58 protein-coding genes, 2 tRNA genes and 2 pseudogenes (2 of these 62 cut by a window edge) are annotated in these 55085 nt (G+C 62.6%); 27 read left to right on the forward strand and 35 right to left on the reverse strand.

From position 1 onward, the window contains the following. Positions 1-318, reverse strand: the 5' portion of a protein-coding gene (locus BHD06_RS10350) for a TerB family tellurite resistance protein (protein WP_080456936.1). It extends 120 nt beyond the left edge of the window; only the first 318 of its 438 coding nucleotides appear in the window; it begins with the start codon at positions 316-318; the stop codon falls past the left edge of the window. 169 nt (positions 319-487) lie between these two features. On the opposite strand from BHD06_RS10350, the gene BHD06_RS10355 reads away from it, so the two are divergent. After that, on the forward strand, positions 488-1060 hold the full coding sequence (locus BHD06_RS10355; protein WP_080456937.1) for a hypothetical protein: 573 nt from the start codon (positions 488-490) through the stop codon (positions 1058-1060). A 4-nt stretch (positions 1061-1064) separates the two neighbouring features. Here BHD06_RS10355 and BHD06_RS10360 read toward each other — a convergent pair whose 3' ends face one another. The 6 genes from BHD06_RS10360 to BHD06_RS10380 form a co-directional block, all read right to left on the reverse strand. After that, positions 1065-2708, reverse strand: coding sequence for a CTP synthase (locus BHD06_RS10360; protein WP_080456938.1), 1644 nt, complete (start codon positions 2706-2708; stop codon positions 1065-1067). 172 nt (positions 2709-2880) lie between these two features. Further along, entirely contained in the window at positions 2881-3240 is a 360-nt protein-coding gene (secG, locus tag BHD06_RS10365) for a preprotein translocase subunit SecG (protein ID WP_080456940.1), read from the reverse strand. Positions 3241-3687: 447 nt separating this feature from the next. Then, positions 3688-4872, reverse strand: coding sequence for a VWA domain-containing protein (locus tag BHD06_RS10370; protein WP_080456941.1), 1185 nt, complete (start codon positions 4870-4872; stop codon positions 3688-3690). A 5-nt stretch (positions 4873-4877) separates the two neighbouring features. Beyond that, positions 4878-5045 carry a hypothetical protein gene (locus tag BHD06_RS23720; RefSeq protein WP_176214329.1) on the reverse strand — a complete coding sequence of 56 codons (168 nt, stop codon included), beginning with the start codon at positions 5043-5045 and terminating at the stop codon, positions 4878-4880. Positions 5046-5048: 3 nt separating this feature from the next. Next, positions 5049-6413: a DUF2927 domain-containing protein gene (locus BHD06_RS10375; protein ID WP_080457044.1), complete on the reverse strand. Its 1365-nt coding sequence runs from the start codon at positions 6411-6413 to the stop codon at positions 5049-5051. Positions 6414-6596: 183 nt separating this feature from the next. Continuing rightward, positions 6597-7436 carry a MoxR family ATPase gene (locus tag BHD06_RS10380; protein WP_080456942.1) on the reverse strand — a complete coding sequence of 280 codons (840 nt, stop codon included), beginning with the start codon at positions 7434-7436 and terminating at the stop codon, positions 6597-6599. 159 nt (positions 7437-7595) lie between these two features. On the opposite strand from BHD06_RS10380, the gene dksA reads away from it, so the two are divergent. Beyond that, positions 7596-8051 (forward strand): RNA polymerase-binding protein DksA, encoded by a 456-nt coding sequence (dksA, locus tag BHD06_RS10385; RefSeq protein ID WP_254892382.1) that lies wholly within the window; start codon positions 7596-7598, stop codon positions 8049-8051. A gap of 88 nt (positions 8052-8139) precedes the next feature. Further along, positions 8140-9309 (forward strand): FAD-dependent oxidoreductase, encoded by a 1170-nt coding sequence (locus tag BHD06_RS10390; RefSeq protein ID WP_080456944.1) that lies wholly within the window; start codon positions 8140-8142, stop codon positions 9307-9309. Positions 9310-9317: 8 nt separating this feature from the next. On the opposite strand, the gene BHD06_RS10395 is transcribed toward BHD06_RS10390, so the two are convergent. Beyond that, complete coding sequence (locus BHD06_RS10395; protein WP_080456945.1) at positions 9318-10001, reverse strand: tyrosine-protein phosphatase; 684 nt, start codon at positions 9999-10001, stop codon at positions 9318-9320. Between the two features lie 142 nt (positions 10002-10143). Between BHD06_RS10395 and BHD06_RS10400 the strand changes: the two genes are divergently transcribed. The 4 genes from BHD06_RS10400 (at position 10144) to BHD06_RS10415 (ending at position 13133) form a co-directional block, all read left to right on the forward strand. Beyond that, the gene (locus BHD06_RS10400) at positions 10144-11355 is read left to right on the forward strand and encodes an alanine--glyoxylate aminotransferase family protein (protein WP_080456946.1); all 1212 of its coding nucleotides are present in this window, start codon (positions 10144-10146) and stop codon (positions 11353-11355) included. Between the two features lie 134 nt (positions 11356-11489). Further along, a tRNA-Val gene (locus BHD06_RS10405) sits at positions 11490-11565 on the forward strand. 372 nt (positions 11566-11937) lie between these two features. Continuing rightward, entirely contained in the window at positions 11938-12381 is a 444-nt protein-coding gene (gene aroQ, locus BHD06_RS10410; RefSeq protein WP_080456947.1) for a type II 3-dehydroquinate dehydratase, read from the forward strand. Beyond that, positions 12378-13133 (forward strand): LuxR family transcriptional regulator, encoded by a 756-nt coding sequence (locus BHD06_RS10415; protein WP_080456948.1) that lies wholly within the window; start codon positions 12378-12380, stop codon positions 13131-13133. Before aroQ ends, BHD06_RS10415 begins: the two co-directional genes overlap by 4 nt. 369 nt (positions 13134-13502) lie before the next feature. Here the strand turns inward: BHD06_RS10415 and tsf are convergent, their stop codons facing one another. Further along, positions 13503-14375, reverse strand: coding sequence for a translation elongation factor Ts (tsf, locus tag BHD06_RS10420; RefSeq protein ID WP_080456949.1), 873 nt, complete (start codon positions 14373-14375; stop codon positions 13503-13505). 73 nt (positions 14376-14448) lie between these two features. Then, positions 14449-15225, reverse strand: coding sequence for a 30S ribosomal protein S2 (gene rpsB, locus BHD06_RS10425; RefSeq protein WP_080456950.1), 777 nt, complete (start codon positions 15223-15225; stop codon positions 14449-14451). A gap of 248 nt (positions 15226-15473) precedes the next feature. On the opposite strand from rpsB, the gene BHD06_RS10430 reads away from it, so the two are divergent. Next, positions 15474-16166: a DUF502 domain-containing protein gene (locus BHD06_RS10430; protein WP_080456952.1), complete on the forward strand. Its 693-nt coding sequence runs from the start codon at positions 15474-15476 to the stop codon at positions 16164-16166. Positions 16167-16176: 10 nt separating this feature from the next. Here BHD06_RS10430 and BHD06_RS10435 read toward each other — a convergent pair whose 3' ends face one another. From BHD06_RS10435 to BHD06_RS10455, 5 genes are all read right to left on the reverse strand, one after another. Further along, the gene (locus BHD06_RS10435; protein WP_080456953.1) at positions 16177-16725 is read right to left on the reverse strand and encodes an RSP_2648 family PIN domain-containing protein; all 549 of its coding nucleotides are present in this window, start codon (positions 16723-16725) and stop codon (positions 16177-16179) included. Continuing rightward, a complete protein-coding gene (locus tag BHD06_RS10440) occupies positions 16722-17918 on the reverse strand; it encodes an RSP_2647 family RNA methyltransferase (protein WP_080456955.1) in 1197 nt (398 codons plus the stop codon). The genes BHD06_RS10435 and BHD06_RS10440 overlap by 4 nt, the downstream gene beginning before the upstream one ends. A 37-nt stretch (positions 17919-17955) precedes the next feature. Then, positions 17956-18591 carry a DUF6778 family protein gene (locus tag BHD06_RS10445; RefSeq protein WP_080456956.1) on the reverse strand — a complete coding sequence of 212 codons (636 nt, stop codon included), beginning with the start codon at positions 18589-18591 and terminating at the stop codon, positions 17956-17958. A gap of 119 nt (positions 18592-18710) precedes the next feature. Beyond that, positions 18711-18983: a hypothetical protein gene (locus tag BHD06_RS10450; RefSeq protein ID WP_080457045.1), complete on the reverse strand. Its 273-nt coding sequence runs from the start codon at positions 18981-18983 to the stop codon at positions 18711-18713. 9 nt (positions 18984-18992) lie between these two features. Further along, the gene (locus BHD06_RS10455) at positions 18993-21779 is read right to left on the reverse strand and encodes a glutamine-synthetase adenylyltransferase (protein ID WP_080456958.1); all 2787 of its coding nucleotides are present in this window, start codon (positions 21777-21779) and stop codon (positions 18993-18995) included. Between the two features lie 79 nt (positions 21780-21858). On the opposite strand from BHD06_RS10455, the gene BHD06_RS10460 reads away from it, so the two are divergent. The 3 genes from BHD06_RS10460 to BHD06_RS10470 all read left to right on the forward strand — a co-directional run bounded on the left by BHD06_RS10460 (position 21859) and on the right by BHD06_RS10470 (position 23749). Beyond that, on the forward strand, positions 21859-22326 hold the full coding sequence (locus tag BHD06_RS10460) for a YbaK/EbsC family protein (RefSeq protein WP_080457046.1): 468 nt from the start codon (positions 21859-21861) through the stop codon (positions 22324-22326). A gap of 65 nt (positions 22327-22391) precedes the next feature. Then, positions 22392-22841 carry an RDD family protein gene (locus BHD06_RS10465; protein ID WP_080456959.1) on the forward strand — a complete coding sequence of 150 codons (450 nt, stop codon included), beginning with the start codon at positions 22392-22394 and terminating at the stop codon, positions 22839-22841. Between the two features lie 77 nt (positions 22842-22918). Continuing rightward, positions 22919-23749: an arginyltransferase gene (locus BHD06_RS10470; RefSeq protein ID WP_080456961.1), complete on the forward strand. Its 831-nt coding sequence runs from the start codon at positions 22919-22921 to the stop codon at positions 23747-23749. An 18-nt stretch (positions 23750-23767) separates the two neighbouring features. Here BHD06_RS10470 and BHD06_RS10475 read toward each other — a convergent pair whose 3' ends face one another. Continuing rightward, complete coding sequence (locus BHD06_RS10475) at positions 23768-24580, reverse strand: protein-disulfide reductase DsbD domain-containing protein (protein WP_254892383.1); 813 nt, start codon at positions 24578-24580, stop codon at positions 23768-23770. 134 nt (positions 24581-24714) lie between these two features. On the opposite strand from BHD06_RS10475, the gene BHD06_RS10480 reads away from it, so the two are divergent. The 11 genes from BHD06_RS10480 to BHD06_RS10530 all read left to right on the forward strand — a co-directional run bounded on the left by BHD06_RS10480 (position 24715) and on the right by BHD06_RS10530 (position 36659). Further along, entirely contained in the window at positions 24715-25281 is a 567-nt protein-coding gene (locus BHD06_RS10480; RefSeq protein ID WP_080456962.1) for a YqgE/AlgH family protein, read from the forward strand. Positions 25282-25330: 49 nt separating this feature from the next. Next, the gene (locus BHD06_RS10485) at positions 25331-27091 is read left to right on the forward strand and encodes an ATP-binding protein (protein ID WP_080456964.1); all 1761 of its coding nucleotides are present in this window, start codon (positions 25331-25333) and stop codon (positions 27089-27091) included. Continuing rightward, complete coding sequence (locus BHD06_RS10490; RefSeq protein ID WP_080456965.1) at positions 27088-28317, forward strand: sigma-54 dependent transcriptional regulator; 1230 nt, start codon at positions 27088-27090, stop codon at positions 28315-28317. Before BHD06_RS10485 ends, BHD06_RS10490 begins: the two co-directional genes overlap by 4 nt. A 256-nt stretch (positions 28318-28573) precedes the next feature. Further along, positions 28574-29575, forward strand: coding sequence for a DctP family TRAP transporter solute-binding subunit (locus tag BHD06_RS10495; RefSeq protein WP_080456966.1), 1002 nt, complete (start codon positions 28574-28576; stop codon positions 29573-29575). Positions 29576-29689: 114 nt separating this feature from the next. Continuing rightward, on the forward strand, positions 29690-30370 hold the full coding sequence (locus BHD06_RS10500; protein ID WP_080457048.1) for a TRAP transporter small permease: 681 nt from the start codon (positions 29690-29692) through the stop codon (positions 30368-30370). After that, positions 30370-31746, forward strand: coding sequence for a TRAP transporter large permease (locus BHD06_RS10505; RefSeq protein WP_080456967.1), 1377 nt, complete (start codon positions 30370-30372; stop codon positions 31744-31746). The genes BHD06_RS10500 and BHD06_RS10505 overlap by 1 nt, the downstream gene beginning before the upstream one ends. A 167-nt stretch (positions 31747-31913) precedes the next feature. Further along, positions 31914-32417, forward strand: coding sequence for a flavin reductase family protein (locus tag BHD06_RS10510; RefSeq protein ID WP_080456968.1), 504 nt, complete (start codon positions 31914-31916; stop codon positions 32415-32417). A 103-nt stretch (positions 32418-32520) separates the two neighbouring features. Continuing rightward, a complete protein-coding gene (locus BHD06_RS10515; RefSeq protein WP_080456969.1) occupies positions 32521-33393 on the forward strand; it encodes a TIGR01459 family HAD-type hydrolase in 873 nt (290 codons plus the stop codon). Positions 33394-33494: 101 nt separating this feature from the next. Continuing rightward, positions 33495-33938 carry a MaoC family dehydratase gene (locus BHD06_RS10520; protein WP_080456970.1) on the forward strand — a complete coding sequence of 148 codons (444 nt, stop codon included), beginning with the start codon at positions 33495-33497 and terminating at the stop codon, positions 33936-33938. Positions 33939-33977: 39 nt separating this feature from the next. Then, complete coding sequence (locus BHD06_RS10525) at positions 33978-34946, forward strand: glycosyltransferase family 2 protein (protein WP_080456971.1); 969 nt, start codon at positions 33978-33980, stop codon at positions 34944-34946. Between the two features lie 198 nt (positions 34947-35144). Further along, complete coding sequence (locus BHD06_RS10530; RefSeq protein ID WP_080456973.1) at positions 35145-36659, forward strand: DEAD/DEAH box helicase; 1515 nt, start codon at positions 35145-35147, stop codon at positions 36657-36659. Between the two features lie 21 nt (positions 36660-36680). On the opposite strand, the gene BHD06_RS10535 is transcribed toward BHD06_RS10530, so the two are convergent. After that, on the reverse strand, positions 36681-37976 hold the full coding sequence (locus BHD06_RS10535; protein ID WP_080456975.1) for an ATP-binding protein: 1296 nt from the start codon (positions 37974-37976) through the stop codon (positions 36681-36683). Between the two features lie 39 nt (positions 37977-38015). On the opposite strand from BHD06_RS10535, the gene BHD06_RS10540 reads away from it, so the two are divergent. Both BHD06_RS10540 and BHD06_RS22985 read left to right on the forward strand, forming a co-directional pair. Further along, positions 38016-38996 carry an MBL fold metallo-hydrolase gene (locus BHD06_RS10540; RefSeq protein ID WP_080456976.1) on the forward strand — a complete coding sequence of 327 codons (981 nt, stop codon included), beginning with the start codon at positions 38016-38018 and terminating at the stop codon, positions 38994-38996. A gap of 9 nt (positions 38997-39005) precedes the next feature. Then, positions 39006-39101 (forward strand): annotated as a pseudogene (locus tag BHD06_RS22985) (enoyl-CoA hydratase); the annotation flags it as partial. Between the two features lie 89 nt (positions 39102-39190). Here the strand turns inward: BHD06_RS22985 and BHD06_RS24725 are convergent. The 6 genes from BHD06_RS24725 to BHD06_RS10565 form a co-directional block, all read right to left on the reverse strand. After that, positions 39191-39436, reverse strand: a complete 246-nt coding sequence (locus tag BHD06_RS24725; protein ID WP_376764848.1) for a universal stress protein — start codon at positions 39434-39436, stop codon at positions 39191-39193. Further along, positions 39345-39557: a hypothetical protein gene (locus tag BHD06_RS23730; protein WP_176214331.1), complete on the reverse strand. Its 213-nt coding sequence runs from the start codon at positions 39555-39557 to the stop codon at positions 39345-39347. The genes BHD06_RS24725 and BHD06_RS23730 overlap by 92 nt, the downstream gene beginning before the upstream one ends. A gap of 94 nt (positions 39558-39651) precedes the next feature. Continuing rightward, positions 39652-41241, reverse strand: coding sequence for a gamma-glutamyltransferase family protein (locus tag BHD06_RS10550; protein WP_080456979.1), 1590 nt, complete (start codon positions 41239-41241; stop codon positions 39652-39654). A 124-nt stretch (positions 41242-41365) separates the two neighbouring features. Further along, positions 41366-42688 carry a TRAP transporter large permease subunit gene (locus tag BHD06_RS10555; protein ID WP_139784695.1) on the reverse strand — a complete coding sequence of 441 codons (1323 nt, stop codon included), beginning with the start codon at positions 42686-42688 and terminating at the stop codon, positions 41366-41368. After that, a complete protein-coding gene (locus tag BHD06_RS10560) occupies positions 42688-43239 on the reverse strand; it encodes a TRAP transporter small permease subunit (RefSeq protein ID WP_080456981.1) in 552 nt (183 codons plus the stop codon). The genes BHD06_RS10555 and BHD06_RS10560 overlap by 1 nt, the downstream gene beginning before the upstream one ends. Before the next feature lie 86 nt (positions 43240-43325). Beyond that, complete coding sequence (locus BHD06_RS10565; protein ID WP_080456982.1) at positions 43326-44408, reverse strand: TRAP transporter substrate-binding protein; 1083 nt, start codon at positions 44406-44408, stop codon at positions 43326-43328. A gap of 224 nt (positions 44409-44632) precedes the next feature. On the opposite strand from BHD06_RS10565, the gene BHD06_RS10570 reads away from it, so the two are divergent. Beyond that, on the forward strand, positions 44633-45325 hold the full coding sequence (locus BHD06_RS10570) for a FadR/GntR family transcriptional regulator (protein ID WP_080456983.1): 693 nt from the start codon (positions 44633-44635) through the stop codon (positions 45323-45325). Between the two features lie 95 nt (positions 45326-45420). Here BHD06_RS10570 and BHD06_RS10575 read toward each other — a convergent pair. From BHD06_RS10575 to BHD06_RS10630, 12 genes and pseudogenes are all read right to left on the reverse strand, one after another. After that, a pseudogene (locus tag BHD06_RS10575) lies at positions 45421-45610 on the reverse strand (DDE-type integrase/transposase/recombinase); the annotation flags it as partial. Positions 45611-45932: 322 nt separating this feature from the next. Continuing rightward, positions 45933-46009 (reverse strand) — tRNA-Arg (locus tag BHD06_RS10580). Between the two features lie 215 nt (positions 46010-46224). Beyond that, positions 46225-47445, reverse strand: coding sequence for a cysteine desulfurase (locus BHD06_RS10585; protein WP_080456985.1), 1221 nt, complete (start codon positions 47443-47445; stop codon positions 46225-46227). Between the two features lies 1 nt (position 47446). After that, complete coding sequence (locus BHD06_RS10590) at positions 47447-48043, reverse strand: Yip1 family protein (RefSeq protein ID WP_254892384.1); 597 nt, start codon at positions 48041-48043, stop codon at positions 47447-47449. Beyond that, entirely contained in the window at positions 48040-48525 is a 486-nt protein-coding gene (locus BHD06_RS10595; RefSeq protein ID WP_080456987.1) for a YIP1 family protein, read from the reverse strand. The genes BHD06_RS10590 and BHD06_RS10595 overlap by 4 nt, the downstream gene beginning before the upstream one ends. After that, positions 48525-49814 (reverse strand): Fe-S cluster assembly protein SufD, encoded by a 1290-nt coding sequence (gene sufD / locus BHD06_RS10600; protein WP_080456988.1) that lies wholly within the window; start codon positions 49812-49814, stop codon positions 48525-48527. Before sufD ends, BHD06_RS10595 begins: the two co-directional genes overlap by 1 nt. Further along, positions 49814-50569, reverse strand: a complete 756-nt coding sequence (sufC, locus tag BHD06_RS10605) for a Fe-S cluster assembly ATPase SufC (protein WP_080456989.1) — start codon at positions 50567-50569, stop codon at positions 49814-49816. The genes sufD and sufC overlap by 1 nt, the downstream gene beginning before the upstream one ends. Before the next feature lie 32 nt (positions 50570-50601). Then, positions 50602-50808 (reverse strand): hypothetical protein, encoded by a 207-nt coding sequence (locus tag BHD06_RS10610; protein WP_080456990.1) that lies wholly within the window; start codon positions 50806-50808, stop codon positions 50602-50604. Further along, a complete protein-coding gene (locus BHD06_RS10615; protein WP_080456991.1) occupies positions 50795-51103 on the reverse strand; it encodes a hypothetical protein in 309 nt (102 codons plus the stop codon). The genes BHD06_RS10610 and BHD06_RS10615 overlap by 14 nt, the downstream gene beginning before the upstream one ends. Further along, a complete protein-coding gene (sufB, locus tag BHD06_RS10620) occupies positions 51103-52626 on the reverse strand; it encodes a Fe-S cluster assembly protein SufB (RefSeq protein WP_080456993.1) in 1524 nt (507 codons plus the stop codon). The genes BHD06_RS10615 and sufB overlap by 1 nt, the downstream gene beginning before the upstream one ends. Before the next feature lie 18 nt (positions 52627-52644). Continuing rightward, positions 52645-53688 (reverse strand): cysteine desulfurase family protein, encoded by a 1044-nt coding sequence (locus BHD06_RS10625; RefSeq protein WP_080456995.1) that lies wholly within the window; start codon positions 53686-53688, stop codon positions 52645-52647. Positions 53689-53756: 68 nt separating this feature from the next. Beyond that, a complete protein-coding gene (locus BHD06_RS10630) occupies positions 53757-54218 on the reverse strand; it encodes an Rrf2 family transcriptional regulator (RefSeq protein WP_080456996.1) in 462 nt (153 codons plus the stop codon). 159 nt (positions 54219-54377) lie between these two features. Between BHD06_RS10630 and BHD06_RS10635 the strand changes: the two genes are divergently transcribed. Continuing rightward, complete coding sequence (locus tag BHD06_RS10635) at positions 54378-55031, forward strand: alpha/beta hydrolase (protein ID WP_080456997.1); 654 nt, start codon at positions 54378-54380, stop codon at positions 55029-55031. Between the two features lie 12 nt (positions 55032-55043). Continuing rightward, on the forward strand, positions 55044-55085 hold the start of the coding sequence (locus tag BHD06_RS10640; RefSeq protein WP_080456998.1) for a hypothetical protein. It continues 210 nt past the right edge of the window; the window shows 42 of its 252 coding nt (coding positions 1-42); its start codon is at positions 55044-55046; its stop codon lies off the right edge, out of view.

Below are 55085 nucleotides of genomic sequence, written 5' to 3' on the forward strand. Positions count from 1 at the left end.
CACCTCCCACAGAACCTCAAGCGCCGAAACGCGAGCCTCGAGGCTGACGGTTTCGCGGATCAGATGGCCGAATCGATCGGTGTCGGGGGCCGCATGTTCGAGTTTTTCGCAGGTGGCGCGCATCTTGGCCGCCTCTATGGGCTTCAGCCCGTAAAGCCGTGTCAGAAGACGGTCGATTCGCTTGATCTCGGTCAGGTCGTAATGCCGGTCGGATTTGGCGATCCGAACCATAAGTGCGCCAAGCGCCAGCTTTTCGTCCGGCTCAGGAAGCGGCGCGGGTTTGGGGGCCGAAAAGGCGTGCAGGATACGTGTGAGCATAGGACCAGCCTAATCCCGGCGGTGCCTGTCCCCAAGCGAAATTTCGCCGATCTCACGGCATATGCGCGAAAATGTGCAACGCCGCATCACTGCCACAATTGCTCCCAAGAATGCGCGTTTTGTCACGTGATTTTGGAGGTCGGGATGTTTGCAAATTACGGAGACTGTCATGCTGCTACCGGACGATTGGGCGGAAATGTCGGCCGAGGCGCAGGTCGCGCATCTGCGCGGGCTTGGTCCGGGCGATCTGTCCAGGGCTGTGGTCGCCTATGACTGGACGTTGCATCCTGAGCGCGTGCTGGGATGGGCGATGGCGCAAAAGGGGCTCGACCTGGGCAGCGCGGTCTGTGCGTTCTTCAACGGGGGGCCGGAGCGGTTCAACTACATGCCCAAGCCGCACGTGCCCGACCAGTTGCGTCCGGTGACGCGGGTGCTCGACAATATATGCCTGCGGATTAATAGCGGCTTCTATCTGGTGCAGCCCGCTTGCAAGCCGAAATGTTACTCCACGGTGACCCGCTGGCTGGACTATCAGGCGGAGGACCGCAACGAGTTGCGGCGGGGGCGCTGGATTCTCGACGAGGCGATTCTCGGTCCGATGCTCAATGACGAACTGTGCGCGCCGCCCGAGCAAACCGCCTGGCGGAACGAACGCCCGAGCCTGTGGCGCGCCCTTCTGGCCCCGGTGATCGGGTTGGGGGTGGATCGTGATATCCTGAAATACAAGGAACCGCGCGGCTGAGCCGTCAGACCAGCCGCGAGGTTTCCACCGCCGCGCGCACGAAATCGGCGAAAAGCGGGTGTGGCGCGAAGGGTTTGGACTTCAGTTCGGGGTGGTACTGCACGCCGATGAACCACGGGTGATCCGACCACTCGACGATTTCGGGCAGGCGGCCATCGGGGGACATGCCCGAGAAGGTCAGGCCGCACTCCTCCAACTTGTCGCGATACTTGGTGTCCACCTCGTAGCGGTGGCGGTGGCGTTCGTCGATATCGAGCGTGCCATAGATCTGCGCCACGCGGGAGCCCTCCTTGAGCATCGCGTCATAGGCCCCGAGGCGCATGGTGCCGCCCTTGTCGTCGCTGACATTGCGGCTCACCTTTTCGTTGCCCTGCACCCATTCCTTGAGGTGGTAGACCACCGGCTCGAAGCGTTTCTTGCCTGACTCAAGGTCGAATTCCTCAGAACCCGCGTGTTTGAGCCCGGCGACGTTACGCGCTGCCTCGATCACCGCCATCTGCATACCCAGACAGATGCCGAGATAGGGGATCTTGCGGGTGCGGGCAAATTCGGCGGCCTTGATCTTGCCCTCGGTGCCGCGCTCGCCAAAGCCGCCCGGAACCAGAATGGCGTGAAAGCCTTCAAGATGCGGGGCCGGGTCTTCGCGCTCGAAAATCTCGGCATCGACCCATTCAACCTTGACCTTAACCCGGTTCGCCATGCCGCCGTGAATCAACGCCTCCTTGATGGATTTGTAGGCATCTTCGAGTTGCACGTATTTGCCGACAATGGCGATATTGACCGCGCCGTCGGTGTTGTGGATGCGGTCGACCACATCCTGCCAGACCGCGAGATCGGGACGCGGCGCCGGGCTGATCTGGAACGCGTCGAGCACGGCCTGATCGAGCCCTTCGTGGTGATAGGCGAGCGGCGCCTCGTAGATCGACTTGAGGTCATAGGCGGCGACCACATGTTCCTTGCGGACGTTGCAGAAGAGCGCGATCTTCTCGCGTTCCTTGTCCGGGATCGGCTGTTCGGAGCGGCACACGAGGATGTCGGGGGCGATGCCGATGCTCTGCAATTCCTTGACCGAGTGCTGGGTCGGCTTGGTCTTGAGCTCTCCGCTCGCGGCGAGATAGGGCAGCAGGGTCAGGTGCATGAAGATGCATTGCCCGCGCGCCCGGTCATGACTGAACTGGCGGATCGCCTCGAAAAAGGGCAGCCCTTCGATATCGCCCACGGTGCCGCCGATCTCGCACAGCATGAAATCGACTTCCGTCTCGCCCACGGCAAGGAAATCCTTGATTTCATTTGTGACGTGGGGGACGACCTGAATGGTCTTGCCAAGGTAGTCGCCACGCCGCTCACGCTCCAGCACGTTGGAATAGATGCGGCCCGAAGAGACGGAATCGGTGATCCGCGCAGGCACGCCGGTGAACCGCTCATAATGGCCTAGATCGAGATCGGTTTCGGCCCCGTCATCGGTGACAAAGACCTCGCCATGCTCGAACGGCGACATGGTGCCGGGATCGACGTTAAGATAGGGGTCGAGCTTGCGCAGGCGAACCGAGAAGCCACGCGCCTGCAAGAGCGCGCCAAGCGCGGCAGAGGCCAACCCCTTGCCAAGGCTGGAGACGACGCCGCCGGTGATGAAGATGTAACGTGCCATGCGCGCGCAAAGCCCCCCGTGATGCTGCGTTTGTGATGCTTGATCAAAAGCCCGGAACGGCCCTTAACAGGCCATCCATCACGGGATTTAACCAATAGAGGATTCGGGAGGGATACGCAAGCCGACCGCAAGATCATGTTGCGGTGGAGAGATATCCCTCAATCGTTTGTGGTCAGTCGGCGGTCGGCGTCAGGGGCGCGTCGTCACCCGACGGCGGCGGCAGGAGCGAGCCGTCACCGGGCAGGCTGGGCGCGCTTTGCTCGGTCGGGGCAGGGCGGTCGCCGAGACGGTCGAGCACCGAACTGCCTGCGGATTTCTGCGCCGCGATGATGGTCAGCGTGATCGAGGTCACGATGAAGGCCGCCGCGAGTATCCATGTGATCTTGCCCAGGGCCGTGGCCGCGGCCCGGCCCGTCATGGCCCCGCCACCGCCGCCCATGCCAAGCCCGCCGCCCTCAGAGCGTTGCAGCAGCACCACGCCGATGAGCGCGAGCGCCAGAAGCAGGTGGATGGTCAGGACGACGTTTTCCATGGGTCACAGGGCCTATCACTTGATCGCGGTCTGGGCGGTATCTATGCAATTCCGATGCCGCCCGCAACCCGCCAATATGGGGCAACGGGCTTGGGCTGCGGCAAGACGTTGAATACGGGCCGAGAGCCGCAGCCCGATCCCGCTGAGCTTGGTGGTGCGCGACCGGAAGAGTCTGGCCTGAAGCGGACATAGCACCCCGCCAGAAGGTGCCGCGCGATCGCAGGGCCGGGGACTGGCGATGCAGCCTGTGTTGCGGGTACTTTATGCCAGCCAAGTCATTGTAGCCTCGACACATTGCGCTCGCCCTCAAATCGCCAGGCCGCGGGACGGCCCGGCGATCGCGCGGCACCTTCGGTGCGTTTCGCGCGGGATGCGGCAACGACAGCTTCAGGCCACTGATGTCAGTAGTCTCACCGGCAGCACCACATGACCCGGGTTCGGCGCAGCCTAGCGCACCAGCTCCCGCATCCCCAGATCGAGCCCTTCAAGCGTCATCGGTACCATCCGATCCTTGAAGATCTCGCGGATCATGCCGATGGAATGGGTGTAGTCCCATTCGCGGCGCGGCACCGGGTTGATCCACAGGTGATCGGGCCATTGCGCGCGGGCGCGCTCCAGCCAGACCTGACCGGCCTCGGCGTTCCAGTGCTCATTGGCCCCGCCCGGATAGGCGATCTCGTAAGGGCTCATGCTGGCATCGCCGACGAAGATGCACTTGTAATCCGACCCGTAGGTGTTGAGCACCTCCCATGTCGGCGTCTGCGCGTTCCAGCGCCGGGCATTGTCGCGCCAAACCCCCTCATAGAGGCAGTTGTGGAAATAGTAGTATTCGAGATGCTTGAACTCGGCGCGCGCCGCCGAAAAGAGCTCTTCCACCACCTTGATATGCGGATCCATCGAGCCGCCGACATCGAGAAACAACAGCACCTTGACGGCGTTGCGCCGTTCGGGCCGCGTTTTCACGTCGAGATAGCCGTGCTCGGCGGTGGCGCGGATCGTGCCGTCGAGGTCCAACTCCTCATGCGCGCCGTCGCGGGCCCATTGCCGCAAACGTTTCAGCGCCACCTTGATGTTGCGGGTGCCAAGCTCGACGCTGTCGTCGAGATTGCGGAACTCGCGCTTGTCCCAGACCTTGACGGCACGGCGGTGGCGGCTTTCGTCCTGACCGATGCGCACGCCCTCGGGGTTGTAACCATAGGCCCCGAAGGGCGAGGTGCCCGCCGTGCCGATCCATTTCGAGCCGCCCTGATGGCGGCCCTCCTGTTCGCGCAGCCGCTCCTTGAGCGTCTCCATCAGCTTGTCAAACCCACCAAGCGCCTCGATCTCGGCCTTTTCCTCGGCGCTCAGGTGCTTTTCGGCCATCTTCTCCAGCCAGTCGGCGGGCAGGTCGACCGCGTCGAGCACATCCTGCATGGTGATGTTTTCCAGCCCTGCGAAACTGGCGGAAAACGCCCGGTCAAAACGGTCGATCAGGCGCTCGTCCTTCACCATCGCGCTGCGCGCGAGATAATAGAACCCCTCGACATCGTAGATCACCAGATTGGCGCGCATCGCCTCCAGAAAGGTGAGGTATTCGCGCAGCGAGACCGGCAAGCCCGCTTTGCGCAAGTTTCCGAAGAATGGCAGGAACATCGCGCTCAGACGGTGCTGCGGTGGATGATCAGCGTCGCGAACAGACCGGCCAGCCCGAAAATCAGGCCATAGACGAAGGCATAAAGCAGGATGTCGGCCAGCTTGCCCTTGCGGCGATAGGCGACGGTCGCCCCGCCGATCATTCCTATGACTGCTCCGAAAATGACGATCATGTTCTACCCGTTCGGTCCTTTGAGAGGATTGAGCGCGCCTATATCACGCAGCTTTGCGCGCACCGCCCAATCCGCCCCATAGCCGTAGCGCGCCCAGCCGAGGCTGTCCAGCCTGACGGCGCGCGCTTCGGACACGCGCCCGCTAAGCTCAAGCGCCTCGGCGCGCAGCATTTGCAGGGTCGCCAGAAGGGCCGCGTTCTCGTGACGCTCCACGATGCCGAGATGCGGATCGAGCAGGTCGAGCGCCGTCGCCCCATCGCCGCGCGCGACGGCATAGCCTGCCAGTTGCGCAGCAGTAAAGGCGCGGTGGAGCCCGGCACCCGGCACGCGCTGATATAGTCGGTCGGCACGCAAGAACTGCTCCTGTGCGACGCCCGGATCAATGGCCTGGGTCAGGCGCCCCAGGGCGAAATGACTGAAGGCGCGGCGGTGATCGGTCCAGCCCAGCCCCTGCGCGATGCGCAATGCCTCATGCGCCGCCGCACGCCGTGCGGGGCCGCGGATATCGGGACCGAGCGCGGTCTGGATCGCCTCGATCCAGGCGCGTGGCGTCGCCTCGAGATATCGCGGCGGCATCCGGTCGCCATCGGGGTTGAGACGGCTGAGGATGGCGGGCAGACGGTCGGCGACCTGCGAAAGCGTCATGCCCGACTGTAACTCCGGCGCGTAATAGGCGCGCAGGACCAGCATGTCGAAGCCGGTCAGCACCGCGTGCACATTGTCGTCGTTGAACACACTGTCGGTGAGCCGGTAGAGATCGTTGAGCGGCCCGAGCGCTTGCGCCAGTTCCTCGTGCAGGCAGTCACGGATCTCCTGCGGGCTGGTGTCGTTGGGCACGAAGATCGCAATCTTTTCGCGCCGGGTGATGCGCGTCCAGTCGGTGCCACGCGCGGAACGATACTGGTCGAGCCGCGAGATGTTGGGCACCACGAAACAGGCCGCCGTTGGCAGGTGACGGCGGATATCGTCGCGGGTGACGGCCTCGATCGTGATATTCGCCGAGGCGTCGCGCACCAGGCGGATGTCGATCCCGGCCTCGCTGCGCAGACGCTGCAAAAGCCGGTCGAGATCGGCCATCATCGAGGGCGGCGGCGCGCCGGTCACGCGCAGCAGGACCGGCTCTTCGAAACGCGAGAAATACGGCAGCCTGCGGCCCGATTCCAGCTCGAAGGCGAGATCGAGAAAGTCGCGGGCGATATCGCGGTTGGAGCGTTGCGGCGGCATCGGACTGGGCGTGGAAAAGACCCGCATCGGCGGCATCGCGCTGATCTGCGGCGGTGCCGCGCGCGTAGCGGCGGTATCAGGGCCGGTTCCGCCGGGCGCGCAGGCCCCCAGCATCAGGCAGAGCGGAAGAATGGAGCGGCGCATCAGATCCCCGGGAGTGGTAAGGCCCGATACACGTGCACGGGCTGTGCAGACTAGGCGCGATGATCGCGAGTCAACCTGACCTGCATAAGGTGCGACCGGGGCGAAATCGTGGCCGCGCGCACCCGCACCGCGGCTGCGGTGCGGCGTCTCATCCCGGCCGGTGCGTGCCTGCCTGCCCATATCTCAGCGCTGCCGCCGCGCCATGAAGGCGAGCCGTTCGAAGAGATGTACATCCTGTTCGTTCTTGAGCAGCGCGCCGTGAAGTTTCGGCAGCGCATCCGCGCCGTCGCGGCGCAGGTCCTCGGGGGCCAGATCCTCGGCAAGAAGCAGCTTGAGCCAGTCAAGCACCTCGGAGGTGGAGGGCTTTTTCTTCAGACCCGGCTGATCGCGGATCTCGTAGAACTGCGTGAGTGCGGCGGTGAGCAGTGCCTCCTTGATGCCAGGGTGATGCACCTCGACGATGCGGCGCATGGTCTCGGCCTCCGGGAAGCGGATGTAATGAAAGAAACAGCGCCGCAGAAAGGCGTCGGGCAGTTCCTTTTCGTTGTTCGATGTAATGATGATGACCGGGCGATGACGCGCGCGGATCGTTTCGCCGGTCTCGTAGACATGGAACTCCATGCGGTCGAGTTCCTGCAGCAGGTCGTTGGGAAACTCGATATCGGCCTTGTCGATCTCGTCGATCAGCAGCACCACCTTTTCGCCCGCCTCAAACGCCTCCCAGAGCTTGCCCCGGCGAATGTAGTTGCGCACATCATGCACGCGCTCTTCGCCCAACTGGCTGTCGCGCAACCGGCTGACGGCGTCGTATTCATAGAGCCCCTGCTGCGCGCGGGTGGTGGATTTGATGTTCCATTCGATCAGCCGCAACCCGAGCGCCTGGGCTACCTGTCGCGCCAGCTCGGTCTTGCCGGTGCCGGGCTCTCCCTTGACCAGCAAAGGGCGCTCCAGAGTGACCGCGGCATTGACCGCAACAGTCAGGTCAGTGGTGGCGACATAGGCGTCGGTACCTTCGAATTTCATCGGTTTATCAATCCTTTTCCGGAGCATGCGCAGCAACATCTTGGCTAAACTAGTTGGTTCGACAATTCACATCAATGGCATGTGATTGGCTAGTGACAATCCGGGCGGTCAGGTGTAGATGACCACGCAATGGGGCACCCACTGTCTGAGGAGTTCACGATGCCAGACACTGGCCTTGATGAGGGGATCGAGATGAAAGCCGAAGTTTTCCTGCCCGAGGATTACCAACCCGCCGAAGACGAGCCGTTCATGAACGAGCGCCAGCTCGAATATTTCCGCCGCAAGCTGATCAAGTGGCGGCTGGAGTTGCTGGAAGGAAGCCGCGAGACGATCGAGGGGCTTCAGGACGGCACCCGCGCCATTCCCGACGTTGCCGACCGCGCGAGCGAGGAAACCGACCGCGCGCTGGAATTGCGCACCCGCGACCGTCAGCGCAAGCTGGTCGCCAAGATCGACGCCGCGCTGCGCCGGATCGACCAGGGCGAATTCGGTTTTTGCGAAAAGACCGGCGAGCCGATCAGCCTCAAGCGGCTGGACGCACGCCCGATTGCCACGATGACGCTGGAGGCGCAGGAGCGCCACGAGCGGCGCGAAAAGGTGCACCGCGACGAGTGACGGCACCGGATCGCCGCGAAGACACGTTTTTTTGCAGATGATGCGCCGGGGATCACTCTCCGGCGCGTTTTGTCTTGAAAGGGGCAGAATGCATATCAATGCGCTCAGGGTATGCGTGATCGGTGCCGGGATCGGCGGTCTCGCGGTGGCGCGGGCACTGGCGCTGCGGGGCGCCGATGTCAGCGTGCTCGAACAGGCCCCCGAGATATCAGAGGTCGGCGCAGGTTTGCAGATCAGCCCCAACGGTTTTGCGGTTCTGCGCGCGCTCGGGCTGGACGCCGATTTGCGCAATCTGGCGGTGCAGGCACGCGCGGTCAGCCTGCGTGACTATCACAAGGGCGAAGTGCTGCGGCTCGATCTCGGCGCGCTCGACAGTGGCGATTACTACTTCATCCACCGCGCCGATCTGATCGAGGTTCTGGCCGAGGCGGCGCGCGCCTCGGGCGTGCGCATCCGCCTCCTGCAAAAGGTCGCTGCGGTAGAAGGGGGTGCGCGGCCGCGCGTGTACATGGCCAGCGGCGCACAGACCGAGGCCGATCTGGTGATCGGGGCCGACGGGCTGCATTCGGTGGTCCGGCACGCCCTGAACGGTCCCGCAACGCCGTTCTTTACCCGCCAGGTTGCCTGGCGCGCGATCGTGCCGAACCTGTGGGCGCGCGGCCCCGAGGCGCAGGTCCATATGGGCCCGATGCGCCATGTGGTCAGCTATCCGCTGCGCGGCGGCGACATGCTCAATCTCGTGGCCGTGCAGGAACGCGCCGCCTGGACTGAGGAAAGCTGGAGCCAGCGCGACGACCCATTAGCACTGCGCGCGGCCTTTGGCGATTTCGGGCCGGAGGTGCGCGCCATGATGGGCGCGGTCGAGGAGGTGCATCTCTGGGGACTGTTCCGGCATCCGGTGGCGAAGGTCTGGCACCGCGACGGGCTGGCACTCCTGGGGGATGCGGCGCATCCCACCTTGCCGTTCATGGCGCAGGGCGCGAGCATGGCGCTCGAGGATGCCTGGGTGCTGGGCGATGCATTGGCCGCAGAGCCGGATCGCGACACCGCCCTTGCCGCCTATCAGGCCCGGCGTGAGGGGCGCGCGGCGCGGGTGGTCGCGGCGGCCAGCCGGAATGCCTGGAAATATCACCTGTCCTTCCCGCCGCTGCGATGGGCCGCGCATGCCGCGCTGCGCGCCGGCGGCCGCGTCGCGCCGGACCGGATGGTGCGCCAGTTCGACTGGCTTTACGGGCATGACGTGACCCGCGCCGCCTGAGCGGGCGGCTACAGCAACGCTTTACGTCTTTGCGCATGGGCCGCTTGCAGCGTGTCGGGATCGTATTCCGTGGCGATCCAGTCTTCAAAGCCGATCCCTGTCTGCCGCTGCCGCGCCTCGTAATGATCGAGAATCACATCGAGAATACCGGTATGCGACCATCTGAAATGCAGGTATTTCACTGCCAGCATCCGGCGTGCGTCACGGACGGGACGACCCTCGATCACCAGAAGATAGATCGCCGCCGCCAGCCCGGCGCGATCCGCGCCCGACTTGCAATGCATCACGAAGGGGCGCTCTATCTCGCGGAAGGCGCGGATCAGCGCCTCGAGATCTGCGCGCGGGGCAGGGGCGCGGGCCTGGAGCGGGCAACTGACGAGTTGCAGGCCAAGGCGGCGGCAGCTTGCCTCCTCGACAAGGTAATGCGCCGCCTCGGTGGCCCCGCGCAGGTTGAGTATGCTGCGCACGCCCATGGCCTTGAGCCGAAGGAACCGGGCATCGGTTGGCTGGTTCGAGCGGTAAACGCCGGGGGCGACGGGATAGTGATTGCTCCAGATCCCGCGCAGCGCCGCGTGATCGAACCACAGGTTGTAGATCCGCGCGCGACGACGATTCTCCGGCGTCGAGAGATCGGTGTTGTAAAAGGCCCGCTGCCTGCGTTCCCAATCGGCGATCCGTCTGAAAAGGCGCATGGCGTCGGGGCTCTTTCATCATCCTCGGGGCAGGCCGTCTTCGGTTTAGGCAGGTGCAGGCGGATTGACAAGCGGCAGGCGCATTGACGCCGCCTGGCAACGGCGTAAGGTCTGCGCCGACCCCTACAGGAGACCGACCCCCATGAGCCTTGCAAGCGGCCGCCCCTATCTTGCCATTCCCGGCCCCTCCGTCATGCCCGAGGAGGTGCTGCGCGCGATGCACCGCGCGGCCCCCAACATCTATGAGGGCGATCTGATCGAGATGACGGCAGGTCTCATTCCGGATCTGCGCTATGTGGCGCGCAGCACGGGTCATGTGGCGATCTATATCGCCAACGGCCATGGCGCGTGGGAGGCTGCACTGGCCAATGTCATCGCCCCCGGCGAGCGCGTTTTGATCCCCGCGACGGGCCGTTTCGGCCATGGCTGGGGCGAGATCGCCGAGGGGCAGGGGATCGCCGTCGAGATGCTCGATTTCGGCAAGCGCGCGCCGGTCGACCTGAACCGGCTGGAAGCGGCATTGCGGGCCGATAAAGCACATGACATCAAGGCAGTGCTGGCCACTCATGTCGATACCTCCACCTCGGTGCGCAACGATATCGCGGGCCTGCGCGCGGTGCTCGACGCGGTGGGGCATCCCGCGCTCCTGATGGCAGATTGCATCGCCTCGCTGGCCTGTGACCGGTTCGAGATGGACGCCTGGGGCGTCGATGTGATGGTGGCGGGCAGTCAGAAAGGGCTGATGGTGCCACCGGGGCTGAGTTTCGTGTTCTTTTCTGACAGGGCGGCCGAGGCGCGGCGTGCGATGGAACGGGTCAGCCGCTACTGGGACTGGACCAACCGGGCCGACCCGCAGATGTTCTACCAGTATTTTGGAGGCACGGCACCGACCCATCATCTTTTTGGCCTGCGCGCGGCCCTCGATCTCATTCGGGCCGAGGGGATCGAGGAGATCTGGACCCGGCACGAGACGCTGGCCCGCGCGATCTGGGCGGCCTGCGAAAGGTGGGGCGAAACCGGCCCGCTGGAGTTCAACATCGCCGATGCAGATCTGCGCAGCCGGGCGGTGACCGCGCTGCGGATCGGCGCGCCGCATGGCTCTGGTTTGCGGCAATGGGTGCAGGATAATGCCGGCGTGACGCTTGGTATCGGCCTAGGCATGGCAGAGCCCGGTGATCCGGCCTGGCACGGGTTCTTTCGGATCGGTCATATGGGGCATGTCAACGCGCATATGATCCTCGGTGCCCTCGGCGCGATCGAGGCCGGGCTGATCGCACTCGACATCCCGCACGCGACGGGCGGCGTTCAGGCGGCCGCACGCGTGGTGGCCGGTCATGCAGGGCAGGGCGTCTAGCCGGCGCGATGGTTTGATTCCGCACAGCGTCTGGAATTCGCAGGTCACCCGGCGCGAAAGTTGCACCGAAACTGCCTCCGTCCCGCGCAAACCCTCTTGCACGCCAGCACGCGCTTGGCTATCAGGCACGCCACGGGTGATTAGCTCAGTTGGTAGAGCGCTTCGTTTACACCGAAGATGTCGGGAGTTCGAGTCTCTCATCACCCACCATTCCAGCCCGTTGCCGATCCCGTGCCGAGTTTCCGGTCGACTGTCGTATGTCGCGGCGTCAATGAAGATGCGGCTGCCGATAGCGAGAATACCGCAAGGGCGCTGATGATCCCCGGCGTCTGGTGGAGTTTCCGTTTGGCGCATAATCAGTATTATGTTAATTGATCGCATATGCTCGAACAGAGCATGTCTGAACGTTAACAATGCAATCGCAATTGTTTATCTGGCGTGTCTCATCCAGAGAAACCACTTACCATCAGCTTCCCGTGTCCTATCCGTCGCCTGCTACGTCCGATGCAGCGCCGGTCGAACGCCACTCTCGACAGGACCTGCGAAAGCGGTTTACATCTCTTGCGCGGAGGAGTTCTCAACATGATGTCCATTCTCGTTCTCAACGGCCCTAACCTCAATCTTCTGGGGATACGGCAACCCGAAGTTTACGGGCACACGACGCTTGCCGATATCGAGAGCATGTGCCGCGAACACGCAGCCACGCATGGGTTCGATCTCGATTTCAAGCAAAGCAATCACGAAGGCGTTCTGATCGATGCGATCCACGCCGCGCGCGGCCAACATGACGGGATCATCCTAAACGCCGCGGCCTATACGCATACCTCCATCGCGCTGATGGATGCGCTGAGCTCTACACAGCTACCGGCGATCGAACTGCATCTGTCGAATGTCCACGCACGCGAACCGTTCCGGCACGTATCCTATATCGCCCGGGTTGCGGTCGGGGTGATCTCGGGCTTTGGAGCGCCGGGATATCTCCTTGCCCTCGATGCGATGCGGGGCCATCTGGAACGCTCCGAATGATCCACGCTGCCACGATCAACCGTATGCTCAATGCGACTACGATTGAGGAATTGTGGGATCTACACACCCGCAAGATGGCGGATTACGGCTTTGACCGCTTGATCTATGGCTGTACGCGGTTCCGCACCCGCACCTCGCTTGGCGATCCGGACGATTTCGTCGTCCTGTCGAACCATCCCCCGGGCTATATTGAGGCCTTTGTGGATGACGGCCTGTATTTTCACGCGCCGATGGTGCGCTGGTCGCTGACAAACGACGGCGCCTGTTCCTGGGCGTGGCTGGAACAGCGGGTCCAGTCCGGCGACGTCACCGCAAAAGAGCGCGCCGTGCTTGAATTCAACCGTGCGCATGGGGTGACTGCGGGGTATTCGATCAGCTTCAAGTCAATGCGCCCTCGAATGAAAGCGGCGATGGCGCTGACGGCGCGGCGCGGCATGAGCCAGAGTGAGGTCGATGCCCTTTGGCAGGAGGCAGGTGAGATCATCATTGCCTACAACAATCTGGCACATCTGTGCATTCAGTCCCTGCCCTACGAACCGCCCAAACGCTCGCTGACCGAGCGCCAGCGCGAAGTGCTCGGCTGGGTCGGTGATGGCAAGGTGGTTCAGGATATCGCGATGCTGATGAACCTCACTCCGGCAACGGTGGAAAAACATCTGCGACTCGCGCGCAAGGCGTTGAATGTCGAGACCACCGCACAGGCGGTTCTAAAAGCGGCGTTTCAGAATCAGATTTTCTTTCTCGACGCGTGAAAACCCCGAAATATTGGATGTTTATCGTGCTGGTATGGAATTCCTTACTTTCCTTACGCGGCGTAATGTTGCAAACTATCACTGTTCCGTGAGTGGTGGCTATATGCCTGGAACGTATGAACGAAGGTCAGCCTTTGACGTTTTGAAGGGATCGACGTTTTTTCCGGACGTTCCGGATGTCGGCTGTACCCTCCTATTCAATCGGGGGGTGCAGTCGATGCAGTCAAGGCCGTCGTTTCATCCCCAATAGACGACCGGTCAATAGCGGTGTCGCCCGAAAGGGCGGCACCGTTTCTTCTTTCTCAGGCACCAACGGACATGAAAAAGGGCCCGTGCGGGGCCCCTTCCCTGAAAGATTGCTTCCGTGGTTCAGCCCTGTGCGGCCTTGGCCACTTCGGCGGCGAAATCCTCTTCCTTCTTCTCGATGCCTTCGCCCACTTCAAGACGTACGAAAGCGGCGATCGTGGTGCCCGCTTCCTTGGCGGCGGCCTCGACCGTCAGGTCGGGGTTCATCACGAAGGACTGGCCAAGAAGCGTGACCTCGGACATGAATTTCTTCATCCGACCGATGATCATTTTTTCGATCACCGCCTCGGGCTTGCCGGATTCGCGCGCGATGTCGATCTGCACCTCGCGCTCCTTTTCGACGATGGCCGGGTCGAGCGAGGCTTCATCGAGCGACGCGGGATTGGTGGCGGCGATATGCATCGCGACTTGGCGGGCAAACGCCTCGTCGCCCGAGAACGCCACAAGAACGCCAATCTTGCCCATGCCGTCACCGGCGGCGTTGTGCACGTAAGAAACGACGCCGTCGCCTTCGGCGCGGGCCATGCGGCGCAGCGACATGTTCTCGCCGATGGTGGCGATCTTGTCGGTGATCGTGTCGGCCACGGTCTTGCCGCCGAGATCGGCGGCATTGAGCGCGTCGATATCATCCGCATTCAGCGCGGCATCGGCAATCTGTGCGACCATCGCCTGGAAATCGGCGTTCTTGGCGACGAAATCGGTCTCCGCGTTGACTTCGACCGCGACGCCCTTGCCACCCTCGACCTTGACGGCGACGAGGCCCTCGGCGGCAGTGCGGCCGGATTTCTTGGCGGCCTTGGCCAGACCCTTCGTGCGCAGCCAGTCCACGGAGGCCTGCATGTCGCCGTCATTCTCGGTCAGCGCTTTTTTCGCATCCATCATGCCTGCGCCCGTGCTGTCGCGCAGTTCTTTTACCATTGCAGCAGTGATCGCCATCTCGGCTCTCCTCAAGTTCGGTGTATCGCGGGGGCGCGATAGCCCTGCCCCCGTGTCAGTTTCGTGACAGGTCTCAGCCTTGGGCGGCTGCCGTTTCCTCGGCGATGACCTCTTCCACTGGGGCCTCTTCCATCGCGCCGAGATCGATACCGGCGGCCCCCATCTGGGCGGTCATGCCGTCAAGCGCCGCGCGGCTGACCAGATCGCAATAGAGCGACAGGGCGCGGGCGGCGTCGTCATTGCCGGGGATGATGTAATCGATACCATCGGGCGAGCAGTTTGTATCGACCACAGCCACGACCGGGATGCCAAGCTTGTTGGCCTCGGCGACGGCGAGCGCCTCTTTCTTGACGTCGATGACGAAGAGCATGTCCGGGACGCCGCCCATTTCGCGAATACCGCCGAGCGAGGCCTGAAGCTTGGTTTGATCGCGCTCGATGCCGAGGCGCTCTTTCTTGGTTAGGCCCTCGCCGCCTGCTTCGAGGATCTCGTCGATCTGCTTGAGGCGCTGGATGGATTTCGACACGGTCTGCCAGTTGGTCAGCGTACCGCCGAGCCAGCGGTGATTCATGTAATACTGCGCGCATTTCTCGGCGGCTTCGGCCACCGGCTGCGCGGCCTGACGCTTGGTGCCGACGAAAAGCACGCGGCCATTCTTGGCAACGCATTCGCGGATCGCGTTGAGCGCCGCGTCGAGCATCGGCACGGTCTGCGTCAGATCCATGATGTGAATGCCGTTGCGCGCGCCGTAGATGAATTCGCCCATGCGGGGATTCCAACGCTGCGTCTGGTGGCCGAAGTGAACGCCAGCTTCGAGCAGCTGACGCATGGTGAACTCGGGAAGAGCCATGTCTCGTTTCCTTTTCCGGTTTGCGCCTTGGCACGGGGTGAGAAGCGGAATGCTTCAACCGGTGGACCGCAACGGGGATGTCTCCCCCGTGAGCCCGCCCATGCCTGCGGATTTCAGTGCCGCGCGTATAGCGGCCCCTGCCCGCCTGTGCAAGCCCCGCCGGGGTTTTTTGCCGAGCCCCGTGTGCGGACCATTGTGGGGCGCGCGCAATACGCATAGATAACCCACGTTCTCTGCTGAGAGTTGCCATGACCACGCCCTTCGAAGAGCATCCGATCGCGCCGAAGAAATCTGCCCGGTTCGGCGGTCTGCGCACCAGTTTTCTGACCGGTCTAGTGGTGATCGCGCCCGTCGGTCTAACGATCTGGCTGATGTGGACGCTGATCGGCTGGGTTGACGGGTTCGTGCTGCCGCTCATTCCCGACCGCTACCAGCCCGAGCAGTATATCGGCATCAATCTGCGCGGCCTTGGGGTCGTGATCTTCCTGATCTTCACCGTGCTTGTGGGGTGGGTCGCCAAGGGGCTGATCGGGCGCTCGCTCATTCGTTTCGCGGAATCGCTGGTCAACCGCATGCCGGTGGTGCGGTCTATCTATTCGGGTGTCAAGCAGATGGCCGAGACGGTCTTTGCGCAGACCGAGAGCAGTTTCGAGAAAGCCTGTCTGATCCAATATCCGCGCAAGGACATCTGGGCCATTGGTTTCATTTCGACCGAGGCCAAGGGCGAGGTGAATGCCAAGGCGCAAACCGGAAGTGACCTGCTGAGCGTCTTCGTGCCCACCACGCCGAACCCGACCAGCGGCTTCCTTTTGTTCTTTCCGCGCGAGGATGTGATCGAGCTCGACATGAGCATCGAAGACGCCGCCAAACTGGTGATCTCGGCGGGGCTTGTCTATCCGGGCGAGAAGACGCCCGAGGAACTGCGCAAGAAAAACAGATGAGGCGACGCGGCTACGGTGCCGCGCCAAGCGCCTTGGCCAGACGTGGCAGGCGCGCCTTTTTCAACAGCGGGCGCATCTCCCAGTCGTCTTTGGACAGGCGGCGCGCCTTGGTTAGAACGCCCTCGGCCACCGCCGCCACCTGATCCGGCTGCGCCTGCCAGATGCCATGCAGGAACCCATCGGGATCGGCCCGCCAAAGCCCCTCTTCGGCCAGGACGTTGCGCGGGAAATCACGCGCGTTCAGCGTGAGGATACCGTCGGCGGAGCCCGCGATGGCGGCCGCCAGAACATGCGTGTCCGCCGGATCGGGCAACCAGAGTCGGTCTTCCAGCGAGGGCGAATAAGTGACGCTGGCCTCAGGCCAGCGTGCCGCCATCATCGCCGCCTCGCCCGCGGCCTGCGCCTGTGCCTCGGGGCCCAGTTTCACCGCCGCATGCAGCCACTCATTGATGATCCGTTCGGACCAGAGCGGGGTGAAGGCCCCTGCCCCGGCCACGCCGAGGATCATCTCGCGCATCACCGTAGGGTAGATCACGCAGGTATCCAGCAGGACCTTCATAGCCGGTAAAAGAGCGCCTTGAGATAACCCGATTCCGCCAGTTGCGGATGCAGCGGATGATCCGGCCCAGCAAAACCCGTGTGAATGAGCGCGCCCGCGCGCCCCGCCCGCCCGATGCCGCGATTGCAGGCGGTGCGGAACCGCGTCAGATCGGCGGCATGCGAGCAGGAACACAGCCCCAGATAGCCACCCGGGGCGACCAGCCCCGCCGCCAGCCGCGCCACCCGCTCATAGGCGCGCAATCCCTTTTCCAGCGCCGGTTTGGCGGGGGCAAAGGCCGGCGGGTCGCAGATCACCACGTCGAACTGCGCGCCCTCCTGCGCCAGTGCCTCCATCACCTCGAACGCATCGCCCTTGCGCGTGTCGAGGCGGGCATCCTGTCCCATCCGCGCCGCGCCCTCGCGCGCCAGGTCGAGCGCCGGGGCAGAGCCATCGACCGCCAACGCATGCGAGGCCCCACCGGCCAGCGCGGCCAAGGCAAAGCCGCCGACGTGGGCAAACACATCAAGCACCCGCGCGCCTTGGGCCAGACGCGCGGCGAAGGCGTGATTGGGGCGTTGGTCGTAGAAAATGCCGGTCTTCTGTCCGCCCAGAAGGTCGGCCATGTAAGTGGCGCCGTTCATCAGCACCGGCACCGGACCCGAGGGCGCCGCGCCCGCCAGAACACCGCTCAGGTCGTCCAGCCCCTCCAGCCCCCGCGCGCGGCCCGAGGCGTTCTTGAGCACGGTGGCGACCCCCGTCACCTCTTGCAGGGCCGCCGATATCTCGGGCAGTAGAACGTCGGCCCAGGCCGCATTGGGCTGGATCACGGCGATGTCGTCGAAGCGGTCGATCACCACGCCGGGTAACCCGTCCGCCTCGGCATGGACGAGCCGATAAAACGGGGCCTCGAACAGCCGGGCCCGCAATTCCAGTGCCCGCGAGAGCCGCGCCGCAAACCACGCCGCATCAATCCGTGCGCCCGCGTCGCGGTCAAGCATCCGCGCCATGATGCGCGAGGCAGGGTTGACGGCCACGATGCCAAGCGGCGCGCGCTCGGCGTCCTCCAGCACGGCGATGCTGCCGGGGGCAAGGGCGCGCGTGCGTCGGTCGGTGACAAGCTCGTTGTCGAACACCCAGGGCGCGCCGTGCCGGATGGCGCGCGCGTCGGTCTTGGGTTTCAGGCGGATCACGGGATAAGGGGGCGGTGTCATGCCGCCCCCTTACGCCGTTTCCCGAGCCCGGGAAAGATCATATTTGGTTGAGCGCGCCTATGAGGCCGAGGGCCTGCGCGTGGTAGCCTTCCGGGTCCTGCAACTCGGTGCGGATCACTTTTGACAGATGCTCGGAGATGCGCAGCTTTTGGGTGATGCCCTCACGCTCGGCATTGATCGCCTTCTGGCCGCCGAACGCCTTGAGATCGGCCTTGACGAATTTCGGCGCGCCATAGGCCTCGCCGGTGTCGGGGTTGCGCAGCACGAATTCGAATTGCACCGCATGCACGCCGCCGATGGTGTAGCGTGCCTTTTCGCTGAGCGCATGAAAGCGGGTGACCGTGACATCGAGCACAGCAGGTACGGCCCCCTTCGGCATTTGCGCCACGCCATCGTGCAATGCGGCCTCGAAGATCGCCCTGACCTGTGCGTGGCGGTCGCCGGGAGGGTCCTCACGCCAGACGATGTCGCCGCCGGGGTAATAGCGGTTGGCCTCGGATACGCGCAGCGTGTCGGGCACCGACACGCGAATGTCCTGAATGTCGAGTGAGACCGGCACCGGCTGCACCATCGGGCTGTCGAGCAGGGCATTGCGGCTGGCGGTATCGACGCTGGCGCAAGCCGACAGGCCGAATCCCAGGGCCAATGCGGCGGCGAGACGAAAAGCGATCATGGTGTCCTCCAAGGCGTTGCCTGTTGATCTTGCAAACGGAGGATGTCGTGGGAATAGGGCGCATTTGAGACGAATTCAGCGCATTTTATGTGCATTGCCGGGGCACTGTGGGCCTTGTTTCAGCCCTCTCGCGGGCGCGACCGCCATCCACCGCGTCGCCGCGCGGGCGCGGATTTCACCACCCCCTCGCGCAGCACCTGCGTCATCGGGTGATCGGGATTGTCAGGCGCATATCGCTCGATCAGCGCGGCAATCGCCACCTGCGGGTTGTCTTCCTGCGGCTGCGACAGCGCCCAGTCGAGAAAGATCGAACGGCATTCCCCCGGCCCGATCCCGTGGATGCTGTACGCCTCGCGGATGAGCCCCTTGGGATCCAGCGGATCACGCTGCATGGCCATCGCTCAACCCTCCCCGGGGCGGCGGTCAAGGCAGGCGTCGATCACCTCCGCCGCCGCCGCGCAGGTGGCGGTCAACCGATCTTCAAGCATGTCCAGCGTCTCCTCCGCAGTCTCGCGCCGCAGGAATGCCGCGCCGCCCTCGCCGATGCGGTCGGGCGCGAGCGTCTTGTCGCTGATCAGCCGGGCCACCATCTGCACCCGCCAGCAAAGCGCATAGGCACGTGTGAGCGCTGCGCTGTCGGCGTCACTCAACCAGCCGATTGCGACACCGCCCGCAAAGCCCGAGGCCACATCGCGCGCCGCCTGCCCTGCCATCAGGTTCCCGGCCTGCGCCACGAGCTCCAGATCGAGCAGGCGGCCCGGCCCCAGCTTGGCATCCCAAGGCCCGTCGGAGGGCTTGGCCTGGGCCACGCGGGCACGCATTTCCCGGACTGCGGCAAGCGCGGGTTCGGGCGCGGATGTCTCGGCAAGGAGGCTGGCACGGAATGTCTCTACATCCGCCGCAAGCCCTCCATCCCCGGTGATCACCCGCGCCCGGGTCAGCGCCAGATGCTCCCATGTCCAGGCCTCGTTCTGCTGGTAATTCCTGAACGACGGCCAGCTTGTCGCGACAGGCCCCTGATTGCCCGAGGGGCGCAGGCGCATATCGACCTCGTAAAGCCGCCCCTCGGCCATCGGCGCAGTCAGCGCGGTGATCATCGCCTGCGTGAGCCGTGCGTAATAGGGCCGGGCCGCCAGCGGTCGCCGCCCGTCTGACCCCTCCGCATCGCCCGCATCATAGATCACGATCAGATCGAGATCGGAACCGGCGTTGAGCCGTTCGGCCCCGAGCGAGCCCATGCCCACCACGACGGCCCCCCGCCCCGGAGGCTGCCCATGTTTCTCACTGAATTGCGCGACCACTCGCGGCCAGACCGCCGCAATTACCGCGCCGGCCAGATCGGCATAGTGCTGCCCCGCATGATCCGCGTCGATGAGACCGCGCAGGTGATGCACGCCGATGCGGAAATGCCATTCCTTGTGCCAGCGGCGGGCGGCATCGAGGGCACGCTCGTAATCCGCCTCGTGCGCCAGCCGTGCCGCCAGTTCGTCTTCCAGCGCCGCACGGCCCGGCCAATCTGCAAAGAAATCCCCGGCAATCACCGCGTCGAACACGCTCGCGTTTCGCGAAAGGTATTGCGCCAGCACCGGGGCTGTGCCGACGATATCGACAAGCAGGTCGATCAGCTGCGGGTTGGCCTCGAAGAGCGAAAACACCTGCACCCCCGCAGGCAGGCCGGACAAAAAACCGTCAAACGCCAGCAGCGCCTCGTTCGGCTCGGTGGTGCGGTCGAGACGCGCGAGGATATCGGGCTTGAGGCGGTTGAAAATCTCCACCGCCCGGGCCGAGCGCAGCGCCGGATAGCTGGGCCAACGGGCGATCACATCACCGTCTAGCGCGTCAGGCACGATGCATTCCTCCGCGCCGGTATCCTGCGCAAAAAAGCCTTCGATCAGCTCATGCACCTCGGTCAGCCGCGCCTCCAGATCGGCGCGCAGATCCCCCATGTCGCGGCCCATGAAGGCGGCGAGCCGGTCGAATTCCTGCGCCGAATCGGGCAACAGATGCGTCTGCGCATCGCGCAACATCTGCACCCGGTGCTCAACCTCGCGGTGAAAGCGGTAATGGCGGGTCAGCGTCTCGGCAGCACTCTCGGGGATCCAGCCCTTCTCGGCCAGCCGCGCCAGTCCCGGCACCGTACCGCGCACCCGCAGGTCAGTGTCGCGCCCACCCGCGATCAGTTGCCGTGTCTGGGTAAAAAACTCGATCTCGCGGATGCCGCCGCGCCCCAGCTTCATGTTGTGCCCCTCAAGGCAGAGCCGCCCGCCCAACCCCTTATGCTCGCGGATCGCGAGGCGCATGTTATGGGCGTCCTCGATGGCCGCGAAATCTAGATGCTTGCGCCAGACAAACGGTGTCAGCGTCGTGAGAAAGCGATCACCCGCCGCGATGTCGCCCGCACAGGCCCGCGCCTTGATATAGGCCGCGCGCTCCCATGTGCGCCCCAGGCTTTCGTAATAGGTCTCGGCGGCGGCCATCGCCATGCAGACCGGGGTGACGCCCGAATCCGGGCGCAGCCGCAGGTCAGTGCGAAAGACATAGCCCTCGGCGGTGCGGTCGCTCAACAGCGCGGACATCTTGCGCGTGGCGCGCACAAAGCTGGCGCGAGCCTCGTGGAAATCGTCGCGGTCAAAGCGGGTCTCGTCAAACAGGCAAATGAGGTCGATATCGGAGCTGTAATTGAGCTCATGCGCGCCCATCTTGCCCATGGCTAGCACCACCATTCCGGCACCAGTCGCGATGTCATCCTCACTCATCCCCGGCAGCTTGCCGCGCCGGATTTCCGCGGCCAGTGCGGATTTCAGCGCCAGATCGCAGGCCAGATCGGCGAACTGTGTCAGACGGCCCGTCACCTCCTCCAGCGGCCAGACGCCCGCCAGATCGGCAAGCCCGGTGAGCAGCGCCACACGCCGCTTGGCCTCGCGCAGGGCCGCTCCGAGACGGTCCGACTGCACCTCTTTCAACTTATCGAACAGCCCCGTCAACGCCGCCTCGGGCGCGTCGAGCGCGGTCCCAAGCCACGCCGCCTCCTGCAGGATCAGCGTCTTCAGGAACGGGCTGCACCCTCCGGCCCCGGCCAGCAGATCCGACAGCGGCCCGGTGAGATCAGGCAACGCCGCGCGCGCCTCCTCTCCCTCGGCAGGGTCAAAGGGGCGCGGCAGGCGGGTCAGGCGGTCGGTGAATGTCATGGCATGAGTGATACAAGCCGGGCGGGTCTGGTCAATGGCTGACGGAGTTGAAATAAGGGGAAAAAACCGGAGGATAATGATGAGCAAGAGCCTTGCTCGCGTGACCCGTGCCCTGCAGGAGGCCGGACTGGCGATCACGCCCGCCGAGATCGGCAACGCCACTACGGCGCAGATGGCCGCCGATCTTGTGGGCTGCGATATCGCGCAGATCGCCAAGTCGATCATGTTTCGCGGGCACGATAGCGGCACGGCGATCCTGTTTGTCACCTCGGGGGCTAACCAAGTCGACGATGCGCGCGCGAGTGTTGTGGCAGGTGAGGCGCTCGGCAAGGCCGATGCCGCGCTGATCCGGGCGCAGACCGGCTTTGCCATCGGGGGCGTCTCGCCGGTGGGGCACCTGACGCGCCCGCGCGCGTTCTTTGATCCGCATCTTCTGATCTTCGCAGAGGTCTGGGCGGCGGCGGGCACACCCCGACATCTCTTTGGCATCGCTCCACGGCAACTGATGAGAATCGCGGGCGCGCAAGAGGCGGATTTCACCGCCTGACCCCTTGCAAATGCGCGGCACATGCCCATCCTAAAGCGAATGACCCAGACCCGATTGGCCCCCGCATGAGCGACATCACCTGGCACCTGCCCGACCCCCAGCGGCAGCCGGAATTCTATGCCGATGTAGCCTCGAAGAGGCTCGTCGCCTTCGTGGTGGACACGATTTTGATTATCGCCATTTGCCTGCTGATTGTCCCCTTCACGGCCTTTACCGGTCTGTTCTTCTTTCCGGTCCTGATGACGGTGGTCGGCTTTGCCTACCGCGTCGTGACCATCGCGCGCGGATCGGCCACATGGGGCATGCGGCTGATGGCGATCGAGTTTCGCGCGTCCGACGGCCAACGCTTCGGTCTCGGGCTCGCCTTCGTGCATACGCTCGGGCTGACGATTTCCTTTACGCTGCCAATCTTGCAGGTGATTTCCATCGTCTTGATGCTCACCGGGCCGCGCGGCCAGGGTCTGAGCGACCTGGTTCTGGGCAGCGTTGCCGTCAACCGCCGTGCTGCAATGTGACAGAGGCGTGACAAGCCCCTTGGCGGGGGCGATGATGGTTGTTATCGTCGCGCACAAGGATAACGCGGAATACCCCCATGCGACACACCCTTCCCATAGCGCCCCAGTTCTATGTGACGGCACCGCAACCCTGCCCCTACCTGCCGGGGCGGATGGAACGCAAGCTGTTCACGGCGCTGCAGGGCGAGAGCGCGCAGCGCCTGAATGACGGGCTGTCCAAACAAGGGTTTCGGCGGTCGCAGAACGTGCTTTACCGGCCGTCCTGCGCCGATTGCGCGGCCTGTCTTTCGGCGCGGATCAGCGTGGCAGAGTTCACCGCCTCCAAGAGCCAGAAGCGCACCGCGCGCCGCAATGCGCATCTCAAGCGCCGGGCGACCTCTCCCTGGGCGACCGAAGAACAATACGATCTCTTCCGCCGCTATCTGGAGAGCCGTCACGCCACCGGCGGCATGGCCGATATGGACACGTTCGAGTTTGCCGCGATGATCGAGGAAACGCCGATCCGCACGCGCGTGGTGGAATATAGCGACCCGGAAGAGGATACGCTGATCGCCGTCTGCCTCACCGACATCCTCGATGACGGGGTGAGCATGGTCTATTCCTTCTACGAGCCCGACCTGCCCCGCGCATCGCTCGGCACCCATGTGATTCTGGATCATATCGAGATCGCGCGCGAGAATGACCTGCCCTATGTCTATCTCGGCTACTGGGTGCCGGGCAGCCCCAAAATGGGCTACAAGGCAGCGTTTTCCGGGCTTGAGGTCTATATCGGCAACTCTTGGCAAAAGATGCGCGACCCGGAGGCGTTCCGCGCACAGGCGCATCCGCTTGTGAATGATCCGATTTCCGAGCAGGTGGCCAATATCGCCCTGCCCGATGGTGGCCCGTCGCAACGATTGCGTCCTTGAGCGGGGTTCAGTGCCGGATCAGTTGGCCGGACAGCCTTGTATATCGACCGCATCCCCGGTACTCAGCACCGTCAGGCGCAGCCCCGAGCGATTAAGCATGAAGCCCTGCTGCTCGACGTGGTGCAGTTCGGTCTCGGCATGCAGGGTCTGGCCGGATCGTCGAGTCTCGGTCTGCGCGACCCAGAGCTGCGGATTATCGGTTTCCACCACGACCATTTCCTGCGCACCCATCTGTGTCATTTCGATCTCGGCCATCAGCCGCATGCCGCCCCCGATTCGCGGCGCGACGCTACAGACAACCCGCCCGACCCCGGCCTCCTCGGCGGTGTAGGGCCGCGTCGCGAGCGCCGCGGCGATCCTGGGGTCGCGCTCTCCCACCCCAAGCGGCAGGTCGAGCCCGGCCTCCATCTGTACGGGCACGCAGATATCACTGCACAGACCGATCTCGATATCGGCAACGAGCGAGATCGGCTGATCCGCACGATCCGGCGTAAGCCGCACCGGTAGCACCAGATCATGCTCATAACCGATCGTGCGCAACCCGCTGGTCATGGTCTGCTGCGGCGTAGGCCAGATGATCTCGACCGCCTTGAGGTTGCGTGATCCGCGCCAGTAGAAGCGCGGCGGAATTCCGGCGTCGCCCGGTGCGCGCCAATAGGTCTTCCAGCCCGGCTCCATCTCGAATCGCAGCGCCGCCATATGGCTGCCATCCTGCATCCGCCAGCCCGGAAGCACCGAAACGGCGACCATGTCATCGACAGACTGCGCCGATGTCGGGGCCGCGAAAACCAGCATGACCGGCATGATAAGAGGGATCAGCAATTTGAACATGACTATCAAATGGGGGATTCCACCGGAAATGCCAACTCACATTCCAGCGAGAAATCTTGCCCCAAGGTGAACGCCCATCTTGCACCCGGCAGCGCGTACCCCCATTCTTGAACTACCATGACGAGAGGCAAAAGGTGACGGAAAATACCGATCTGACAGGAAAAATCCTGATCGCCATGCCCGAGATGGGCGATCCGCGTTTCGTAAATGCGGTGGTGTTCCTGTGCGCGCATTCCGCAGAAGGAACGATGGGGCTGATCATCAACAAACCGACGCAGGAGTTGCGCATGCGCGACCTGCTCGAGCAGTTGGAGATCGCGCCGGGCATCGAGATGCGCAATCTGCCGGTGCATTTCGGCGGGCCGGTCGAGCATGGGCGCGGCTTTGTGCTGCACGATGGCGATTATCACTCGGCGATCTCCTCGCTCGACGTGAACGACGCCTTCGCGATGACCGCGACGCTCGACATCCTCGAGGATCTCGCCGAAGGGCGCGGCCCGGCCCATGCGATCCTGGCGCTTGGCTATGCCGGATGGGGACCGGGGCAGCTTGAAGAGGAAATCGCGCAGAACGGCTGGCTGACCTGCGAGGCGGACATGGATCTGGTCTTTGACACGCCCGACGCCGACAAGTGGGAAACCGCGCTCGGTCGGCTTGGCGTCTCGGCGCTGATGCTCTCGTCGGACGCGGGCCGCGCCTGAGCGGATTGCCGCTGGTCAAGCGCTGGCGCGCGCTGATAGATTGGTGCCCATGTTTCTCCGCGCCTCACGGACCCTGCTTGTCGCCCCGTTCCTGCTGGTCACTGCCCTGGTGACCGGCGCGGTCTGGCAGTATGGCTACGGCCAGGCGCTCGACAGGCTGGCGCGCCGGGGCACGGCGGATATGTCGCTGGTGCTGGGCGGGCTGGTCTCGGATCTGCAACGCTACCGCGATCAGGCTGTGGCGCTGGCCGGGCATCCGACGCTGACCGTGCTGACCGGCGCGCGCGCGCCGCATCAGGAGGCGGCGGCGAACCGGCTGCTGATCGCCTCGGCAGACCGCACCGGGGCGACCGGGCTATATTTCGTGGACGACCGGGGCGATTTGCTGGCGGGCACCCGAGGCACTCCACCGCCAAACCTCACCCGCTCCGGGGCCTTTGCCCGGGCGATGGACGGCGCGCTCGGCACGACCCACTCCATGCAGCGCTCGGGCTCGGCACGGCTGTTTCAATTCGCCGCCCCCTCCTTTGGTGCGGATGGCAAGGTCAACGGCGCGCTGATCGCCGTGGCCAATGCCGAGAATGTGGAATTCGGATGGCGCGGATTGCAGACGGCGGTGTTCCTGGTCGACGAGGCGGGCCGTGTCTTCATGTCCAACCGCTCCGAGCTTCTGGGCTGGGGCAAGCTACCGGGTGAGGCGCAGCTGGTGCCGCCAGACGGCGCGCCGATCCGGTTCACGCAGACCCGCAGCGGCCCGCATGAAATCTGGCAGATCGACCTTGGCCCCTATCTGCCGCGCCGCGCGTTGCAGGTCAGCCAGGCACTGCCGCGTATTGGCATGACCGGCGCGGCACTGGTCGATGTGGCCCCGGCGCGACGCATCGCGATGCTGCAGGCGGGGGCCGTGGGCGGGCTGCTTCTGTTCTTCGGCGCGCTGCTGCTTTTTGCGCAGGAACGGCGCCGCACGCTGGCGCGCGCCAATGCCGAACTGGAACGCCGCGTGGCCGACCGCACGACCAGCCTGACCGAAACCAACCGCGCCCTGCGCCGCGAGATCCATGAGCGCGAGGAGGCCGAGGCCGCGCTGCGCCGCGCTCAGGCCGAACTGGTGCAGGCCGGCAAGCTCAGCGCGCTTGGCAAGATGAGCGCGGGCATCAGCCACGAGCTCAACCAGCCCTTGATGGCGATCCGGCAATTCGCGGCGAATGGCGGCGCGTTCCTGCAACGCGGAACGCCTGACAAGGCCGCCGAAAACCTTGCCCGCATCGACGAGATGGCCCACCGGATGAGCCGCATCATCCGCAACCTGCGTGCCTTTGTGCGCAACGAGAATGAGCCGGTGACCTGTGTCGACATCGTGCAGGTTGTGCAGGCCGCGCTCGAGATGACCGCCGAACGGCTGGCCAAGGATGGCATCGAGGTCGATTGGCAGCCCCCGGCCCGGCCCGTTCCCGTGCGCGGCGGCGAGGTGCGGCTCGGGCAGGTCGTGCTCAACCTCATCACCAATGCCGCCGACGCCATGGCCCAAAGCGCCGAGCGACGGTTGTCGATCAGCCTCACCGACGGCGCGCCGGTCACGCTGCGCCTGTCGGATACCGGGCCTGGCATCGAGGAGCCGGAGAAAATCTTCGACCCGTTCTATTCCACCAAGCTGATCGGTGCGGGTGACGGGATGGGGCTGGGCCTGTCGATCTCCTACGGCCTGGTCCAGAGCTTCGGCGGCAAGATCACCGGGGCCAATACTGGCCATGGCGCGGAATTCACTGTCGAGCTGGAGCCCTGGACAGAGCAACAGAAAGGGGCGGCATGAACGGTGAGGTTCTTGTCGTCGATGACGACCGCCCGGTGCGCGAGGCGCTGACGCAAACGCTGGAGCTGGCAGATTACACCGTGCGCGCGGCGGGATCCTTCATCGAGGCCAAGGACCATATCACACCCGATTTTCCCGGCGTGATCCTGTCGGATATCCGCATGCCGGGGCGCGACGGGTTCCACCTGCTATCGCATACCCGCGCCCTGGACGACGAACTGCCGGTGATCCTTCTGACTGGCGAGGGCGACGTGCCGATGGCGGTCAAGGCCATGGGCGACGGCGCCTTCGACTTCCTGGAAAAGCCTTGCGCGCCGGATCAGTTGATCCCGGTGCTTGAACGCGCATTAAAAAACCGTCGTTTGGTGCTGGAGAACCGCCGCCTGAAGGCGCAGTTGGAAATCGGCGATCCGGCGGCGCGCATGCTCTTTGGCACCTCGCAACTGGCCGAGGATATGCGCCAGACCGTTCGGCAGGCGGCGCGCGCGGGCACCGAGGTGCTGGTCACCGGCCCGCCCGGCGCGGGTGTGTCCAAGGTGGCCGAGGTCATCCACCTGATGTCGAAGGGCGCGGGCGGCCCCTTTGTCAAGCGCGCGGCGGCGGGGCTCGACCCGGACGCGCTCGATACCGCCTATGAACAGGCGGCGGGCGGCAATCTCTTTCTCGACGAGATCCCCGCCCTGCCCACGGCCAGCCAATACGCGCTCCTCGAACGGCTCGACCCCGGCGGTGACGCGCGGCTCATTGCGGGCAGCACCGCCGATCTGGCACAGGCAGCCGCCGAGGGCCGCTTCAACGCCGATCTCTACTACCGGCTGGAGGTGCTGCGCGTGCGCATCCCCGCGCTGTCGGAACGGCCCGAGGATATCCCCGTGCTGTTTCGCCACTACGTCGCGCAGGCCGCCGAACAGGCCGGCCTCGCCGCGCCCGAAATAAACCCCGATCACCTCGCAGCCCTCATGGCGCAGGACTGGCCGGGCAACGCGCGCTCGCTCATGTCGGCCGCGATGCGCTTCGTCCTCGGCATGCCCGACACTGCGGCGGAAGCGGCGGAATTGGGGCTCGCGGAACAGATGGCGCGAGTCGAGCGTTCGCTGCTGATCGCGGCTTTGGGGCGGCAGAACGGACGCGCGGCGCAGGCGGCACAGGCGCTCAAACTGCCGCGCAAGACCTTCTACGACAAGCTGGCGCGATACGGGATTCGCCCCGAGGACTATCGCCGCTGAGTCGCGCCCTGACTGTGCGGAAATCCGCACAAGCACCACATCACCCGTGCGGATTACCGCACAAGCCATGCCACAGGTGCAAGGCCGACATGTCATATCCGCTCGGCAAACCTCTGATAAACGGTCAGAAATCGGGCAGAGCGCCCAGAAATATCGCAGGATCTTGAGCAGCACGTGTGATTCTCTCACGATATCGGCACCGCGCCCGGAACCGGGCGTTTCGGAACAGACTGTAATCCATGGGAGGAGATCCAAGATGAAATTCATGACCGCTGCCGTATCGGCACTGGCCCTTACCGCCTTTGCAGGCACCGCGATGGCCGCCTGTGACGACGGCGAGATCGTCGTCAAGTTCAGCCACGTCACCAACACTGACAAGCATCCCAAGGGCATCGCCGCCTCGCTGCTGGAATCCCGCGTCAACGAGGAAATGAACGGCACCATGTGCATGGAGGTCTATCCGAACTCCACGCTCTACAACGATGACAAGGTGCTCGAGTCGATGCTGCAGGGCGACGTGCAGCTCGCCGCACCCAGCCTCTCGAAATTCGAGAAATTCACCAAGCAGTTCCGCCTTTTCGACCTGCCGTTCCTGTTCTCGGACGTGCATGCCGTCGACCGCTTTCAAGCGTCCGAAACCGGTCAGGCGATGCTCGACTCGATGCAACGCCGCGGCCTTCAGGGTCTGGCATACTGGCACAACGGCATGAAGCAGATGTCGGCGAACGTGCCGCTGCTGGAGCCGTCGGATGCCAACGGCCTCAAGTTCCGCGTTCAATCCTCGGACGTGCTCGTGGCGCAGATGGAGGCGATCGGCGGCAGCCCGCAAAAGATGGCCTTTTCCGAGGTCTACGGCGCGCTGCAACAAGGCGTTGTGGACGGGCAGGAAAACACCTGGTCCAATATCTACGGCAAGAAGTTCTTCGAGGTGCAGGACGGCATCACCGAGACCAATCACGGCATCATCGACTACCTGCTGGTGACCAGCGTCGATTGGCTGGACAGCCTGGACGCCGATGTACGTGACCAGTTCCTGACCATCGTGGGTGAGGTGACCGAGACCCGCAATGCCGAGTCGTCCAAGGTCAACCAAGATGCCAAGCAAGCGGTGATCGACGCCGGTGGCGAGGTGCGGCAACTTTCGGCCGAGCAGCGCGAAAAGTGGGTCGAGACGATGAAGCCCGTCTGGGAGCAGTTCGAGGGCGATGTCGGTGCCGAGAATATCGACGCCGCCGTGGCCTCGAACAGCAGTTCGTAAATCTGCATTAACGGTGCTGCCCCGTATAATCGGGGCATGGGTATCAGTATCGGGCGGGCCCCCGTGGCCCGCCCGACCTGCAACAGACTTCTGCAAGATCAGGGGACCGGGACGATGCAGCACAGGACAGGGCTAATCGACCAGATCGAGGAGACGGTGATCGCCGTGCTGCTCGGGCTGATGACACTCACCACCTTCGCCAATGTGGTGGCGCGCTACATTTTCAATTCGAACATCCTCTGGGCACTCGAACTGACGGTGTTCATGTTCGGATGGCTGGTGCTGCTGGGTGCCTCCTACGCAGTCAAGAAACACGCGCATCTCGGCGTGGACGCGATCCTCAACATGGTGTCGCAACCGGCGCGTCGCGTGCTTGCGCTCATCTCGGTCGCGGCCTGCCTGATGTTTTCGCTGCTGCTGCTCAAGGGCTGTTACGATTACTGGGCGGTCTTCGCCGACCTGCCCCCCACATCGGGGCGCTGGTTTCCGACGGGCTTCGACATGAGCGCCCGCAGCCAGAGCTTCTACGAGGTGCAGGACGTGCCGATGGTCGGTGTCTTCCGCTTTCTGGAGGACATGATCAACTACGGCGAAACCTACGAGAAACTGCCCAAGGTCGTGCCCTATATCGTGCTGCCGATCTCGGCGCTCCTGCTGGTGCTGCGATTTTCACAGGTCGCGGTCGCAATCTGGCGCGGCGACGTGGATCGTCTGGTTGCCAGCCACGAGGTCGAGGACGAGCTTGACGAGATCCGCGCCGAACATGCGCGCGACGCGAACGGGGGATCGAACTGATGGATGTCGTCCTTCTCTTCTCGATGGTGATCGGCCTTCTGCTGATCGGTGTGCCGATTGCCATCTCGCTCGGGCTCAGCTCGACCCTCTTCCTGCTGATCTATTCCGAAAGCTCGCTGGCCTCGGTCGCAGGCACCCTGCTCGAGGCCTTTGTCGGCCACTACACCCTGCTCGCGATCCCGTTCTTCATTCTCGCCTCGGCCTTCATGACGACGGGCGGCGTGGCGCAGCGGATCATCCGCTTCTCCATCGCCTGCGTCGGGCACCTGCCGGGCGGGCTCGCCATCGCGGGCGTGTTTGCCTGCATGCTCTTCGCCGCGCTGTCCGGCTCTTCACCGGCGACCGTTGTGGCCATCGGCACGATCGTCATCGCAGGGATGCGGCAGGTCGGCTATACCAAGGAATTCGCGGCTGGCGTGATTTGTAACGCTGGCACGCTCGGCATCCTGATCCCGCCCTCCATCGTCATGGTGGTCTATGCCGCCTCGGTCGATGTGTCGGTGGGTCGGATGTTCCTTGCGGGCGTCATTCCCGGCCTTCTGGCGGGCCTGATGCTGATGACGACGATCTATGTCATCGCGCGGGTGCGCAACCTGCCGAAAGGCGACTGGCAAGGCTGGGGCGAGATCTGGGCCTCGGGGCGCGAGGCGGGCTGGGGCCTCTTTCTGATCGTCATCATCCTCGGCGGCATCTATGGCGGCATCTTCACGCCCACAGAGGCGGCGGCGGTTGCGGCGGTCTATTCCTTCTTTATCGCCTGCTTCATCTACCGTGACATGGGGCCGCTTGCCACCTCCGGCGAGGGCCGGAATACCAGCCTCAGCCGCAAGCCCTGGGCTGTTGTCACCGCCTTCGTGCACCCTGACACCAAGAAGACGCTGTTCGACGCCGGGCGGCTCACGGTCACGCTTTTGTTCGTGATCGCCAACGCCCTCATCCTCAAGCACGTGCTGACCGACGAGCAGATCCCGCAATCCATCGCCAATGCCATGCTGTCGGCGGGCTTCGGCCCGGTCATGTTCCTGATCGTGGTCAACGTGATCCTGCTCATCGGCGGGCAGTTCATGGAGCCGTCGGGCCTTCTGGTGATCGTGGCACCGCTGGTCTTTCCCATCGCCATCGAACTGGGGATCGACCCCATTCACCTTGGCATCATCATGGTAGTGAATATGGAAATCGGGATGATCACGCCGCCGGTAGGGCTCAACCTCTTTGTCACCTCGGGCGTTGCGGGCATGCCGATGATGTCGGTCGTTCGCGCCGCCCTGCCCTTCCTCGCGGTGCTCTTCGTGTTCCTGATCATGGTCACCTATATTCCGTGGATCTCGACCTTTCTGCCCAACACATTCATGGGGCCGGAGATCATCACCAACTGACCCGGCTCATCACAGCAGATACGCCACGCGAGGAATGCCCCCTTTGCGTGGCGTTTTCATTTGCGATTTGAAACGCTGCGCGCCGCGCGCTACCTGCGGTGTCGCAATGGCGTCTTTACCACGCCATGTTTCGCCGCTACCCATAAGGCCCAACCAAGGAGAGACGCGTGACCCAAGAGACCGTGAGCGTGGAACGCGACGCCTTCCTGGCGGCCATGCGTCAGGTCGCCTCCACCGTCACCGTGGTCACCACCGACGGTACGGCGGGCCGCGCAGGTGCCACCGTAAGCGCCTTCACCTCGCTCTCGGCCGATCCGCCGTCGGTGCTGATCTGCCTACGCTCAGACAGCAGGATTGCCCGCACCGTGGCCGAAAATCGCGCCTTCTGCGTCAATATCCTGCCGGAACATGCCGTCGAGGTGGCGCGCGCCTTTGCCGGACCCTCGCCCGACAATCCCGAAGATCGCTTTGCCGGGCTCCCCTTCGAGGCCGACGCGCATGGCCCCATCCTGCCGCGCGCCACCGCTTTTTCCTGTGCGCTGACCGATCTGATGATGCATGGCAGCCACGCGATCTGCATCGGACAGGTCGCGCGGCTGACCAATACCGGCGAACGCCCGCTGACTTATATGAGCGGCGACTACCATATCGTGCGCCCGCATCGCGACTGACACCGTCTCGTTTCTTTATGGCGAAAATACTCGAATTGCTCCGCTGGCCAAACCGCGCCTGCCCTGCCATATCTGCGCGCGACCCAGCCAAGGAGACGCGCCCATGACCCGTATCATCACCGCCCTGAGCGAGATTTCCGACCGCTACGACGCGCTCTTTGTCGATCTATGGGGCTGCGTCCACGACGGCGTGCGCGCCCTGCCCGACGCCGTCTCGGCATTGCAGGCCTATCGCAAGGCCGGTGGCACCGTGATCCTGGTGACCAACGCACCGCGTGCCCGCGACTCGGTGGCGCGCCAACTCGATAGGTTCGGCGTGCCAACCGATGCCTGGGACAGCATCGCCACCTCCGGTGACAGTGCCCGCGCGGCGATGTTCCGCGGCGTCGTGGGGCAAAAGCTGTGGTTCATCGGCCAGCCCCATGACGAGAGTTTCTTCGAGCTGCTCCAGATCATCGAGGACCCGGTCGAGGTGAGCCGCGTGCCGCTGGAAGAGGCCGATGGTATCGTCTGTGCCGGTCCCTTCGATCCCAATGCCGACCCCGCCGAAATGCGGCCGCACTTTCTTTATGCCAAGCAGAAGGGCCTGAAGCTGCTCTGCGCGAACCCCGATATCGTCGTTGATCGTGGCGAAACCCGGGAATGGTGCGCAGGCGCATTGGCGCAGCTTTACACCGAGATGGGGGGGACAAGCCTCTATTTCGGCAAGCCACACCCGCCGATCTACGATCTTGCGCGGCGTCGACTCGCATCCCTGGGGCGCGACGTGGAAAACCACCGCATCCTCGCCATCGGCGACGGGGCGCAGACCGATATCAAGGGTGCAATGGGTGAGGATATCGATTCTCTTTTCATTACCGGCGGCCTCGCTGCGAAAGAGACCAAAACGTCGCAGCAACCTGAAGAGCAGGCGCTAAACACCTATCTAGAAAAGGAAATGTCCGCACCAACCTATGCAATCGGGTTTCTGCGCTGACAGAAAGCGCTTGCTTTTTCTGCGACTGCGAAGTAATAAAATTCCAACTCCGGGCATCATACAGCCCGATTATTACACGCCAAACCAAGCGGAGGGCGGAGATGTTGGATAATATGCCGCGCGGCACGATCTGTATCGAAGATATCGAAATGGGCATGACGCGCCACCTGCGCAAAGTCGTGACCGACCGCGATATCGAGATGTTCGCCGAGGTCTCGACCGACCGCAACCCGGTCCATCTCGATGATGCCTATGCGCAGGACACGATCTTTGAGGGGCGCATCGCGCATGGCATGCTGACGGCCGGGCTGATCTCGGCGGTGATCGGCGAGCAGCTGCCGGGCCATGGCACGGTCTATATGGGCCAGACACTGAAATTCCTCGCCCCCGTGCGCCCCGGCGACATGGTGCATGCCGAGGTCGAGGTGGTGGGAATCGACCATGGCAAGCGCCGCGTGCAGCTTGATTGCCGCTGCCTGGTGGAGGGCAAGAAGGTGCTGATCGGCGAGGCCACCGTACTCGCGCCGTCGCGCAAGTTCGACTGATCCCTTGCGCCGCACAACGCCGCACCGCATGCTCTGCGCATGACCCCTACCCCTACATGGGGCCTTGTCGCCACGATCAAGGCCCCCGCCCGCGACATCCTGAATTTCGCCGCCCATCACCTCGATCTGGGCGCTCATCGCCTGCATGTCTATCTCGACGCCGCCAATCCGCAGGCCGAGGCCGCGCTGCGCGCGCATCCGAAATGCCGGGTGATCCTGTGCGATGACGATTACTGGCAACGCCGCCGGCGCAAGGGGCGACCGGACAAGCACCAGCCGCGCCAGAGCCTCAACGCCACCCATTGCCTCAACAAGCGCCCACAGGTGGATTGGCTGGCGCATATCGACGTGGATGAATTCCTCTGGCCCGCCAGCCCCCTGCCCGCGCAACTGGCCGCCCTACCCGAGGACACGCTCAGCGCCCGCATCCGCCCGATCGAGGCGCTCGCCGCAGACCCCGCCGATCCTCCGGCGGCGGGTACGCACTGGTTCAAGTCCTGTGCACTGTTCCAGATGCCCCGCCGCGAGCAGACCAACGCCATCTACCCCACCTACGGCCCGCATCTCAACGGCGGCTTTCTCAGCCATGTGGCAGGCAAGGTATTCGTCCGCACCGGCCTGCCCGACATCAGCCTGCGCATCCACAACGCCTTTCGGGACAAGGTGATGGATGACGCACCCGCGGAATTGCCCGACACGCATCTCTGTCACCTCCACGCCCCCTCATGGGATGATTGGCAGGCCGCCTATCGCTTTCGCCTCGAACAGGGCTCGTACCGCGACAACCTCAAACCCGCGCCGCAGCCCGGCGGTGGCGGGCTCAACTTGCATGCCTTATTCCGGATGCTCGAAGACGAGGGCGGCGAGACGGCGCTGCGCCGCTTTTACGACGAGGTCTGCGTCGCCTCCCCTGCCCTGCGTGCGCGCCTCGCCGCGCATGGGGCCCTGCATTCCATTCCTCTCGCGCTCGATGAAAAACGTCAAAAGCACTTCGCCGATTTCGTCTGATTGTTTCGCGTTCATACACGATCTGCGGCCCCTCGGGCCATTGCCCTATCGCCTCGGAGGCATGTCATTGACCGCACCCGGCGCTTCAGGTAAGGGAGGCGCAGCGGGTCACCCATGTGGAGAACCACAGGCCCAGGAGGGGTCTGACCCGGCGACAGACGTACGGGCCAGGATTGTGTCCGTAAACCACGGATACGCATGACCAAATTTTCAGATCTGAATCTCAACCCCAAGGTCCTCAAGGCGATCGAGGAAGCGGGATATGAAACCCCGACCCCCATTCAGGCGGGGGCCATCCCCCCGGCCCTAGAGGGGCGCGACGTGCTGGGTATCGCGCAGACCGGCACCGGCAAGACCGCGGGCTTTACGCTGCCGATGCTGTCGCTGCTGTCGCGGGGACGTGCCCGCGCGCGCATGCCGCGCAGCCTCGTGCTCTGCCCGACGCGCGAATTGGCGGCGCAGGTGGCCGAGAATTTCGACACCTATTCCAGACACCTCAAACTGACCAAGGCCCTACTGATCGGCGGGGTCAGCTTCAAGGAGCAGGACAAGCTGATCGACAAGGGCGTCGATGTGCTGATCGCCACCCCGGGCCGGTTGCTCGACCATTTCGAGCGCGGCAAGCTTTTGCTCACCGGCGTGCAGATCATGGTGGTGGACGAGGCCGACAGAATGCTGGATATGGGATTCATCCCTGATATCGAACGGATTTTCAGCCTTACGCCCTTCACCCGGCAGACGCTGTTCTTCTCGGCCACAATGGCCCCCGAGATTGAGCGCATCACCAACACGTTCCTGTCAGCCCCCGCCCGGGTCGAGGTGGCCCGGCAGGCTACGGCGAGCGAGACCATCGAACAGGGCGTCGTGATGATCAAAGCCACCCGCCGTGACCGCGCCGATAGCGAGAAACGCGCCGTTCTGCGCGCGCTTGTCGACGGCGAGGGCGAGGCCTGCACCAATGCGATCGTGTTCTGCAACCGCAAGATCGACGTCGATGTTGTCGCCAAATCGCTCAAGAAATACGGCTATGACGCAGCCCCCATTCACGGCGATCTCGATCAGAGCCAGCGCACGCGCACGCTCGATCAGTTCCGCGCCGGGGACCTGAAGATTCTCGTGGCGTCGGACGTCGCCGCACGCGGCCTTGATGTGCCGGCCGTCAGTCACGTATTCAACTACGATGTGCCCAGCCATGCCGAGGATTACGTCCACCGCATCGGCCGCACTGGTCGTGCCGGGCGCTCGGGCAAGGCGATGATGATCTGCAATCCTCGCGATGAGAAGAACTTTGCCGCGATCGAGGCGCTTCTCCAGAAAGAAATCCCCCGGCTCGACAGCCCGGTGAAATCCGGGGGCAGCGACACGCCGGCCGAGGCAGAGGACAAGCCCGCCAAGCCGAGCCGAAGCCGCAGTCGCACTGTCAGCCGCAAGAAGGCCGACGCATCGCAGGAGGCCTCCGTCGAGGCGCAAGTCGAGACACCGAAGACGGAGCTTGAGCCCCAGGCAAAATCCCAGTCCAAATCCCAGGACAAGCCGCAAGACAGTTCCCAGGACCGTGGTGGCCACGAGCGCAGCAGCCATGGCCGCAGCAACAGCGGCTCTGGCCGCAGTGGCGGAGGCCGCGGCGGAGATCACGGCAACAAGGTGGTCGGCATGGGCGATCACATGCCCAGCTTCATCGCGCTCAGCTTCGAGGAGCGGCGCGCGGGCTAATGCCCCTGCCCGCCGCTGGCGTCAGCGCGCGATTACGATATCGGCGCAGAGCCCGCCCAGCCTCTCGCTTTCGGCCAGTCGCAGCGTCCCGCCATGCGCGCGCGCCACGTCGACCACGATCGACAGGCCCAGCCCCACGCCGGTGCCACGATTCTGGTTGCGTGCGGGCTCCAGCCGGGTGAAGGGCTTGATTGCCTCGCCACGGCTCTCGGGCGGGATGCCGGGACCGTCATCCTCCACCCGGATGCGCAGCAACCGCTCGGTCAGCGTCACCGACACCTCGGCGCGCGTGCCGTAACGCACCGCGTTGTTGATCAGGTTCTCCAGCGCCCGCCGGATGCCGGCCGCGCGCAAGCCCACCTCGCCCGTCCCGTCGGCTTCGACCAGCGTCACATCGACCCGCGCGCGGCGCATGTCCTCGACAACCTGCCGCACCAGCGTCACCGGATCGACCGGTTCCGCCTCGCCCTCCTGCGCGCCGCGCGCGAAGTCGAGAAAGCCGTCGAGCAACCGCTCCATGTCGGCCACGTCGCGCAGCATCGGTTCTGCCTCCTCCTCGTCGAGCATCGCAAGGCTCAGCCGCAGCCGGGTCAGCGGCGTGCGCAGATCGTGGCTGACCCCCGACAGCATCAGCGTGCGCTGCTCGATCTGCCGCTCGATCCGGGCGCGCATGTCGACAAAGGCGCTGCCCGCCGCGCGCACCTCGGTGGCCCCCTTGGGCTTGTAGGGCACATGCCGCCCGCGCCCGAACGCCTCGGCCGCCTCGGCCAGCCGCCGGATCGGCTGCACCTGCTTGCGCAGGTAGAGAAACGACACCACCGTCATCAACACGCCGAACACCGCCATGTTGACCAGCAATTGATGCGGCTGCCGCGCCGAGACGCGCCGCCGCTCGAACATCAGCACAAGGCCGCCACCGGGACGGTCGAAATACAGCTCCACGATATTGTTGTCGCGCAGCGCGACCCGGCGCAGATCCGGAAAATAGGCGCCAAATTCGCGGATCACGACGATGCCGGAGAAATCGTACCAACGCCGGAAATGCTGCTCAGGGAGTTCGGCAGGCTCTATCGGGCGCACGCTGATCCCGAGCGTGCGCGCCACCGAGCCATCCCCGTCCCGGTCCTGTTCCCGCAGTACCGCGCGGATCTCGCGCGCCACGGTTTCGGTCATCTGTTGGGTGACGCCCTCGAAATGCCGCTGGATGAAGACGATCGAGACCACCAGAAGCAGCGTGATCACCGGCAGCAGCAGGATCAGCGTGGCCCGGCCGAACAGGCCGCGCGGCATATAGGGTTTGAGCCAGCGTAAGGACATGGCTAAACCTATCCTTGGGCGGCAGCGGAAGAAAGAGCGATGCGAGCAAATCAGCAAGAGAGACCCAGTGTTGGGATACCGCAGCGGATCGGCGACGACCTGCGGTGCATTCTCGCGCCCAACCCGTCACCGATGACCTTCTGGGGCACCAATACCTATGTGCTCGGCCATCGACAGCTTGCGGTGATTGACCCCGGGCCCGATAACGAGGCCCATCTCGCGGCCATTCTGGACGCATTGGACCCGGGTCAGAGCATCAGCCATATCCTTGTCACCCATGCCCATCTCGATCATTCCCCGCTTGCCGCGCGATTATCGCGGGAAACCGGCGCGCCGGTGCTCGCTTTCGGCGACGCGCAGGCGGGGCGCAGCGCGACCATGCAGGCGCTTGCCGCGGGCGGCGATGTCGGCGGGGGTGAGGGCGTGGATGCGGATTTCACCCCCGATCTGCTACTCTGCGATGGTGAGCGGGTGACGGGCGACGGCTGGTCGCTCACCGCGCTCTGGACACCTGGGCATTTCGGAAATCATCTGTGTTTCGATACGGGGCGCGACCTCTTCAGCGGCGATCTGGTGATGGGCTGGGCGAGTTCGCTGGTCTCGCCGCCCGATGGCGATCTGACACAGTTCATGGCCTCTTGCGCCCGGCTGCGCTCCCGTGCGCCCGCACGCCTGCTGCCCGGCCATGGCGCGCCGGTCGCCGATCCCGTAGCGCGGCTTGACTGGCTGATCGCGCATCGCAAGGGGCGCGAGGTGGCCATCCTGAATGCGCTGGCCGACGGGCCGCAGACCGCCTGGGCATTGGCCACGCGGCTCTATACCGATACGCCGCACACGCTCCTGCCTGCTGCGGCGCGCAATGTCCTCGCCCACCTGATCGACCTGCATGGCCGAGCGTTGGTGACGGCAGAGGGCACGCTCCACCCTGCGACCCGGTTCAGGTTGTCACACATCCCCGGCCGGTCGGAGCCCGCGCAGAAATCGCCGATCCCGCCACTGTCGGGACCCATGGGCAGTTGATGGCGCAGTTCGGGCGCGATGCAGGCGATCGTGAATTGCCCCAAGCCGGTGATCGCCGAGGTGACGGGCGTGGCCGCGGCGGCGGGTTGTCAGCAGATTGCCACCGAATGGCTCTGGTCCTACAACAACGAGCATCCCAATGTGGGCAACGGCGGGATGACCCCGCACAGTAACTGAAGATGGCCGCGTAAATTCTACGACCAAGCCCACGCAAAAATGGGGAGATTACCATCCGTTATATTGGGATCGTGGGACGGCATAATGATAAGATCTGCACCAATCTTGTTGGCGTGGTTCAAGATCGTCCGCGCGGGGTTGCCCTCTAGCAAGACAAGCCCGAATGATCGTTCAACCCAGCAGTTTGCGCCGTGCTTCAAGCTTTCTCTCGGCTTCCGCCATAATTTTCCGGTTGGTCGCGTTCGACACAGAACTCTGCGCATAGCCTGGAAGATTGCGCCGCACATGCAGAACTGTGACCTTGCCGCCATGTGATTCTACGAAACGTTTGGCTGCCGACAACTGCCGAGCAGACACAAGTTCAATTGCCAGATCGATCGGCACCAGGATATTCTTGAACGTAGACTTTCTCCTTTTTCAGATTTTCGGACCGTTACACTCATGGTTTCGAAACACTAAGATGTCTGACCCAAGCCCGTTAATAAGCAGCCACAATGCCGTCCCCGCGCGGATCAACAGCTCCCTCAAAGACACCCGACGGATGCCTTACAATTGCCCCGGCATGTCCCATGATTTCATCAAACTGGCCGATGACCTCTGTGTCGTGACCCGCTGCAACAAGTGCGTCGATGACCTGAGGCGATAATCGGTTTTCGATCCTAAGGTTCATTTTTGCTTCACCCCATGTGCGCCCCAAAAGCCAACGCGGCGCGGTGACCGAATGCTGCAATTCCTGACCGTATGCAGAATATCTCGTAAAGACCATTGCCTGTGTCTGAGGTTGCCCCTCGCCACCCATCGTCCCGTAAACCATCGACCGACCGTCATCGAACACAGCAATGGGAGGTTGTATAGTGTGAAACGGTTTTCGGCCCGGTGCAATTGGATTACGGTCCGATGAATCCAGCGAAAACGTTGTGCCGCGGTTTTGCCAGGTAATGCCGGATTGAGGAAGAACGACGCCTGAACCAAACTCCCAGTAGAGGCTCTGAATAAAGCTGACGGACCGTCCTTCTCCGTCGATAGCGCCCAACCAGACTGTATCGCCTTTGTTGGTCGCATCGTCCCAAGGGGCGGCCTTTTGTGCGTCGATTTGCGCAGCCAGTTTATCAAGGTGACCTGGATCAAGTAGGTCCTGTGGCGCCTTGGTCATGTATTTCGGGTCCGTCACATGCGCATTGCGTGCGCGGAATGCCCGTTTGGTGGATTCAACCAACCCGTGCACAAACCCATAATCTTCTGACGTTTTGTGCTGCAACCGTTCATAAATTCCAAGGATCATCAAGGATGCGATCCCCTGCGTCGGCGGCGGCATATTATAGACGGTTGCACCAAAGGCCCGCACAGATAGCGGTTCAACCTGTCGCGCCCGGTGCGCCTTAAGGTCTTCAAGGCGGATGGGGCTGCCAGCCTGTTCAAGGTCTTCGCTGATGGCCCTTGCCAGATCGCCAGTGTAGAAATCATCCAGCCCCTTACTGGCGAGATGTTCCAACGTCGCCGCGATCTTTTTTTGAAGGAACAACTCCCCGACCTCGGGAACTTTTCCGTTGTGCAAATATGTATCGGCATAGCCTGAAACACCGTCGAATTCACTCAACTTAGATTTGGTGTTTTCGTGTTGGGTTCGAGAAGTGGGGACACCGTTGCGCGCATAGTAGATCGCATCTTCAAACAACCGAGACAGGGGCAGCTTGCCACCTTCGGCAGCAGCAAGTTTATGTGCAGCCGCCCAACCGGAAACCGCACCGGCAACCGTAATCGCCGCCAAAGGACCGCGTGACGGGATCCTGTCGAGGCCAAGATCGCAGTAAAAGTCTGCACTTGCATTGTTCCAGAGTCCACCACAGGCATCGATGCCAACCGGTTTACCGTCGCTACCGCGTATCAGCCAGAAGTTGTCACCTCCAAGCCCATTCATATGCGGATAGACAACGGAAATCGTGGCGGCTGATGCAATCATGGCTTCAATGGCATTTCCCCCATCGCGAAGGACACGCAACCCGGACTCTGATGCCAAATGATGCGGTGCGACGACCATTCCGCGTGTTGATCGTGGAGTCTGCAACATTTCTTTTCTCCAGTGTTCTTACCGCAATCCGGACAGTCTTGTTCGGTTTGGCGGTTTTTACGTTGGCGGTGTTAGTCAGGCGAACCCGGCGTCTGCCCGGGGTCACTCGTGTTTTACTTCGGGTTTACCAACCCAGATAACGCGGCAGCCACAGCGCGATGTCAGGGAAGTTGAAGATCATGACCACCGCGATAACCTGCAAAATCAAGAACGGCATAGCGCCTAGGTAAATGTCCCGTGTTGTCACTTCTGGAGGGGCAACCCCTTTAAGGAAGAATAACGACCATCCAACCGGCGGGCTGAGGAATGTTGTTTGCAGGGTCATACTGATCAGCATCGCCAACCAAACCATGTCCACGCCTGCATTCGCGAAGATGGGAACAAACAACGGCAGGACGATGTAGGAAATTTCAATCCATTCGAGGAAGAAACCCAGAACGAAAACCAGCAGCAGCATAAAGACCAAGTCTGCGGTTACCCCACCCGGGATTAATTCGAAAAGGGATGCCACAAGATGATCGCCCCCAAGCCCACGGAAAGACAACGAAAACACCTGCGAGGAGATCAGAATGAAGAATATCATGGCCGTAATCTTGAGCGTTTGATCCAATGTTCCGATCAGGGCTTCTTTGTCGAGACGGCCGCTTATTGCGACGATGAGCAATGCGCCCAGCGAACCCATTGACGCCGCTTCCGTCGGAGCAGCAACGCCCCCGATGATCGACCCCAGCACTGCGAGGATCAAACCGATAACCGGCACGACGACGCGGAAGAACTCTTTGAGCAGTTTCGACTTGGTCATGGCGTCACGTTCTTTGCTGGGAATGGGCGGAGCCCAGTCCGGCCGAAACGCGCCGATGCACAAGACGAAGGCAATATAAATGGCAGACAGTACCAATCCCGGGATCATGGCTGCGGCAAAAATTGTACCGACGGATACTGACAGGATATCCGCCAGAAGAATGAGAACCAAGCTTGGTGGAATGATTTGCCCCAATGTGCCGGAACTACAGATAATACCGCAGGACAGAGCCTTGTTGTAGTTGCGGCGCAGGAACACCGGCAGCGTCAGCAAGCCAAGCGTCACAACGGTTGCGCCAACAATTCCGGTCGATGCCCCCATAAGCACGCCAACAACGATGACCGAAACGCCCATTCCCCCGGGCAGCCGACCGAACATATGACCGGCAATATCAAGTAGGTCTTCGGCCAATCGCGATTTTTCGAGCATCACCCCCATGAAGACGAACAACGGTGCCGCCATCAGTGTGTAGTTTGTGACCACCCCAAAGAATCGCGCGGGCAACAGGTCAAACAGAAAGGATCCGAACCCAAGATATCCAAAGACAAACCCGGAAATCAGAAGCGATGTGGCGACCGGTACACCGACAAACAGCAGGCCCAGAAATCCACCGGCCATCAACAGAGCAAATGTTTCATTTTCCATTAAGAATTACTCCCGGTGATGCGCGTGAAATACAAAATGCTGTGCGCAGCGGCCTGAATCGCAAGTAATGTGAAGCCAAGAGGCACCATCGCCTTCAAAAGAAAGCGATGCGGCAATCCTCCGGGATCAGGAGACCCTTCCGATATGTCGTACGCCATTGATACAAAATTGAGCGAAAGCTTGACGGTGAGGACACAGAGAATGAACAAAGCAATTGAAGTAAACAGGTTGACAAAGTTCTGCGTTCGGGGGGCGAACTTGTCATACAGCAAGTCGACCCGAACATGCCCGTGGTGGCGCATCGTGTAGGCACATCCGATCATCGCCACGGGTGCCAAAATGTGCCACTCCAATTCCTGCATGGAAACGGGGCCAATCGAAAAGAAGTACCGCAGCACGACGTTTGCAGAAACCAGCAATACCAAGGCAAGCACGAGAAACATCGCGATCCTGCCGGACATCTCTACAATCCATTCTAATCCGCGGCCGAGGCGGCCAAGTGCGTCGGTGCCATAGGCGTTTGACGGGTTTATGTCGTCCGGATCATCCATTTGCTATCCTCAAGATGGGCGTTCATGCAACAGACTGGACCCGGCCGGCAACCATCCAAAGCTGGCGCAGCCGGATCCGGTAGGACCTACAAAATATTCCTGTAGTAGTTCCCTTCGCTTATTCCGGCCCAGCCTTCCCACTTCTTCTTGAAGTCGAAGAAGGCGTCGTGAACCTTCTTGACCGTTGGGTCGGCCGCAGCTTTTTCTTCGAGGACATCGAAAGTGATCTCGCGCATCCTGCTAACGATGTCATCGGGAAGTACATGCTGCTGCACACCCTCGTTGGTGACCAGATCTTCCAGGGCTTCGGCGTTGACGGCTTCGGACCAGGAATAGCTTTCCAATGTCGTTGCCTGTGCTGCAGCCCGAACAATCGCTTTCAAATCATCAGGCAGGCCTTCCCAGGCCTTTGCGTTGATCAGCAGTTCACCTGTGTTCTGCGGTTCGTGCCAGCCGGTGGTGTAATAGTGGCTGGCCGCGTTGTGCAAACCCATGCGGCGGTCTTGATAGGGGCCAACAAACTCTGCCGCATCAATGACGCCGCGCTCCAAAGCCGGGAAGATTTCCCCGCCGGGCAGCAGCTTTACGTTGACGCCAAGCTCGGCATAAACCCTGCCCGCCAGACCGGGGATACGCATTTTCAGACCCTTGTAGTCTTCAACGCTTGTAATCGGGTCGCGATACCAACCCGTCATCTGAATGCCGGTGTTGTTCAACGGCATGGCGATCATGCCAAAGTCTTTATAGAGCTCGTTCCACAGATCAATTCCACCTCCGTGATACAACCACGCATTCTGCCCGGCAAAGTTCAGGCCGAACGGAACGGTTGTGAAATACTGGGCTGCAAAGCTTCTGCCCGCCCAGAAGTACGAATTGGCGGCGTTCATCTGGATTGTGCCGCTGCGCACCGCGTCGAATCCTTCCAGCGCCGGGATCAGCTCCCCCGCGGCGAAATGCTGAATCTCCATCCTTCCGCCAGACATATCCGATACGCGCTGCGCAAAATCGGCAGGACTACCGGGTCCTGCGGAATAGAAAGGCGCGCCCGGTCCGTACGCGTTTGTCATGCGCCAACGGACTTTGTCCTGAGCTCGTACAACTGACGGCGTGCTTACAGCGGCGGCAACACTGCCGACCAGGCCAGCTCTAAGTAGATTGCGTCGTTTCATTATGTAGTCCTCCCAAGAGTCTAGCTCAAACGCACCCGTAAGAGCTTAGTATTTTTAGGCCAATAAAAAATTGGAATCAAATATTTGATTCTATTTCAGATCTTTCAATCCATCAGATAATTGTTTTTACGCATAAAAAAGATTAGTGGGAATTTTAAAATTGACTTTTTATTTGTCTTATTATACCAATTTATTAATGGTACATTTCAACAGATAGAGCCCAAATGAAGAGAACTGAAGATGCTGAGACAGCACTGTGTCACATGATAGAGGCGATGGCTCCGGGTGAGCGCCTTCCGTCCGAACGTTCGCTCTGCGAAGACCTGAAAATCAGCCGCGGAACGCTTCGCGTGTTCCTTGAACGGCTGGAAGCAAGAAAGAAGGTCTGGCGCCATGTGGGGCGCGGCACATTTGCGGGCAGTCGCCCTTTGGAAACCAATCCGGGTCTTTCAGTGGTGGCGGATACAACCAGCCCACACGAGTTGTTGGAAATGCGGCTCATTTTCGAACCAAAAGTCGCACAACTGGCAGCCCTGCGGGCAAGCCGACAACAGATTTCCCAAATGTGGTACTGCGCAAAGAAAACAGGAATTGTGACGGACTCAAAGGCCTACGAGCTTTGGGATGCAACGTTGCACCGTACTATCGCGGAGGCCGCGCACAACAAACTGCTGCTTGATGTGTTTGACGCGATCAACGATGTCCGCAACAACACCGATTGGGGGCGCCTGCGTGACATGGTTGTCAGCACACCTGCCAGACAGCGTCAGTGGTGGATGCAGCACGAAGATCTCGTCGACGCAATCGCCGCTCGAAATGAAAGCAGAGCCGAAGAAGCAATGAGAAAGCACATTGAATCGGTTCAACTAATGATCCAGGGGGCCGCCAGAAACCAGCTGTCGCTTATGCCGGAATGACTGGCACAAGGCTGGGCTTTCATTCACGGAGGCCTTGCTTGGGCCCTGTCGCAAATTTTGGAAAATTGCGGATTCGTGCGTGGCCCTGTACACAGTTATCCAGCGAGCGCCGTGAAACGCTGGAATGCGGTTTGGCCCGTCGCTTCGAATTGTCGCTTGTGGATCATGTGCGCGACTTCGATGCCTTCCAGTGTTGCAGAGGCTGAATTGAAGGATTTGAAGCCCTTCATTTGTCGCGTCAGTTCTTTTGATGAACCGATGATCCTGCTTGATGATGTTGTTTAAAGCACTTCGGCAAAAACCTAAATCAGGGGATTTCTACGCTCTGCTGGGGAAGTGTCCCCGGAGATGGTGTAGGACACACCCTAAAATTGAGCATCACTTGCTGCGAACAAAAATCGCCCCTCTCCTTCGAAGGGAGCGATTGACCTTTTGCTGCATGCGACGGAAAGGTGCTGTTGGCGGTTGTTTGCCAAACTTTGAGATCGGTGCTGACATGATCAATCCTCCCAAACAGGATGAATCACAGATCAGCAGCTATGGGAATCCCTCGCGATTCAGCTTTTCAGTCGGATGCTTTAAAACAAGAATTATGGCTTGATTGAACTGGCGGTCCCAGCAGGATTCGAACCTGCGACCTCACGCTTCGGAGGCGTGCACTCTATCCAGCTGAGCTATGGGACCGCTGTGCGAGGCTTCTATCTTGTCCGGAAACTAGGTGCAATAAGAGAGTTTTAGGACTGTTTTGCAGAAAATTCGATTATAGGTCGTTTTTATCTATTAAAATCAGATTATTAAAAATAGGCCTCTGCCTTCGGAGGGCAGCGCTCTATCCAGCTGAGCTATGGGTCCACATGCGCGCGGTATTGCGGGGCCGACACGGCCCCGCAATCTTAAAATCAGGCGAAAAGATCGTGCGCCAGGTCCAGCGCGTCGATCAGCGCATCGACCTCGGCACGGGTGTTGTACATCGCAAAGGACGCGCGGCAGGTGGCGGTCACCCCGAGATGGTCCATCAGCGGCCCGGCACAGTGATGGCCCGCGCGCACCGCCACCCCTTTCTTGTCGAGAATGGTCGAGATGTCATGCGCATGCGCGGCACCGTCCATGGTGAACGAGAAAATCGCCGCCTTGTCGGGCGTAGTGCCCTGCACGCTCAGCCAGTTGAGACCCGCGAGACGTTCCCGCGCGTAGTGGCACAGATCATCCTCGTGCCGCGCGATATCCTCCATGCCGACGCCCATCATGTAGTCCAGCGCGACGCCCAGCCCGATGGTCTGAACGATGCCCGGCGTGCCGGCCTCGAATTTCATCGGCGGATCGTTATAGCTGACATGATCCTTGCTGACCTCGCGGATCATGTCGCCGCCGCCCATGAAGGGACGCATCTCGGCGAGGCGTTCTTTCTTCACGAAGATCGCGCCAGAGCCCGAGGGACCATAGAGCTTGTGCCCGGTGATGGCGTAGAAATCGCAGCCCAGATCGTCGAGGTTGACCGGCATATGCACCGCCGCCTGAGAGCCGTCGACCAGCACCGGCACGCCCCGTTCGCGCGCCGCATCGCAAATCGCCTTCACATCAACTTTGGTCCCCAATACATTGGAAAGGTGGGTAATTGCGATCATCTTGGTCTTGGGCGTGATGGCGTCGATGATCTTTTGCGGGTCGAGATACCCGCGCGAATCCACATCGACCCATTTCAGCGCAACACCTTGCCGCTCGCGCAGGAAATGCCAGGGCACGATATTGGCGTGATGCTCCATCACCGACAGCAATATCTCGTCGCCCGCCCCCATCCGGGGCATGGCCCAGCCATAGGCGACCATGTTGATCCCCTCGGTGGTGCCGGAATTGAGCACGATCTGATCCTCATCCGCCACCCCGAGGAACCGCGCGATTGTGCCACGCACGCCCTCGTATTTCTCGGTGGCAAGGTTGCTCAGGTAATGTAGCCCGCGATGCACGTTGGCATATTCATGGGCATAGGCCGTGGTGATCGCGTCGATCACCACTTGCGGCTTTTGCGCCGAAGCCCCGTTATCGAGATAAACCAAGGGCTTGCCGTTCACTTCTCGTGCGAGAATCGGGAAATCGGCGCGGATTTTTTCGACATTGAGCATCTCAGCCCCCTCTCATCACGACGACACCGACAAGGCTGAAAAACGCGCTCAGCCCGATCGCCATCGCCACGAGCGACAATAGGATCACCCCCGCCGCCTTGAACATGCTGCCGAAGCGATGTGCGGCATCGACAAAGCCTATCAGTATGTAAATGCCCCAGACCGCCGCGACCATCACCACAAGCGCACCCAGTACGGGCGCCACGTCTGCCAGAATCAACACCGCGAGTTGCACCATAAGCCGCAACACCTGCAACCATGTCAGCAGGACGAGGATATCGTTCATCGACGCGGGCGCACCGCCCAGACCCTGCCCCACGTAATGGAGTGTGATCACCGTGATCGCCAGGGCCCCGAACAGGAAAACCGCAAACAGAATCGGCGAATGGAAGGCCGGTGGCATCAACGCGGCCGACGGATCGCTCGGCGGGCTCAGTTGCAGCGACAGCGAATAGACAATGGCATTGAGGATCGACATCAGCGCAAGGGCTGTCCACAACCACTGCCCCGGCAATTGCATCCCGATCAGCGCGCGCGCGGCCTCGCGCGGCTGGAACAGCGTCTGCCGCACCAGATCCTTGACGTGATCGCTTGTCATGCGCTGCTCCATTCCGCCTCTCGCAGTCCGGATAGCCAGAACCAGACGAAAACACCACACCAGATCAGCCCGACGCCCTGCAAACCGGGCCCGGGGCCGATGAACCCGGCCACCAGACCATGCAGCAGGATCAGCGGGCTTGCCGCCAGAAAGGCCCAAAACAGCGCCAACCGCGCGCCATAACCCGTACCTCGCCCGCCCATCAGCCGCGCGATCCCGTGGCTGATCAGCGCGATCGCATAGAGCAGCAGCGGTGCGATGAAGATCCACGCCATCAGAGCCCCGCCCAGAAGCGGGTTGAGATCCTGCCCGGTCAGATGCGCCTCGCGCGCCAGGCGCGGCCATTGCGCGACGAACACAACGACGCAGGCGGCGACCAGCATCACCAGCGCGCGATCCTCGCGCGTGCCCATCTCCAGCAGGCGCCGCACCACCCGGCGCGGCCCGCAGTAGGTAGCGACAATGTCGCGCGTGACCGGCATCAGCTGCGCCGCCGCTCCAGCCAGCTCGCAAGCCGCGTATTGATCTCGTCGCGCAGGCCCTCGTCCTCGATCTCCTCGACCGCTTCGGCGAGGAAGGACAGCGTCAGAAGGTCGGTGGCAATCGGTTTAGGAATTCCGCGCGCGCGCAAGTAGTAAAGCGCATCCTCGTCGATCGCGCCCGAGGTGGAGCCATGCGAGCAGGCCACATCATCGGCGTAGATTTCCAGTTCCGGCTTGGCCAGAAACTCGCTGTCCTCGTCAAGCAGAAGCGACTGGCTGATCTGGTAGCCGTCGGTCTTCTGCGCACCGGGTTTCACCAGAATCTTGCCCTGAAACACGCCCACAGCACCGTTGCGCAGCACTTTCTTGAAAACCTGCCGACTCTCACAGCGCTCCGCGTCATGGGTGACAAACACCGTGTCATCCTGATGGAAATCGCCGTCGCCCATGGCCGCGCCGGCGACATGCGCGATGGCGTCGTCACCGGTCAGCTCGATCACGCATTCGTTGCGCGTCATCACGCCATTGGCGGTCATGGTAAAGGATTTGAACACGCTCTGCGCGCCCAGCCGGGCAAAGACATGCGTCGCCGCGCGCCGCTCATGGTCGCGGCCTTGGGTGCGCAGGTGGTGAAAGGTCGCGCCATCGCCGACCTCGACCTCCATCACCTTGTTAAAGCGCGCCGCCGCCGGGCCGTCCTCCAGAACGGTCAGCTCCGCGCCCGGATCAAGCTTCACCAAGTGATGCAACATCGCATCGGAAGAGTCTGATTTATGGACATAAATCAGGTTGATCGGCTTGGCGGCCCTGCCCGTGACATGGATCAACATCCCGTCGCTTGCCAGCGCAGTGTTCAGCGCGGCGAGCGTGCGCGGCACCGGGGTCTGCCCGCGTTCCTCAAGCACGCCGTAAAGGTCGCGCGCCCAGTGAATGTCACGCTGCCCGGCCTCGCTCAGCCGCTCGACCCGCACGGCCTCCAGCGCCAGCTCGTCGCTCGCCTGCGGGTCGAACACGCCATCGACAAAGACGAGGCGGAGCCTGTCAACATCGCCGAACATCTCCGGCTCGTCCGAGTCGTCATACAACGCGGCCTGCGGCACGGCGGGCGCGGTCAGGCTGTCGGGGCGGGTGAACTTCCAATACTCGTGCCGCCGCTCGGGCAGGCCCAACGCCCGGACCCGCGCCAGCGCACCCTCACGCGCGGCGGTGATCCAGCCTGCGCCCTCGGGCAGGTGCACCCCCGCCAGACGGGCCTCGGTCACGGTCTCCTTCGCCTGCGCGACCGCCATCACGCCACCTCCGATTTCAGGTCTTCATAACCGTTCTTCTCGACTTCGAGCGCCAGTTCCGGCCCGCCCGTCTTGATGATCCGGCCCTCGGACATGATATGCACTACGTCCGGCTTGATGTGATCCAACAGGCGCTGATAGTGGGTGATCACCAGAAACCCACGCCCGTCCTGCCGCAGCGCGTTCACACCGTCGGCCACCAGCTTCATCGCATCCACATCAAGGCCCGAATCGGTCTCGTCGAGAATGCACATCTTGGGGGCCAGCATCGCCATTTGCAGGATCTCGTTGCGCTTTTTCTCGCCGCCGGAAAAGCCTACATTGACCGGTCGCTTGAGCATGTCGGCGTCGATCTTGAGCGTCTTGGCTTTCTCGCGCACCTCCTTGAGGAAATCTGCGGCGCTCATTTCCTCTTCGCCGCGCGCTTTGCGCTGCGCGTTCACCGCCGTGCGCAGAAAGGTCAAGTTGCCCACACCGGGGATCTCAACTGGATATTGGAACGCCAGAAAGAGCCCCTGCGCCGCGCGCTCTTCGGGTTCCAGATCGAGCAGATCCACACCGTCCAGCGTGGCTGAGCCTTGGGTAACCTTGTAACCGTCGCGCCCCGACAACACGTAGCTCAGCGTCGACTTGCCAGAGCCGTTCGGCCCCATGATCGCATGCACCTTGCCGGCCTCGACGGTCAGGTCGACACCTTTCAGGATGGTCTTGTCCTCGTCTTCAAGATCGACGTGCAGATTCTTGATTTCCAACATTTTATTATGTCCTTCCTAGTGTCCTCGCAGCGTCATGGCCGCTGCATCATCTCAATCGTCGTCAACAGAATCTCGGGCCGCAGCAGCGTCGGCACCACCACGGTTGACCCGCCAGAACCGTATTCGAGGACCACCTCCGCCCCGGCACAGGCCTCGCGCAGATGCGCCGCCTTCGCCTCGGGCAGGGTCAATCCGGGCCGGATGATCGCCTCCACGTGGCCCATGTCAGTGCCGCGCATCCGCGCGCGCCCGGTCAATCATCCGCACCATCGCCACGGTCAGCACACTCCAGCACAGGAACAGGCCCAGCCCGATGCCAAGTTCGACCGTCTCGGCCCGCCCTGCGGCGATCATCCCGTTCTCCACGCATTCCGCAACGATCTCGTCATGGCCGAGCGCCAACAGGAAGATCGTGAAATGCCCGAGGATCAACAGCCCAAGCCGCCGCCCCTCCTGCCGCAATCGCGGCGGAAACCGCGTCAGCCACGCGATGGCAAGCCGCTGCGGCCCCTTGATAGTGCCCTGCCCGGCCATCAGCCGACCGACCCCTCAAGCGAGATCGCCACCAATTGCTGCGCCTCCATGGCGAACTCCATCGGCAGTGCCTGCAACACATCCTTGCAAAAGCCGTTGACGACGAGGGCAACCGCCTCTTCCTCGTCCATCCCGCGCGAGCGGCAATAGAACATCTGATCGTCATCGACCTTGGAGGTCGTCGCCTCATGCTCCACGCGAGAGGAGTTGTTCTTGACCTCGATATAGGGCACCGTATGCGCCCCGCATTTGTCGCCGATCAGCAGGCTGTCGCATTGCGTGTAGTTGCGGCTGTTCTTGGCCTTGGGATGCATCGAGACTAGCCCGCGATAGGTGTTCTGTGCCACCCCGGCGCTGATCCCCTTCGACACGATCCGCGACCGGGTGTTCTTGCCCAGATGTATCATCTTGGTGCCGGTATCGGCCTGCTGATGGTTATTGGCGATGGCGATGGAATAGAACTCGCCCTGGCTCTCGTCGCCGCGCAGGATGCAACTGGGGTATTTCCACGTCACCGCCGATCCGGTCTCGACCTGTGTCCACATCACCTTGGCCCGGTCGCCCCGACAATCGGCGCGCTTGGTGACGAAATTGTAGATCCCGCCCTTGCCGTTCTCGTCGCCCGGATACCAGTTCTGCACCGTGGAATATTTCACCTCGGCATCTTCCTCGACGATGATCTCGACCACGGCGGCATGCAATTGACTCTCGTCGCGCTGCGGCGCGGTGCAGCCTTCGAGGTAGCTTACATACGACCCCTTGTCGGCAATGATCAGCGTCCGCTCGAACTGCCCGGTGTTTTCGGCATTGATTCGGAAATAGGTGCTCAACTCCATCGGGCAGCGCACGCCCGGCGGAATATACACGAAGGACCCGTCCGAAAAGACCGCCGAATTCAGCGTCGCATAGAAATTGTCACTGACCGGCACGACGCTCCCGAGATACTTCTTCACCAGTTCGGGATGCTCCTTGATCGCCTCTGAGATCGAGCAGAAGATCACCCCCGCCTTGCGCAATTCGGCCTGAAAGGTGGTGCCGACGCTGACACTGTCAAACACCGCATCGACGGCCACCTTGCGGCCCTCGGCGGGCGCGTCCTCGGCCCCCTCGACCCCGGCAAGGATCATCTGTTCCTTCAGCGGAATGCCCAGCTTGGCATAGGTCTCCAGCAGCTTGGGGTCGACATCGTCAAGCGATTTGGGCTTCTCGGCCATGCTCTTGGGGCGCGCATAGTAATACTGCGCCTGAAAGTCGATCCTGGGGTAATCGACCATCGCCCAGTCGGGTTCTTTCTTCTCCAGCCAGCGCCGATAGGCCGCCAGCCGCCACTCGGTCATCCATTCCGGCTCTTCGTTCTTGGACGAAATCAGCCGCACGATGTCCTCATTCAGGCCAAGCGGAGCGTAATCCATCTCGATATCGGTGTTCCAGCCGTGCTTGTAGGCGCCGCCCACCTGCCGCACCGCATCGACCGTTTCCTGATCAACGCCTTCCTTGACCTGGGTCTCGTCCAAAGCATCCATCGGCTTTCTCCCTTCCTCTCAGGCCATGCGAGCCCGATGTTTTTTCCAGCGCGTCAGCCAGCTTTCGGCAAAGCGCATGATCTCGTCTTCCGTCACATCCGGCCCCAGAGAGACACGGATCGCGCAGCTGGCATGGGCGTCGTCATATCCCATGGCGCGCAACACCCGACTCGCCCTGACCTTGCCGCTCGAACAGGCACTGCCTGCCGAAATCGCAAAGCCTGCAAGGTCCATTGCCATGACCTGCGTCTCGCCCTTCCAGCCCGGCGTGATGAAACAACTGGTGTTGGGCAGGCGCGACGCTGCTTTCCCGACAAAAATAGTCTCATTCGCGGTCGCTGCAATAGTTGATTCTAGAATGTTTCTAAGTTTTTCGACCCGGCCCCAGACCCCCGCCGCCAGATCGCATGCGGCGGCCTCGGCCGCCGCACCGAACCCGGCGATGCCGATGACGTTCTCGGTGCCCGCGCGGCGGCCCATCTCCTGCCCGCCGCCCTTGATCTGCGCCGCAAGATCGGTGCCGCGCCGAATGATCAGCGCGCCCACACCCTTGGGCCCGCCCAGCTTATGCGCCGACACCAGCGCCATCTCCGCGCCCGACCAGTTGAAGGCCACCGGCAGCTTGCCAAAGCCCTGCGTCACGTCGCTGACGGCCAGACCCTCGGGCAGGTCCTGCACAACGCCGGTCTCGGAATTGGCCAGTTGCAGCACCGAATGCGCGGGGTCCACCACCGTGACGCGTCCCGCCGCGTCTACCGCCAGATCCTCGCTCACCCAGGCCCCGACCGCATCATGCTCGATCATCGCACCGCTCAGACCGCGCCCGGCACAGGCCAATGCGGCACCTTCCGTCGCCCCAGAGGTAAAGATCACATCCGCGCCTTCAGCCCCAAACGCGGCCGCCACCTGCGCGCGGGCGCGCTCCACCAGACCCTTGGCGGCGCGTCCCTCGGCATGCACGCTCGACGGGTTGCCCAGCAGGTCCATCGCGGCAATCATCGCCGCCCGCGCCTCCGTGCGCAGCGGGGCCGTCGCATTGTAATCGAGGTAAACCCTGTCCATGGCTGCCGTTTCTTTATGGATCCAATACTCCGGGGGCGTGGGGGCTGGCCCCCACCTGTCGCCCGGTCTCAGTCCTCGTCCACCACCGAGAAAAGATGCGGCACCGCCGGGCACGGGGCCAGCGAATTGCCCGCCACATCGCTCAGCCGTGTCTGGTGCAGGAACACATAGACCTGCGCGCTCAACCCTTCCCACAGCCGGTTTGCCATGGATTGCGCGCGCGACCCGCTCGCCCCGCCCGAGGCACCGGCACCTTTATGCAGCGCATCGACCGTCTCATCGACCGCCGCCAGCACATCGGCCACCCGGATTTCCGTCGCGGGTCGTGCCAGCCGGTAGCCACCGCCAGGGCCGCGCACCGAGGTCACCAGTTCCGCGCGCCGCAGCTTGACGAAAAGCTGTTCGAGATAGGGCAACGAGATATCCTGCCGTCGCGACACCTCGCCCAGGGTGACCACTTCGCCGACGGGCTGCAGCGCGATATCGACCAGCGCCACCATCGCGTAACGCCCCTTGGTGCTGAGTTTCATGGGCCTCTCCCCTCGCGAACAGATTGACCTTGCGCGACGCAGGGCTTATCTCGCTCTGAGCCAGTCTGGCACTGACCGTAATTTAGAAACGTTCTAAGGTGGCTAAGCGAATTCGTCAAGATTTTCGCCAACCCCCGCAACAAGGACAAAAGGGACCCTATGCCCGAGGTAATCTTTCCCGGCCCCGAAGGCCGTCTCGAAGGCCGCTACCATCCGCAAGCCGACAAGGACGCACCGATCGCGATCGTGCTGCACCCGCATCCGCAATTCGGCGGCACGATGAACAACAAGGTCGTCTACAACCTGCATTACGCCTTCTACAACATGGGCTTTACGGTGCTGCGCTTCAACTTTCGCGGCGTCGGGCGGTCCCAGGGCGAATACGATCAGGGCGTGGGCGAGCTTTCCGATGCCGCCTCGGCGCTGGATTACCTGCAATCGATGAACAACAATTCCAAGCATTGCTGGGTCGCGGGCTTTTCGTTTGGCGCGTGGATCGGCATGCAGCTTCTGATGCGCCGCCCCGAGATCACCGGCTTCATCTCGGTCTCGCCCCCCGCCAACATGTATGATTTCAGCTTTCTCGCCCCCTGCCCTGCCTCGGGTCTGATCATCAACGGCAGCAGTGACCGCGTGGCCCCTCCGGCGGATACCACGTCGCTGGTTGGCAAACTGCACGAGCAGCAGGGCATCACCATCACCCATGAAGAGGTCGAGGGTGCCGACCATTTCTTCAAGGAACCGTATATGGACGGCATGATCGACACGGTCTCGACCTATGTCAAACGCCGCCTGACCGAAACGACGCGCTGAGGGCTTGCACCGATGGGTATCACCGAGGACCTCGCGGATGAGCTGGCCCGCGAC

The sequence above is a fragment of the Roseovarius sp. A-2 genome (assembly GCF_002072155.1).
In the GTDB taxonomy this organism is placed as follows: domain Bacteria; phylum Pseudomonadota; class Alphaproteobacteria; order Rhodobacterales; family Rhodobacteraceae; genus Roseovarius.

Bases quoted from the DNA above. Each gene is read 5' to 3' on its own strand.
- BHD06_RS10565 (WP_080456982.1), bottom strand. From the start codon at position 44,408: ATGAAACGACGCAATCTACTTAGAGCTGGCCTGGTCGGCAGTGTTGCC.
- BHD06_RS10595 (WP_080456987.1), bottom strand. From the start codon at position 48,525: ATGCCGGTCACGCGCGACATTGTCGCTACCTACTGCGGGCCGCGCCGG.
- BHD06_RS10355 (WP_080456937.1), top strand. From the start codon at position 488: ATGCTGCTACCGGACGATTGGGCGGAAATGTCGGCCGAGGCGCAGGTC.
- BHD06_RS10390 (WP_080456944.1), top strand. From the start codon at position 8,140: ATGCATATCAATGCGCTCAGGGTATGCGTGATCGGTGCCGGGATCGGC.
- sufC (WP_080456989.1), bottom strand. From the start codon at position 50,569: ATGTTGGAAATCAAGAATCTGCACGTCGATCTTGAAGACGAGGACAAG.
- BHD06_RS10635 (WP_080456997.1), top strand. From the start codon at position 54,378: ATGCCCGAGGTAATCTTTCCCGGCCCCGAAGGCCGTCTCGAAGGCCGC.
- BHD06_RS10590 (WP_254892384.1), bottom strand. From the start codon at position 48,043: ATGACAAGCGATCACGTCAAGGATCTGGTGCGGCAGACGCTGTTCCAG.
- BHD06_RS10445 (WP_080456956.1), bottom strand. From the start codon at position 18,591: ATGATCGCTTTTCGTCTCGCCGCCGCATTGGCCCTGGGATTCGGCCTG.
- BHD06_RS10435 (WP_080456953.1), bottom strand. From the start codon at position 16,725: ATGAAGGTCCTGCTGGATACCTGCGTGATCTACCCTACGGTGATGCGC.
- BHD06_RS10485 (WP_080456964.1), top strand. From the start codon at position 25,331: ATGTTTCTCCGCGCCTCACGGACCCTGCTTGTCGCCCCGTTCCTGCTG.
- BHD06_RS10560 (WP_080456981.1), bottom strand. From the start codon at position 43,239: ATGGATGATCCGGACGACATAAACCCGTCAAACGCCTATGGCACCGAC.
- tsf (WP_080456949.1), bottom strand. From the start codon at position 14,375: ATGGCGATCACTGCTGCAATGGTAAAAGAACTGCGCGACAGCACGGGC.
- BHD06_RS10505 (WP_080456967.1), top strand. From the start codon at position 30,370: ATGGATGTCGTCCTTCTCTTCTCGATGGTGATCGGCCTTCTGCTGATC.
- BHD06_RS10460 (WP_080457046.1), top strand. From the start codon at position 21,859: ATGAGCAAGAGCCTTGCTCGCGTGACCCGTGCCCTGCAGGAGGCCGGA.
- BHD06_RS10630 (WP_080456996.1), bottom strand. From the start codon at position 54,218: ATGAAACTCAGCACCAAGGGGCGTTACGCGATGGTGGCGCTGGTCGAT.
- BHD06_RS10570 (WP_080456983.1), top strand. From the start codon at position 44,633: ATGAAGAGAACTGAAGATGCTGAGACAGCACTGTGTCACATGATAGAG.
- BHD06_RS10530 (WP_080456973.1), top strand. From the start codon at position 35,145: ATGACCAAATTTTCAGATCTGAATCTCAACCCCAAGGTCCTCAAGGCG.
- BHD06_RS10520 (WP_080456970.1), top strand. From the start codon at position 33,495: ATGTTGGATAATATGCCGCGCGGCACGATCTGTATCGAAGATATCGAA.
- BHD06_RS10615 (WP_080456991.1), bottom strand. From the start codon at position 51,103: ATGGCCGGGCAGGGCACTATCAAGGGGCCGCAGCGGCTTGCCATCGCG.
- BHD06_RS10475 (WP_254892383.1), bottom strand. From the start codon at position 24,580: ATGTTCAAATTGCTGATCCCTCTTATCATGCCGGTCATGCTGGTTTTC.
- BHD06_RS10375 (WP_080457044.1), bottom strand. From the start codon at position 6,413: ATGCGCCGCTCCATTCTTCCGCTCTGCCTGATGCTGGGGGCCTGCGCG.
- sufB (WP_080456993.1), bottom strand. From the start codon at position 52,626: ATGGATGCTTTGGACGAGACCCAGGTCAAGGAAGGCGTTGATCAGGAA.
- BHD06_RS10555 (WP_139784695.1), bottom strand. From the start codon at position 42,688: ATGGAAAATGAAACATTTGCTCTGTTGATGGCCGGTGGATTTCTGGGC.
- BHD06_RS10625 (WP_080456995.1), bottom strand. From the start codon at position 53,688: ATGGACAGGGTTTACCTCGATTACAATGCGACGGCCCCGCTGCGCACG.
- sufD (WP_080456988.1), bottom strand. From the start codon at position 49,814: ATGGCGGTCGCGCAGGCGAAGGAGACCGTGACCGAGGCCCGTCTGGCG.
- BHD06_RS10380 (WP_080456942.1), bottom strand. From the start codon at position 7,436: ATGAAATTCGAAGGTACCGACGCCTATGTCGCCACCACTGACCTGACT.
- BHD06_RS10470 (WP_080456961.1), top strand. From the start codon at position 22,919: ATGCGACACACCCTTCCCATAGCGCCCCAGTTCTATGTGACGGCACCG.
- BHD06_RS10490 (WP_080456965.1), top strand. From the start codon at position 27,088: ATGAACGGTGAGGTTCTTGTCGTCGATGACGACCGCCCGGTGCGCGAG.
- BHD06_RS10495 (WP_080456966.1), top strand. From the start codon at position 28,574: ATGAAATTCATGACCGCTGCCGTATCGGCACTGGCCCTTACCGCCTTT.
- BHD06_RS10370 (WP_080456941.1), bottom strand. From the start codon at position 4,872: ATGTTCCTGCCATTCTTCGGAAACTTGCGCAAAGCGGGCTTGCCGGTC.
- aroQ (WP_080456947.1), top strand. From the start codon at position 11,938: ATGATGTCCATTCTCGTTCTCAACGGCCCTAACCTCAATCTTCTGGGG.
- BHD06_RS10440 (WP_080456955.1), bottom strand. From the start codon at position 17,918: ATGACACCGCCCCCTTATCCCGTGATCCGCCTGAAACCCAAGACCGAC.
- dksA (WP_254892382.1), top strand. From the start codon at position 7,596: ATGCCAGACACTGGCCTTGATGAGGGGATCGAGATGAAAGCCGAAGTT.
- BHD06_RS10455 (WP_080456958.1), bottom strand. From the start codon at position 21,779: ATGACATTCACCGACCGCCTGACCCGCCTGCCGCGCCCCTTTGACCCT.
- BHD06_RS10550 (WP_080456979.1), bottom strand. From the start codon at position 41,241: ATGTTGCAGACTCCACGATCAACACGCGGAATGGTCGTCGCACCGCAT.
- BHD06_RS10500 (WP_080457048.1), top strand. From the start codon at position 29,690: ATGCAGCACAGGACAGGGCTAATCGACCAGATCGAGGAGACGGTGATC.
- BHD06_RS10450 (WP_080457045.1), bottom strand. From the start codon at position 18,983: ATGCAGCGTGATCCGCTGGATCCCAAGGGGCTCATCCGCGAGGCGTAC.
- BHD06_RS10525 (WP_080456971.1), top strand. From the start codon at position 33,978: ATGACCCCTACCCCTACATGGGGCCTTGTCGCCACGATCAAGGCCCCC.
- BHD06_RS10400 (WP_080456946.1), top strand. From the start codon at position 10,144: ATGAGCCTTGCAAGCGGCCGCCCCTATCTTGCCATTCCCGGCCCCTCC.
- BHD06_RS10465 (WP_080456959.1), top strand. From the start codon at position 22,392: ATGAGCGACATCACCTGGCACCTGCCCGACCCCCAGCGGCAGCCGGAA.
- rpsB (WP_080456950.1), bottom strand. From the start codon at position 15,225: ATGGCTCTTCCCGAGTTCACCATGCGTCAGCTGCTCGAAGCTGGCGTT.
- BHD06_RS10430 (WP_080456952.1), top strand. From the start codon at position 15,474: ATGACCACGCCCTTCGAAGAGCATCCGATCGCGCCGAAGAAATCTGCC.
- secG (WP_080456940.1), bottom strand. From the start codon at position 3,240: ATGGAAAACGTCGTCCTGACCATCCACCTGCTTCTGGCGCTCGCGCTC.
- BHD06_RS10610 (WP_080456990.1), bottom strand. From the start codon at position 50,808: ATGCGCGGCACTGACATGGGCCACGTGGAGGCGATCATCCGGCCCGGA.
- BHD06_RS10585 (WP_080456985.1), bottom strand. From the start codon at position 47,445: ATGCTCAATGTCGAAAAAATCCGCGCCGATTTCCCGATTCTCGCACGA.
- BHD06_RS10535 (WP_080456975.1), bottom strand. From the start codon at position 37,976: ATGTCCTTACGCTGGCTCAAACCCTATATGCCGCGCGGCCTGTTCGGC.
- BHD06_RS10360 (WP_080456938.1), bottom strand. From the start codon at position 2,708: ATGGCACGTTACATCTTCATCACCGGCGGCGTCGTCTCCAGCCTTGGC.
- BHD06_RS10515 (WP_080456969.1), top strand. From the start codon at position 32,521: ATGACCCGTATCATCACCGCCCTGAGCGAGATTTCCGACCGCTACGAC.
- BHD06_RS10395 (WP_080456945.1), bottom strand. From the start codon at position 10,001: ATGCGCCTTTTCAGACGGATCGCCGATTGGGAACGCAGGCAGCGGGCC.
- BHD06_RS10540 (WP_080456976.1), top strand. From the start codon at position 38,016: ATGCGAGCAAATCAGCAAGAGAGACCCAGTGTTGGGATACCGCAGCGG.
- BHD06_RS23720 (WP_176214329.1), bottom strand. From the start codon at position 5,045: ATGATCGTCATTTTCGGAGCAGTCATAGGAATGATCGGCGGGGCGACC.
- BHD06_RS10415 (WP_080456948.1), top strand. From the start codon at position 12,378: ATGATCCACGCTGCCACGATCAACCGTATGCTCAATGCGACTACGATT.
- BHD06_RS24725 (WP_376764848.1), bottom strand. From the start codon at position 39,436: ATGCGCAGAGTTCTGTGTCGAACGCGACCAACCGGAAAATTATGGCGG.